The sequence below is a fragment of the Anabaena cylindrica UHCC 0172 genome (assembly GCF_034931625.1).
In the GTDB taxonomy this organism is placed as follows: domain Bacteria; phylum Cyanobacteriota; class Cyanobacteriia; order Cyanobacteriales; family Nostocaceae; genus Anabaena; species Anabaena cylindrica_A.
In genome coordinates this window covers 1-42,343 of sequence record NZ_JAYGGY010000108.1, presented here as the reverse complement: position 1 = coordinate 42,343, position 42,343 = coordinate 1, and the positions used below count along the sequence as shown (strand labels likewise).

Here is a 42,343-nt window from a genome sequence, read left to right as displayed (position 1 = left end):
ACATAATTATTGTATGATAAAAATCACTTCAAAACTCACAAAGTCAACAGCCTAGTCCTAGAGTGTTATTTTGGAGATAGTGTTAGAGTTAAGAATATAATATCCTGGTAAACTAGTATAATTAATTGTATGTATAGTATCAATACTTACTTTGTCTAAATTACCAGGGTAAAATAACTATATGTTAAATAATTTAATCGAATTTTTAGAAGATGTTATAGAAGCAATTAAAGAATTTACTAATACTCTAAGAGATGTTACAAATGATTTCTTGACAACTTTAGTTGAGATACTGGAAGAAATTTCTCAATGGATAAAAGACGCGATTGAAAGTATTATTGAATATTTTAGTCGCCTATTTCCAGCGATAATAAAAATTCTAATTTCTCTTTTTTATTTAAGCCTTTTTTATATTCCCAGTATTATTGGTATAGTTGTATTTTTTGCTTCTGGTAATATTTGGTTACTCATTATGGCTATTGTTTGGGCAATATCTATTACAGCTATTGGTTTAACCTATAGAAGACGTTAAGGTGAATAAAAGTAACGACCACTTTACCATTTGATATAATTGTAAAAATAGACTTAATCCATTAACCAATATCAAATAAATGAATCACCCAAATACCTTTAAAGAAATTGCCTCTCAAGTGCAATTATTCCAGAGTATAGAACAAAAAGAAACGTTTATATTTGTACTCGGTGCTTTAACATCTCGGTTGATTAGCTTACAAAAAGCAGCCGAAATAATGGAAATGGATACAGAAATATTTTTGAAAGTTTTAGAATTAATGGGAATAGATTTTTCATATCTTACCGTTGAAGATATCGCTATAGAAAAAGACTGGTAAGCATGATGAAAATAGTATTTAACTCTTCCCCTTTAATTTTCTTATCTCGATTAATTTTATTACTGTATCTCTATTGTAACTTAATTGGGGGATGAAAAGAGATGATTTTAGTATTGTTGTCACCCTAGTTATCAAGATATTTACGCTGAATTATTCATTTTGTTATTATTGTTAATAATCTCAATTAATCTTAAAAAATCAAATATTTAATCTTGACATCTCTCTAAGGAAGAGAATAAGATGTGTTCAAACAAGAATATAAAAATACCTGCTCAATATCTTGCAGGAAAAAATATGCTGTTTAGTCCAGCTAACTTACCTTATTGGATTTTTCTAATCACGGGAATACTGCTTTTTCTGTTCATGATTTTTCTGGGGGGAGGAGAATCAGAATTAGATGCTGATGCAGATTTAGATCTGGAAACCGAAAGTGATGTGAGCTTTGGAGACTTTCTAGGATGGGCAGGTATTGGCAAAGCTCCATTGTTGTTATTATTGGCAACAGATTTAAGTTTGTGGGGTGTGCTTGGCTGGATGTTAAATGTTTGGCTTGATGGCATTTTACAAAATCAACAAATTCCTTTTATTAGCACAATAATTTTGTTAATTTCCCTAATTATCAGTTTATTTTTAGGAAGATTAATAGCTGAACCAATTAGTAAAATGTTTGCTGAATTTAGCGAAGATGCAAGTAGTGATCGCCTAATTGGGTGTATTGGTAGTGTTTCTTCTGTTTATATTCCTAGCGAAAACCTAGACAAAATTGGCCAGGTAGATGTGCTAGATGCGAAAGGGAATTTTTTGACAGTTAATGCCGTTATTCCAGATTGGGCAACTATTGCACCGCAAAGAGGAGAAAAAGTAATAGTAATTGAACTTAAACAGCAAATTTATCTAGTCATTGCCAAAGAGACTGTAGATGAAGAATGTTGGTTAGATAACTCAAATCGTAAAAATTAACTTTAGTTAAAGGAAAAATATATGCTTTTTTGGTTAACTTTTATCCAGGCTTTACCAACTGTTGATGTACCGGAAATGCCGTCAGTTCAGTTACAATCAAAGCAGCAAAATACAACTTTAATTAATTCTACATTTCCTTTAACAACTCAACCTAGTTTCGCACAAATTAACGGCGGCTTAGTATTTCCTGGTGTCATTGTTACTTTAGTTTTACTGCTGTTATTGAGCTTATTTGCTTATACCAGAGTTTATGTTGTCACACCCAACAACGAAGCCTTTGTGAGAACTGGGGGATTATTTACTAAAAAGAAATCAGTAATTCTCTATGGTGGTTGCATTGTTTTACCAGGGTTTCATCAATTAACAAGAGTACCTTTGCGGGAAATTTCTATTGATGTAGAACGGACTGGAAAAATGGCTGTGCGTACTAAAGACTATCTGAGAGCAGATATCAGAGTTACTTTTTATGTATGTATTAATGCATCCGAAGATGATGTTTTAACAGCGGCTGCGAGACTATCTCAAAATGGTACTAAAATTAATCCTGAAGACATCAAAAATGCTTTAGAAAAAAGAGCAGATGATGCAATTAGAGCCGCAGCTAAAACCAAGGATTTAGCAGAAATTGATTCTGATAAATTGGGGTTTGCTCAGGAAGTTTTGAATTTAGTGGGGACAGATTTGAAAAAGGTCGGATTAACTCTAAATAATATTGCCATTTCAGAAATATTAGAAAGTGTCACTTATGATCCTGATAATTTCTTTGATGCTCAAGGTGTACGGTTGCGGACAGAAATTATTCAACGTTCAGTTCAACAAAAACGGGAAGTTGAGTTATCAGCACAGGTGACAATTGAGCAAAAAGAACTGGATGCTCAAAAAAGATCATTGCAAATTGCCCAAGAACAAGAAAGTGCTAAACTATCTCAAAAGCTGCAAGTAGAAGCACTGAAAGCACAGCGAGAACGGGAAATTCAAGAATCGAAAGATAGAGAAGCTGCAACGGTACAACGTACCAAAATTTTGCAGGCAAAATCAGTTGAAGAGGAAGAAATTCGCAAAAAATTATCCCTACAAGAAAGCCAAATTGAAGCTGATATTACTTTAGAAGAACGGAATAAACAACTCAAAGTAGCACAAGCTTTGCAAAAACAAGAAGCGGAACTAGCAGAGATTATCCGTCAACAAAGTGTAGAATCTGGTAAGTTACAAGCACAGGTGCAGATAGCTGAGTCTGAGAGATTAGCAAGACTAGCTCAAGAAGATGTAGCTATAGCAATTGCTAACAAAAAACGTGAAAGTTTTGTTGCACAAGCAGAACAAGCTCAAGCAGAGGAATCTGTAAAAACCGCCAGTGAAGTCGAAAAAGCTGAACGGACTAAACGCTTGTCTTTGATAGCCGCAGAAAGGGAAGCTCAAGAACGCAGTATTAGCGATCGCAACGTTGTGGAAATTGACGCTTTCCGTCGTCGTCGTCAAGCTGAGATTGCTCAAGAAGCAGCGGAATTGGAAGCGGAAGCAATTCGCACTCTTGCAGATGCTAACCGTGATAAAGCCTTAGCTGAAGCGGAGGGGATTCAAGCCAAAATTGCGGCTGAGAATACCATTAGTAATGCTAACCTGAGCGCCAAAATGCTAACTACTATCTGGCCAGAATTAGCGGATAAACTGCCAGAAATTGTCTCTTCTTTAGCACCACAACCAGGAGTTTTAGGAGATACTCGTATTTACTCATTCCCTGGTGCAAATGGGACTAGCGGTAGTCAAGATATCAACAAGTTGCTACTATCAACGAGTGGATTATCATTGATTAATACCTTGTTAGATGAAGGTAAATTAGGGGACTTAATTGGCCAAGTCAGTCAAATAGTACGTGGTAATAACTCAGCTATCACACCAACCCTCAACCAACAAGATACAGAAATTAATTGATAAATGTAGGAATTTTTAAACAGTAGCCATTTCTTGCACTAGGACGTAAGGTTCAATGATGAGAGCATGAAATCGCTTGCTACGATTGCCATTCCACTCTCCTACTTGATCTACAGAGGGTTTGGCAATCAATTTTTCTTCAATCCATTGTTGCACTGAGGGAATATTATCACCTGCGATCGCAACTCCCACATCTAATAAGTCTAATCCATCCGCTACCACAATCACTGCATCTCTTTGTACGTGGGGAATTAGCCAATCCCATTCTGCTTCATCCAGATTTTGCTGTAAGTTTGCTCTTAAATCCGACATAATTCCCCATTTCGTTGCTGATTAGTTTGATTTTACTATTTTTTGATCAGCTTTCAGGGGAAGCAAGCTACGCGGAGCCTCTCGTTAGAGTGGCATTTTAGTCAGCAAATCATCATCAAACGCCTATAACCATCATCAGTAATTGATTTCAGCTTATTTTATCTTGATAAACACTTTACGACTCCCAGCTAAAATGGGGTTTGCAAGAGTCTGTTACCTTTTTTTACCCTTAGATTTTTTGCCTTTTTCCTGCGGCTCAAATCCTTTTATATTGTTCTTCGGCTTTTGTTTAGAGGATTTGGAGTTTGATAGAGGAATCTGTGCTTCTGGGGAAGAACCCGTGAACAGACTACCTAATTTCTGAAGCAAAGGGTTGTTTGGTTTTTCTGAAAGGATTTTCTGGTTATAAACTTGTTTAAAAGCTTCTACCCCTGCTTGAGTTGTCATATTAAATCCAGCTTGTATCCCATTCATCATAAAGCTTTTTGCCATACCTCCTTTCGCGGGATCAAACATCCAGTCTGTGAACTTACCTTCGATTCCGGTAAGATAGATAGCGATCGCACCTGCATTACGAAAGTTATACTCCCGCTTCAAGAAATTCCAAAAGGCTACCAGTTCTGAAATAGCATCATCTGCTTCCGATCTGGTCATCAGCGTGAGCTTGCGGGGTATGATATGTTCCATAACGACTTGTGCATTTGCCTTAGTCATTTTGGGCAAGGTGAATCCCTCATAGATGTAAGACATTTCGGTGAAAGTGGCAATCCATCCACCGAAGTCTGGGTGATCTGGGACATAAGCTTCTCCTTCTGGAGATTTGGCAAACTGTTCGACTACACCATCTATATAGTTGGATAGCAAGGGTTCAGCTTCGTCATAGTCGAGATTATTAAGTTGATTGATGTCAAATGGCATAGTTTTACTCCTGTAAATTGATTTAACATATACCTAATTTAACAAGAAAGTGTAGAATGCTGATAGTGATGTATCGGGAAATAATTTTTACATAAACATTACCCTATAATTGTATTGAAATGATGATTCCTCTTCGCTTTTTATCCTTGAAAGTATTTTTAACTGAAAATCTCTGAATTAGAATTTCTAGGATTTGATTGTTAGCTGTATATGAGCTTGCATAATTTAGACAGTTAGCAACGAAACATCAGATATACGATATTTATTTTTATCTTGAATGTACATCAGCAGAGATTTAGCAACATATTCTGCTAACTTAACAGGTACAGCATTACCAATCATCTGTTCTAAATCTGTTTTTGAACCGGCAAAAATAAAATCATTAGGGAAGGTTTGAATATAACTTCTTTCACAGGTAGTTAGGGGACGCAAATCTGGTGTTAATTTTGCCACATCTCCAGGATGTTGTTGATAAGTCTTAGGGATTGGCCTATTAACACCTCTAATAGTTGGACTTGGTTCATCAATACTAAAAATAGCCCTTCTCTGATAACTTCGAGGATGACGATAATAATATTCAATTCCTAAACTATTTCCTAAATAATCTCTAATAGTAGTAGGTTTTTCAGATAAATTAGCTTCTAGATAAGTTTTTAAATTATCATCTTTGCCACCAAGTTCTCCTATACAAAAAAATCTTTTCCTCTTCTGTGGTACACCGCATAAACTAGCATTTAATACTTTTTCTGTAATCCCATAACCAGCAGATTTAAGAATTTGCTGAAATTCTTGATATTTATTGGATTTTCTAAACAATTCTACATTTTCTAGGACAAACCATTGACTAGAAACATTAGCGACTATTTCAGCAAATGTAATACTTAAATCTCCTCTACCTAAATCTTCATTACGTTTACCAGCACTAGAAAAATCTTGACATGGTGGACCTCCAATAATTACATCAGGTAAGAAACTTTTAAATATTGAATAATTATTATTTACTTGACTTAAATCATATTCAAAAATTGGATGATGAAAGTTTTGCTTATAAACATTTATGGCAGATTTCCAGTTTTCAAAAGCAGCGACAATTTCAAATCCACTATTCTGAAATCCTAGTGATAAACCACCACAACCAGAAAATAAATCTATAATCTTTAAGGAAGAAGATTTCATTTGTATATTCATTAAATTGCTTTTAATCTATAATCAAAAATTTCTGGATTGTATTATTTTGTTGAAAAATAAAAACTGGGATGCACGCAAGATTAACTACTTAATCACAAACTAAATTCGGCTACATTATCATCTAAATTAGGATCTTTACCTACAACTGTAGGTTGAAAGTTAGCGCCGTGAATCAGTTCAGTAAATTTAATTTCTGGGTTTTGGTAAAGAATATTTAACACACTAATAAAATCTCTGATAATTTCTCCTGGTGTGAGTAAAGCTTCTGCACCTAAGCGAGTGATGATTTCTTGGGTAAATTCTTTTAACTCACGATTTGTTAACTGCTTTTCATATCCAAAATTAAGAGCGTGAATTTCTGTTAAGCGTTGCAGAAGTGTGATAATTTCTGTTTCAATTAAGGGGTTGAGACGAATAACTGGGCCTAAATATTCTTGGACATTAGCCTGGATCACAAATCGACTTTCTTTTGTGCGTCTACGCCAAGCTTGATCTGCAAATAATCCTCGATTTGGGTCTTCTAAAAATTTTGTTGTTCCTCCAATAATAATACCAAGATTTTCAGCTTTACATTGCATGGTATCATTGAACATTGCTAACAGTCTATTATAGTTTTTCTCACGAGTAACTGTAGTCGATATTTGATATAAATTAACGGCTTCATCTACTAAAATGAAAAGTCCTTTATAACCTATTTCTGCTACGAATTTAGCTAATAATTTGATATAGTCAAACCAAGTATCATCATCAATAATCACCCGCACTCCTAAAGCTGCTTTAGCTTCAGTTTTGGTGTTAAATTCTCCCCGTAACCAACGCAAAGAGGCATTTTTTAAGTCTTCGTCATCCAAGCGATAACTACGCCAATAAGCAATAATAACACTACCAAAATCAAAACCATGAACTAAGTCCTCAATATAGTGAACTACTTCCCGAATTTTTGTTTCTACTTGCTCATCAAATCCTTCATCATTGGGACGCATTCCTGTTTCTTTAGCTACTTCTTGTTGGATTTTATTAATCCATCCTTCTAAAATGGAAACCAACGCACCACCATCAGGACGTGTTTTTGTAGCTAAATGACTCATTAATTCTCGATAGGTTGCTAAACCTTCATTGTGACTTCCTGCTAACCTGCGTTCAGAAGATAAATCAGCATCAGCAACTACAAATCCTTGCTCCATAGCGCGGTTACGAATCATTTGCAACATGAAGCTTTTACCAGCACCGTAGTTCCCAATTATAAATCGAAATGCGGCGACACCTTCGGCGATATCATTGAGATTTTGTAATAAGCTATTGAGTTCTTTTTCTCGTCCTACTGCTATATGCTCAATTCCTACTCTGGGGACTACTCCTGCACTTAGAGAATTAATTAGAGCGGTAGATATTTTTTTAGAGATTTTAAGCTTTGTCATGTAATTGATTTTAATGGAAAAAAATTATTTAATTAGGTGATGTTGATTTAGTTATCAAGTGTTCATACATTGCTATGATTTTTTTGACGTTTAACAGATGTTCTTGATAAATTTCGGGAATTTCTTCACCTGTTTCAATAATTAGTTCCCCAAGTGTGTTATTGGCAATTTCATTGATGGAGTCAATTAATAGATTAGGCATTGTGATATGTTCTTCGGCAATTTGTTTAATAATGGCTTTGGGATTATCTTCTTCAACGATGGCTTTTAATACTTGGATTTCATAGGTTGGCAGGTTTTCTAAAAAATTACTCCATTCTGGGGATAAATTTGAAGTTTGTGCTTGAGAGTCTATAGGTGCTAGTAATTCATCAAAAGGAAATAATTCAATCTCATTTTCCTGGATATTTTCAGGTAATTCTTCTTGATTGAGTGTTTCCATGTTTTGGAGTAATTCCCAAACTTGGTTTTGCAACAAGTCGCGCTCATCTTGCAATAATGCAATTTGATTTTGCAATTGATTGATTTCTAGCTGTTGTGCCTGTGTTTGAGTTTGTAAGTCAGTCAGATTGTTTGCTACAATTTTTCTGGTGGTTGTTGTCTCTGTGAGTAAGTTATTTTGCTTGGCTATTTCAATTTCTAATTCTTGAATTCCAGATCGTAGTTCATATAGTTTTTCTTCTAGTTGGGGTTTGAGTCTATTTAGGAGAGTTAAATTACTTTCTATTTCTAATTTTTCGTGGTGAAAGGCTTCAATTTGAGTTTGCAGTTGGGTAATTTCTGAACGTGATACATTACAATTTATTTCTAAACGACGTTTTTCGGCTGTGAGATCAGCGCAGGTATGATTGAGTTCCTCTGTGTTACTTTCTAGATGATGAAGTTCAGTTGTGAGATTACTAATTTCTGATTCTAATTGCTTTTTTTGTCCAGCAAAATTACCTACTTCTCGATGCAGATTATCTCTTTGATTACGGGATTCTGCTATTTGATTTTGTAGATGTTGTGATTCTGTGTAAAGTATGTTACGGTGTTCTTCTATTTGTTTAATTTCTCTAACAATTCGATACTTTAATCCTTCAAGTTCTCTAATGCGTTTATGGAGAGAACTTAAAATTAACATTTCATAATTTCTGCGTCGTTTATCGACAAATAATGCGGCACAATAGGTAGCTAAGACGGTGATTAAGCCTGTCATAAAGGCTTTGTTAAAATCCCAATTAGGGACGAGGCTTAAACCAAAACTGACACTAAAGGCAGAGATTCCTAAAATCAATCGATTACTGATTATAGATGAGTGCATCTTGCTGGGTTTTAGCGTAGTTAAGTTGTCGGAGTTAGTAGTTATTAATGTCATTATTGTTCACGGTTATTTGAATATAAGGCTGTTTTTCTATTAAAAGATTAAAAAGTTATGAGTAAGTTAATTACAGGGTATGATTATTTTCATTAAACAAAGTTAAGTCTGCTTTCAAGAAGTCAATAAATTGTTGTGCTGTTCTGCCAGAACGACCATTATGACGAGTTGCCCATTGTAAGGCTTTGAATTCTAAATCTTCTTGATTAATATTAATGCCAACTTGTTTTGCTAAATGCTGGACGATGTTTAAATATGTTTTTTGATCTGCTGGTTCAAAGGTTAATGTTAGACCAAAGCGATCGCTAAAGGAAAGCTTTTCCTGCATTGTATCCCAAGCATGGACTTCCTCGTGATCCTTGGGAGTTGGTCTATCACTGAAATATTCACGAATGAGGTGACGACGGTTTGAGGTGGCATAAACCACTATATTTTGAGGTCTAGCGGTTAAACTGCCTTCTAAAACTACTTTTAGCGATTTAAAGGCATCATCATCTTCTTCAAAGGAAAGATCATCTACAAAAATAATAAATTTCTGCGGTACTCCCCGTAATTGTTCGACAATTTTTGGTAAATCTTGCAGTTCTGACTTTGCTACTTCTATTAAGCGCAGGTTGTGATGACTATATTCATTTAAAAGAGATTTGACTAAAGAAGACTTGCCGGAACCACGACTACCGTAAAGTAATACGTGCAGTGCGGGTTGTCCTGACAATAAAAATTTTGTATTTTTTAACAAAGTATCTTTTTGCCACTCATAACCTACCAGTGTATTTAGCTGCACAGGGTCAGGATAAGGTATAGCCACAAAATGTCCGTTTTGCCAGCTAAAAGCGCGATATTCTGCAAATAGACCAGTTCCATTTTGCTGATAATAAACTGCTAAATCTTCTACAGCATCAGCCCAAATTTCCAATTTTGGAATAGAGGTGACTAAATCTGTATCAATTTTTACCTTTTTTGGTTCTTGATACCACACCACCGGGGAAACTGGTAAATGAGCGACAACTTGCACCCACTCGCTTAAAATAGCGCTGTTACATTCATGTAAATTTTGTAATATTTGTAAGTCGTGACAAGCTGCTGCGACTAAAGCCGGTGGTAAATCGGTAAAATCTTGCTGTTGAGCTAGTCTGGTAAAAGGATTATCCGCAATCAGAATTTGATTAATTAAATATTCTTCCCAGGTTTGTTGGTTGGCAGCCAGAGCTTGAAAATAATTACCGTAAGCTTGGAGACAGTCGCGCCCGTCGGCATCAGTGTATCTTATAGCTTGTAACAGATCAAGGAATGCGATCGCTACTTCGCCTTTCAAGACAGATTGGTACAGTAAAAGAGACGCAGCTTGGCGTTGAAGGAATTGAACTTGGGTATAGGACGAAGTATTTGGCGTAGACATCGCTTGATTATCTATTAATCAACTGTAATTGTCTGCTGATCAGGAAAGTAAAATCCAAATCTACATAGGTTGTAACAATGAATTTAGGTATAGTTGCCGCTTTTGGTTATGGCGTTTTAGCATTAGTAGGTGGAATCATTGGCTACGTTCAAGTCCAGAGCAAGGTTTCTTTACTAAGTGGTAGTATTAGCGGTTTATTGCTAATTTTGGCTGCTTATTGCCAGCTTCAGGGACAAACCTGGGGCTTAACTTTAGCAGCTTTGGTTACTGGCATTTTAGTATTATTATTTGCCTTCAGATTTGCTAAAACACGTAAATTTATGCCTGCGGGATTGATGATTATTTTTGGTATGCTGGCATTAGCAGTGATGGTGAATCAAATTTTTGGTTCATAATTTGTATGAGTGCTTAAGTAAACATATCCCCCTCCTAGACACCAGTAATTATATTAGTACATTTATATCATAAATCAACCACGTTATTTTTATAACATATCGAGGAGTATGGATAAATAACTTATTGAGTGCAAACAACATCATCTAGCAATTATTGATTCGCTAGTAATTTTTGCTATCAAGAAGCTTTAACCACATAACTCTATATATACTAGAATTATTATTCTCAATAGTGTAAAGATTTTATGGAGTTCTCAGTATACTTTAAAGGAAAAATAAAGCGTGTTTTGCCATTTTGGCAGGTTTTACTAACCTAAATAAGATATCACTAGATAGTAGCAATCGTTATTAATGTTTGCACTCTTGTTGCTATCTACCGAATACTGCTAAGGCTAAATCAACCTTGACCTCAGTAATTATCTCAGCAATTTAAGAAACTAGGAAAATAATACATGATATTATCACTGTCTTCTCAAAATGTTATCCAGTATCTGCAAAATGCAGGTCTGTGTAGCTCAGAAGATGGCATATTATATGAATCTGAGTTACTAGAAAGTGGTAGAAATAATCGGAATTTACTGGTGAGTCTAGCAGATAATTGTAAATTACTGGTTAAACAAGAAAATCGCCAAAATTGTGGTATCAGTCTCCATGATTTTTTTAATGAGTGGCTGTTTCACCAACTACTCCAGCAGTTTCCAGTGCTTGGCAATATTGTGGCAATATCATCATCATTGCTACATTTTGATGAAGATAATTCTATCCTTGTCCGTAGTTACTTAAGTGAATATGTGGAACTGGGTAAATTTTATAAAAACAACAGTATTTTTACTACAGAAATTGCCACCGCCATTGGTAATACATTAGCGAGCTTACACCGTTCCACTTTCCAACGGCGAGAATATCGTGATTTCATGGATACTGCTCCCCAAGGACAGTTTCGCTATAACTTTTATAACCCTGCTCAAGGAATAGGTTCAATTAATCAAGATATTTTTGGCAATATTCCCACAGAGGCACTCAAATTTCATACTCTCTATCAGCATTATGAAAGCTTGGAATCAGCAATTGCTGATTTATCCTATGAATGGAAACCTTGTTGCTTAACTCACAATGATTTACAGTTAAACAATATTTTGGTTCATTCCCGTTGGCAACAACTAGATAATTGCTTAGTAAAATTGATTGATTGGGAAGCTTGTGCTTGGGGAGATCCAGCTTTTGATTTAGGAACTTTATTAGCAAGCTATGTCAATATTTGGCTTTCAAGTTTAGTAGTAGATCCAAGTTTAGAGTTAGAAGAATCTCTAAATTTAGCAATGATCCCACTGGAAGTTATTCAACCTTCAATCTCAGCTTTACTCCGTGCTTATCTCCATGCTTTTTCCATGATTTTGGAGTACCGTCGGGACTTTGTGATCCGCGTTATTCAGTTTACTGGTTTGGCACTAATCCATCAAATTCAAAATATAATTTCGTGCCATAAATACTTTGATAATAGTCACCTTTGTATGCTGGAAGTAGCCAAAAGTCTTTTAACTATGCCTGAGCAAGCTGTGTTAACTATTTTTGGAAGTTCGGAAACAGAGATTCTCCAGTCTGTAAGCGGATTAAACAAAATAGCCAAACCTGAGAAAGAAAAGCAACTACTACGAATTTATTACGAAAAAACTCGCCTACGCGGTTGTTAGTATTTTAGTTAGTATTTTAAATATGGAGGTGCAAATTTATTAATGTTAGATAATTCTACCAATCAAATCTTGAATTCTTTATTTGATATTGCCACCAATATCCAGATTGAGCCAAATTTTTGTATTCAACATCCTAATTATCAACCTTTTGCTCTACCAGCTACAGTAGCAAATAGATTTCAACAAAATTCACAAGATTTACAACATAAATACTTATCTCTACTACTACGCAATTTTCTACATGGTATTTATTATAATGGTTCACTCCAAACTGTTTTAGCAGTAAATAGTGAACATGAGAATTACTCACCACAAAAAACTTTAGATCAAAGTTCCAGTGTAGGAATTGATTGGGACTTTTATGAGCAATTACACAAAAATAATCATGGTCATGGCCATGATGATCCTAATTGGGAAGTTTTGCGACTAGAACCCGATCGCAGTATGGCAGTCACTAAAAATGCTTTAACATTGTATGTTGAGCCAGAATGCTATCTTAAATCTCATAAAAAATCGGTCAAAGCAGGTGAATTAATTTCTATTTGGATGCCTAAAAATCGCTTGCAAAACGGCTGTTATGTGGCAGTTAGTAATCTGGGACAGGAACGTCAGGGTACACCAAAGACTAATGTGGAAGTAGGGCGAATTTATTTTAATTTTACCCCATCGGGTGCGATCGCTCTCATGGATAGTCTCACCCAACAACTAAACACCGCTAATATCCCCTTTAGCTTTGAAGTTCTTTATAATCCATCAGCTTATGGGCGTTATGATGCTGGTATACTTCACTTTGAAAGACAAGATTATCCAGCAATTCATAAAATTCTTCAGGTTGTTTATAAACAGCATCAATCTTACTTTCAGCCAGAAATTCCCTTATTTACCAAGTTTTTAGCCCCAGGTTTGAGTTTAGCAGAGGAACCAAGCCAAAAATTTGCCGCACAGGAAAGCTTTGGCATGAATCGTTGTCAAATCGTTGCTAATGCTTTATTAGAAGCTTGGGACAAGGGTAAAAATGCTATTGAGGAAAGAATGCGGATAATTGATCAACATTTTGCACAACATTTAATTGATGTCCAGCGTCCTTATCTCAATCCCAGTTCTGAAGATATATATATCCCCTTAAATTGCTAGTTAGCATTCAGAGTAAAATGAGTTCATAGAGCAGGTATTTTACCTGCTTTTTGTATTTAATTTAGGAATTTTGACAAGATGATTTTCACATATCAAAGAACTGTCAGATTTCAAGATACTGATGCGGCTGGAGTGGTATATTTTGCTAATACTTTAAGTATCTGTCATGAGGCTTACGAAGAATCTCTAGGAATCTGTGGTATAAATATCAAAACTTTTTTTACTCATCCTTCTGTCGCTTTTCCCATTGTTCATGCAAATGTAGATTTTTTGCGACCAATGTATTGCGGTGATAAGTTAATGATTAGTTTAATACCACAAAAAATAGGTATAGATAAATTTGACATTACCTATGAAATTACGGTAGATGAGGTAATAGTTGCTAAGGCAATTACTAGGCACGTTTGTATTAATGCAAGTAGTAGAATTAAGCAAGAATTACCAAATGAGATGATTTTTTGGTTGGAAACGAACCGCAGAGACGCAGAGGGCGCAGAGAGAAGAAAGTCACGGGAAGAGATAATTTGACCATCTCCTTTTACTTCCTTGGCGCTTGCTGTTTTCTTCGCCTCATGCGCGGATAGGTGGGTGTAAAAAATCTCAGTCAGCGAAAAATGGCTGAAATCTCATCTAGACAAGCTTTTCCAGACTTTTATTCGGTTCACTCATCCGCGCACCTTACACAGCAAGGTTTTCAGCTATTTCCACCCTTGACAGAATTTCTGAAATGGACTAGGATGAGACCATCCGCGCAACCGCACCTTGAAAACTACATATATATAGGTTTTCAGCCTCCCACTGTTGAAATTTCAAATAATCCCTATTAGGGATTGAAACCTTTTTACAAGAACATAATCTTAACCGCTTAATAGATGCCTAGTTGAAATTTCAAATAATCCCTATTAGGGATTGAAACCTGGTGCTGGTGCTACTGCTGCTGCTACTGGTGTTGGGTTGAAATTTCAAATAATCCCTATTAGGGATTGAAACCCTTTTGGAGGTGCGATGGCTTTGGGATTTGTGGTTGAAATTTCAAATAATCCCTATTAGGGATTGAAACGCAAAAAGAAAAACTTATGGCTTCTTTCCTCACTGGTTGAAATTTCAAATAATCCCTATTAGGGATTGAAACATATTAAAAGCGGTCGAAAAATGTTAACCTCTACTGTTGAAATTTCAAATAATCCCTATTAGGGATTGAAACTAGAACTTTAGCAACTTTTATGTAAAATTCAGGTAAGTTGAAATTTCAAATAATCCCTATTAGGGATTGAAACTCCTACTCGGTTCGGTGGTAAGTTCGGTTTAGTTCCTGAAGTTGAAATTTCAAATAATCCCTATTAGGGATTGAAACAGTAATTGCCCTGGATAACCAAGACCCTGGATTAGTTGAAATTTCAAATAATCCCTATTAGGGATTGAAACTTCCAAAAATCGAATAGTTTCTGGAAATTTCGACAATTTGTTGAAATTTCAAATAATCCCTATTAGGGATTGAAACACTACAGACTGAAAATATAGAGGATTGGATCTGGTGTACGTTGAAATTTCAAATAATCCCTATTAGGGATTGAAACCTCAAGACTTAAAAAGTAGTGTAGAGTTTATCGGCGGTTGAAATTTCAAATAATCCCTATTAGGGATTGAAACACTTAAATCTCTCATTCGCAGCGGAAACTATGAAGAGTTGAAATTTCAAATAATCCCTATTAGGGATTGAAACATCTTCATCAGGATTAATAGCAGCGTACCCAGCAATTCGTTGAAATTTCAAATAATCCCTATTAGGGATTGAAACCTCGAAAAACAAGTCGCCTCCGTCAATTACTCTTGTTGAAATTTCAAATAATCCCTATTAGGGATTGAAACCTGAAAAATTCTCAGGAAGCCATCAGGAAAGCTAAGGAGGGTTGAAATTTCAAATAATCCCTATTAGGGATTGAAACAAATTAATTATCTCCTATTTTTTATCATTGCATTGATGAGAGTTGAAATTTCAAATAATCCCTATTAGGGATTGAAACTACTGCTCGTCTCAAGGCGAATTTTATAGAATAACCGCACGTTGAAATTTCAAATAATCCCTATTAGGGATTGAAACCTGAATACCAGCATTGTCAGTCCAAGGGGAAGTAAGAAGTTGAAATTTCAAATAATCCCTATTAGGGATTGAAACCCGCTATTTTTTGCGGGGTTAAGACTGGTGTTAAAAAGTTGAAATTTCAAATAATCCCTATTAGGGATTGAAACTATCCCTATCCCACCGACCGCCACCCAATTTTTCATGCCTCTCAAGTTGAAATTTCAAATAATCCCTATTAGGGATTGAAACTGGGAATAACCAAGTACTATCTCCAGGGGCGTAGGTTGAAATTTCAAATAATCCCTATTAGGGATTGAAACAAGATGAGGAGGAAGATTAGACGATAAAACCAGGTTGAAATTTCAAATAATCCCTATTAGGGATTGAAACAGGTATACCAGGAAATATACCCCAAGGTTTTATTGCCAGGTTGAAATTTCAAATAATCCCTAATAGGGATTGAAACTTAGTCCCTCTTGAATTAAGCTTGGTTTTAATCCAGTGCAGAGTTGAAATTTCAAATAATCCCTATTAGGGATTGAAACAAAATCTAGGCAATTTTAAAATTTGATTCGCTAAAAGTTGAAATTTCAAATAATCCCTATTAGGGATTGAAACAATTGCAAGCATCCATTTCGGCAATAATGGCAGCGTCGTTGAAATTTCAAATAATCCCTATTAGGGATTGAAACGCGATTATTTATGGCGGCGCGTACCCTTGCCGGTTGAAATTTCAAATAATCCCTATTAACTCAAGTTGCTAGTTATCTAGTTGAGAACGGTAATGGGTCATTGGTCATTGGTCATTAGTGAATAATTTTCTGTTTTAATCCTGTAAATCCTTAAATCCTGGATATCCTGATTCAGACATTTTCCCTAACTAGCAACTTACGTTATTAGGGATTAAAACAACACCTAATTACGAATAGGGAAAACTTTAAAAGGTTGAAATTTCAAGCATTTTAGCTTTAAAAGCTATACTACAAACTAGGTAAAGCCAAATTATTATTTGCCAGAAAATCCTCAATAATTTTTTGGAGTTGTTCGCGGTTAATTTTCCCTTGTCTATTTCTGGGTAAGTTGGCGACGGAAATCCAATGTTTAGGAATTTTGAATTTACTAAGTTGATTTTTGAGTTGGGTTTGAATTTCTAAAATAGAAGTATTTGGGTTTTTAGGAATATAAATAGCTGTTAATGCTTGTCCCCAATGTTGATCAGGTATACCAATTATACAAACATCAATAACCAAGTTGGTTTTTCTAATCGCTGATTCAATTTCTGCTGGATAAATGTTTTCGCCACCTGTAATTATTTTATCGCTACTACGTCCGATAATATGTAAATAGCCTTGAGAATCTAAAAAACCAATATCATCTACTGAAAAATTATCTATATTTTTCCAAAGTTGTGGATAGTAACCTAAAGCTAAAGATTTAGCTTGAATATTGATATTTCTTGTTTGATTACAAATTGTTACTTTGGCATGGGGAAGAATTTTTCCACTGTTAATTTTTCCATTTAAAAAATCATCAGGTTTAAGTGTGGCAATTTGAGAAGCTGTTTCTGTCATTCCATAAGTAGGTGCTAACCTAATATTATGAAATCTCGCTTTTTCTAAAAGTTCATCCCATGCTGGCGCACCTCCTAAAAGTACTGTATTAAATTGAGATAGCCACTGGGTTAATTGGGGATTTTGTAGCAAGCGTTGTAACTGAGTTGGAACTAAAGATATAAAAAAATCTGAAGGATTAATATTCGGTATTTGAAAATATTCAACTTTTTTAAATGAGGTAATAACTAATTTACTGCTAGTGGTAAAACTTCTCATAAATTGCATTAATCCACTAACATGATATAGTGGTAATACACAAAAAGAATTAATTGCCTCTAATTGAAAATATTCTGTAAATCCTTGTACAGATGCTGTTAATGTTTCCCAAGTATGAATAGCAAATTTAATCTTTCCTGATGAACCACCAGTAGGAATCATAATAGCATTGGTAATTGGTAATTGGTAATTGGTAATTGGTGGTTGTAAACTAATATTATCCAGCCCCCAAACTATATCTGGTTGTACTAAATCAAAAACTTGTTCCCATTCATTTTTTCCCCAATCAGGATTGCACAGAAAAACTGGACATTTGGCTGCACAAGCGGCGATAAAACTGGCTAAAAATCGCACTGATTCACGTTCAGCTATGATGATTTTAGGTGATGTTTTATTCGTCGATAATTGAGTTAATTCTAAATATAATTCTGTCGCTATCTGCTGGAATTCTTGGCTATGATCACATATTAGCCAATCATGATTTTTGATTTTTTGTAAATAATCTAAAGGTTTTTCCATAGACTTTGAAGCCAGTTTTCTGGTTGTTGTGTAAAAAAGTGGTTGATTCCAAAACCTACTGCGCGATTATTTCTAGATAATTTTGCTGCTAATTGCAGTGCAGCTTGTCTACTAATTTCAGTTTCCAAAACAGATGAAAAAACTAGATCAATTTCATGTTCTTGGCAGAATTTTCTTAACTGTGATGGTGAACCAATTATACCTGGTTTAATCACAAAAATACTTTGCCAACCTTGTTGATAGCAATATTCTAATTGTTGTAAGGTAGCTACAGATTCATCTAAAGCGATTTTGGTAGAATATAAATTGCTTAATTCTAACATTTCTATAAATTGATTTATAGGTAATGGTTGTTCGATAAATTCAATTTTAGTTTGCAGATTTTCGCAAGTTTTTAACCATAATTTAGCTTCTTTATAGCTGAGTCCACCATTAGCATCTAAACGCAATTTAGCTGAATTTGGTAAGTTTTGAATGAGTGAATTAAAAATATTTAATTCTGTAGCTATTTCATCAACACCAATTTTCCATTTAAATGTTGTATATCCCTGTTCCCATAAAATCTGCCATTGTTTTAAAGCGGCTTCTCCTGCTGGTAATAAGCCGCTATAGGTAAGATTTTTGATAGATGTTAATTCATTATTTTTTCCTAAATTTTGTAGTGCTGATTCAAAACCAAATTGACAAGCTGGTAAGTTATTGGGAATAGAAAAAATTAGTTCTTGTGTAATTTCTGTTGGTAGTTGGCTACAAAAATCTAAAGCTTGTTCTATGGTTTCAGAACCAAACCAACTAATGGGAGAAATTTCCCCCCAACTAACTCTACCTTTAACATCAACAAGGCGAAGAATAATGCTTTCACGGATTTCCCAAATTCCATGACTGGTAATTACAGGATGAATAAATTTTTGCTTAAAGGGACGAAAAGAAAATTGATAATTCATTAACCAGTTACAAATCCTATACCTAAAAGCAAGCAACTTAAAAAATGAACTTTAACAGCGATGAATTTACAATTATTTACTTTATCTGGTTGGTTATGATTTTCTAAGACGTGACTACATAATTTGTAGGCGTAGGGTAAACTTAGGAAACTTAGTAATGTCCAAATAGGGAAAATATTCAAGATAACAAACAGCAAAGTAAAGGGATAAATACTAGCAGTGAACCAAACTAATACTTTTGCACCTGTTTCTGTACCTAAGCGCACTATAGGAGATTTCTTGCCGGCGGCTATGTCATCCTTAACTTGGTGAAAGTGTGAGCAAAATAATACTAAGCTGGTGGCAATACCGACAATCGCTGAAGCTGCTAAATTGGTGATAGACCAGGTTTGAGTTTGACTATAGTATGCTGCTGTCATGCCTAATGGTCCGAAGGCGAAAAAGCAGAGAATTTCGCCTAAACCCTGGTATCCTAGACGAAAGGGAGGTCCTTGGTACATATAGCCCAAAGCGCAGCATAGCAGAATGATACCAATTACAGTCGGATCTTGTTGCCAAAGTGCGATCGCAATTATCCCCAGCAAACCAGAACCTAAACACAGATTTCCCAACCAAAACATTAACTGCTTGTTACCAGTCAAATTTACCAGCGAGTGATGTTTATTTTGATCAATCCCTGTTTCCGCATCAAAAACATCATTACTGATATTTTCCCAAGCCAGAATTAAAATCGCCGCAGTCATAAAAACCGCAAATATTACCCCATTAAAAACTTTAGTTTCTGCAAATGCTACCGCTGAACCTACCCATATAGGCATAATAGCAACACTATACATTGGCGGTTTAATCGCCGCCAGCCATAATTTATTTTTAGGGATTGAAATTTGATTTTGAGTCATTAGTCGTAATAAGTTAAATTCCTGAAAATTGACTTATAGCATGGAAGAGAGAACAGCAGTAAAATCAGTTTTGTATTTGCCTTTGTAAATAAATCTTCTACTTCATTTAACGGCTATACGCTGTATAAGTTAGATTTTATAGTTTTGTGAGATATTTAACGCTGGTGAATTCCCAAAAAATGCTACTTTTGTGATCACTGGTTTACTTCGAGGTAATAAAACTTGACTTTAAAATCTTGCAGTCATAAATAGGATAAATTCTGGGAAACCCCAGAAACAACCTAAAATGGCGCTGGTTAATGGTCACTGAATATGCTACCTATAGAAATACGACCATAACTTATTACACTTTAGGAAGATAACTTAAAAAAAATTAACTTACACATCCATGACAATTTCACCATGTCGTAACCGTTTTTTTGTAGATTATAAAGATTTGCATCAATTGCTGTTAGCAGTTCAAGAAAAGTGCTGCGAAAATCATACCCAGCAAATTGTGAGTATTTCTCTGGAAATTGACTTAATTGATCCTTTGGTTTTATTAGATAAATTTGCCCAAGCAAATACATTAAATTTTTATTTTGAAAATAAAAGTAAAGGAGAAGCAATTGCAGCTATTGATTCTATAACCAAATTAAACATTTCCGGTGCAGAAAGATTTAATCAAGCCGAAAATTTTATCAAAAATTGTCGAAAAAATATTATTAGTTTTGGGAATATTCTTCAAGGTTTTGCAGGTTCCCACTTTTTTTGTTCCTTCAGTTTTTTTGATCAGCATAATCAAGCAGATTACCCTTTTCCATCTGCTACTATTTTTCTACCTAGATTACAAGTCGCCGTCAAAAATGGATCTTGTGTTTTAGTAATGAATACTGTAATTAATGCCGATGTCAATATTCAAACAATTTTACAGGAATTAAAAAACAAAATTCAATGTCTTCAATCTTTAAAAAAACCTAATATTGAAATTATTCCAGCTAAATTCATTAAAGAAAATATTATAAATTCAGACAATTTTAAATATTCCGTATTATCAGCTTTAGAAAAAATTAAATCTAATCATTTAATCAAAATTGTTTTAGCAGATGCCTTAGATGTTAAATCATATAATCCTTTCAATTTATTTAAATCTTTAAATAATCTCCGACAGTTACATCCTAATTGTTATGTTTTTTCAACCAGCAATGGCAAAGGACAAAATTTTATTGGTGCGAGTCCAGAACGCTTAATTAGCATTCAAAATCAACAATTAATTACTGATGCTTTAGCCGGTTCTGCACCCAGAGGTAAAACTCCTAGAGAAGATGCAGAAAATGCGAATAGATTAATTAATAGTACCAAAGAAAAACATGAACATAAACTAGTACTCGACTTTATTACTCAACGTTTATCACAACTAGGGCTATTTCCGCAAATTCTCTCCCCACGTCTACGACAATTATCAAATATTCAGCATTTATGGACACCAATTAGTGCTGTAGTTCCTGCTAATGTCCACCCCTTAAAAATTGTCGGACAATTACATCCTACACCAGCAGTAGCAGGTGCATCTAGAGATGTGGCCTGTGCAGAAATTCGCCGTTATGAAAGTTTTGAAAGAGGTTTATATGCGGCACCTTTGGGTTGGGTAGATGGTTCAGGTAATTGTGAGTTTATTGTGGGGATTCGTTCAGCATTAATAGATGGCGATCGCGCTAGACTATATGCAGGTGCTGGTATCGTCGCTGGTTCTGATCCTGATAAAGAATTTGCTGAGGTACAACTTAAGCTGCAAGCATTACTCAAAGCATTAGTTTAAACTACTGCCCGTAAAACAATGTAGAGAGTTTATATATAAAATCTCTACATTTCTAAATTAGACTAACGAATAGTTTCCTCATTAGTCTCTAACCAGCTAATTAAATCAGCCTGAGTAGTAAAATCTAAAAACGCTTCTGCTAAACTTTCTAATTTAGCGGTAGATAGCTGATTAATTCTCTGTTCTATTTCCGGAACAACAACACCAAAACGACGAGATAATAGACGGAGAATTAACACCACCTCTCCTTCTTGTTTTCCTTCCTGCTTTCCCTCCTGCTTTCCAAGTTGGAGTCCTTTTTGAAGTCCTTTTTGGAGAATATCTTGATAAATCACAGATTCTTGCATAATTTCCTCTCGAAATAGTTGTCGAATTACATCTTTTTCAAACCGCAAACCAGCTAGAAGTTGTACACAAGCCGAGATATTAACCTGTTCCTGCCTTTCTTTGATCATATCTAACTGGACTGCAACTTGTTCTAACAAAGTATTAGGTGAGTCGCTTTTTGCCAATGTTGCTAGTGGCAAAAGTCCAGGATTTGCCAACAGTGGTGCAGGATCTTGTTCCCACATACGAATCACTCTATACTTATGTCGGGTTTTGGTGTCTACATATTCTGTAGTAAATACAATTTCGGAATTACTAGGTTGCAGAAAAATAATTACCTGCTCAATTGGACATCAGTATTGGCGTTTCAATCTGGTATAATAATCTAACATCCTAAAGTCTATTGGTGGTTTAGATTTAGGTGAAGTTTGAAATTCAAGATGCAGAATTTCCTGGGAAACTTGCAGGAATGTGACAGAATCAGCACGAATTGGATCGAGACTGAGTTCGGTTTTTAGTACCTCTATATCTGAACTTTCAGATGATAGTAACCATCTAGCAAATTCATGAGGGTACTGTTCGGCTAAATATTTGCAGCTATTGTCGTAAACCAAGGTAAGAAAGATTGGGTGAGAAGTTACAGTGTCATAGGGATTTAGCAGTGCTAAACCCTTACTTATGCAATCAAACGATTAAGGATTTTTGAAAAAATTAATTTTTTAACCGTTTTGATGATGACCATAATTAATGTTATTCCAAATCACGATGAATAAATGATTTAGCAATTGCACCTGTGTAATTATCCACAATATGACCATTACCAGTCATTTTATATTTATAAGTTATCAAACCTTCTAAACCAACTGGGCCGCGAGGTGGCATTTGTTGAGTACTAATTCCCACTTCTGCACCAAAACCATAACGGAAACCATCTGCAAAGCGGGTAGAACAATTATGATAAACTCCCGCTGCATTTACTAAGGCTTGAAATGTTTCTGCTGTTGTTATATCTTCAGTAATAATTGCTTCTGTGTGACGAGAACCATAATTACCAATATGTGATATGGCATCTTCTAAAGAATCGACAATTTTAATTGATAAAATCAAATCGCTGTATTCTGTTTCCCAATCTGTTTCTGTGGCATTACCAATATTCGGTAAAATTGCCAAAGTCCTTTCATCACCTCTTAATTCTACATTTTGTGCTACTAAAGCTTCTGCAACTTGAGGGAGAAATTCTGAAGCAATGCTGCTGTGAACTAGTAAAGTTTCAATGGCATTACAAGCAGCGGGATATTGAGTTTTAGAATCAACAGTAATACTAATTGCTTTATTGATATCTGCCAATTTATCTACATAAAGATGACAAATTCCATCTGCATGACCAAGTACAGGAATGCGGGTATTGTCTTGGACGAATCTAACGAAAGAATTAGAACCTCTGGGAATGATTAAATCTACATATTTATCTAATTTTAAAAGTTCTAATATTTCTTCTCTGGTTGTTAACAATTGTACTGCATCTGGATTAACAGCGGTGTGAGACAAACCTTGTTTAATGGCTTTAACTATTGCGTCACAGGAACGTAAAGCTTCTTTTCCACCTTTGAGAATTACACCGTTACCTGATTTAATTGCTAAAGAGACAATTTGAATTGCGGCTTCGGGACGGGCTTCAAAAATGATTCCTAATACACCCAAAGGACAAGTAATGCGTTTGAGAATTAAGCCAGTGTCGATTTCGCGGTGAATTTGCACCTTACCGACAGGATCATCTAATTTACCAACATCTCGCACACCTGCGATCGCATCCCTTAATTTATGTTCATCCAATTGCAACCGTTTATAAAGGGGTTTGGCGATTCCCTCCGCTACAGCAGCTTGACAATCAGCCACATTAGCTGCCAATATTTCCTCCCTAGCTGATTCTAAAGCCAGAGCGATCGCTTCAATAGCCTGATTTTTGTCCGCAGTCGAAAGAAGTCCCAGCTTACTAGCCGCTTGACGGGTTTGCTGGGCTATCTGAATTAACGAAAAAGTACTCTGCACAGTAGTCATATCAAAAATAAATTCACATCATGATCACAATCTTAATGTTAGTCATTGGTCATTGGTCATTGGTCATTGGTCATTGGTCATTAGTTATTAGTCATTAATTCCTGTAACTCCTAGACTTCTGACTTCTGAACTCCTGAACTTCTGACTTCTGACTTCTGACTTCTGAACTTCTGACTTCTGAACTCCTGAACTCCTGAACTCCTGAACTCCTGAACTTCTGACTCCTGACTCCTGAATTCCTGCCTCCTTTTCTTTAACTTTTGCGACATTAAGATGACGAATACTGGATCTATTGAGTATTCATGGAATAAAATATCACCCTTTTTAACAGGGATATCATAAATGTCATTGCAATCAGGGTTAGATGCCTTTCAACAAGGGCAATATCAAGAAACAATTTATCTCCTAGAGGAATTTTCCCAAAACTCCCTAGAACTCAACTCTCCAGACTATCTAACAGCCCAAATGTGGCTGATGAAAGCTTATCAAAAAACAGATGATATCGAACAAGCGACAATTCTGTGGCAAAAGTTAATCAATAGCGATAACCCACAGGTGCGAGAATGGGCAGAACAAGACCGACCATTTTTTTCCTCAGCCACCCAGTCTAGCTTCCAAAAAGCGGGACGTGCAGCCACCGTGGGAGTGAACTTGGCAATGGGAGGAGTAGGTGGGAGTTTAGCCCTAGCATCTGGTGTCACCATAGCCTTATTATTTGGGATGGTGTTTGCCTTAGGTTTAAGCGTAGTATTAATCGCCACTAGTAGTGATCCTGTAACTGGACTAGCGATCGCAATCGGTATTACTTTAATATTCAATCTAGCAGCCTTTTTCTTCTCACCCTTCCTCATGGACTTAAGCCAAAGTTGGCTTTATAAAACTCGTTGGGTGAACTTAGCAGACATCGAAAACCTCAGTCCCGAAACAGGGAAAATTCTTCGCCAAGTCTGTCAGGAAAAAAATATCACCACCCCCAGACTGGGAATCATCGACGACCAAAACCCCACCGCTTTTACATACGGTTCCTTACCTAACAGCGCCCGGTTAGTCGTCAGCCAAGGACTTTTCACCTACTTAGACGACGACGAAGTTGCTACCGTCTACGCCCACGAACTAGGGCATATAGTCCACTGGGACTTTGCCGTCATGACCGTAGCTTCCACCTTAGTGCAGATTTGCTACCTAGTTTACAGCACAGCCAGAAGATTTACTCGTGGTGGTGGCGACAACAAAATTAAAGATGCTTTAGAAACTGCTGGTTTCGTTGCTTACATCTTTTACGTCATCGGTACTTATCTGCTGTTATATCTTTCTCGTACCAGAGAATATTTTGCAGACCACTTTGCAGCCGAAACCACAGGGAACCCCAACGGACTCTCCCGCGCCCTAGTTAAAATTGCCTATGGCATCGTCGAAGAAGGTTCACGCGCCCAAGAACCCAGCCGTTTAATCGAAGGAACTCGCGCTTTAGGCATTTATGACCACAAAGCCGCAACCACAACTGGTACAGCTTACCGCATCTCCTCCGACCCGCAAAAAATTGGTCGCGTCTTTTTATGGGATATGTTCAACCCTTGGGGTTGGTGGATGGAATTAAACTCAACTCATCCCCTCACAGGTAAACGAGTCCGCGCCCTTAGCACCTATGCCGAACAACTAGGTTTACCAACCGAATTTGACATGGGAAGAGTCATGGGTGAAGGTAAAACCCTGAATAAGAAAAAGCTTTACGGCAACTTCTTCCTAGATATTGTCTTATATGGTGCAGAAGCGATCGGTTTATTCCTTGGCTTATTTATCGGTGTGTTAATGTTGTCAACTTCCAACAACCCTGGCTTATTATTGGGTACGCCATTTATTGGTTTAGGAATCGGCATATTAATCAAAGCCTTTGTCATGTTCCCCGACTACAGCAAAGCTATCCCCACAGATATTCTCACCTTAATGTCAGATCCCTATGCCAGTCCTTTGCGGGGACAACCAGCCAAATTACAAGGGGAATTAATTGGTCGTGGTGACTCTGGTTATAAATTTGGTTCTGACTTGAAACTCCAAGACCCCAGCGGAATGCTTTATTTACATTACGCCTCACGTTTTGGTCCCATTGGTAATTTCTTGTTTGGCATGAAACGAGTACAAACCTTAATTGGTCAACAAGTTGGTACTACTGGTTGGTTCCGTCGGGGCGTTATGCCTTGGATGGATTTAATTCAACTAGAAGGCGAAAATGGCACAATTGTCAACAGTTATCACCGTTTCTGGTCATTTATACTCAGTGGTGGATCAATTATCCTAGGAGTGGTATTGATTGGATTTCTGAACGGCAAATAATTTCAAATAATTTGCTGTCAAAGCATTTCTGATTTATCCAAGCTGTGTTTTTTCTTATTCCCTACGACTACCGTAGGGATTTCTCTTGTTATACTGCAAACGGGTCAAACTTGGACTTATGTCATACTGACCGTAACGTAGTGCAGGGAAGTATCTCGGAGATTCTTCACTTCGTACCCTGCGGGAAGCAAGCTACAGAATGACACTTTTAACCCGTTTTTAGTATAGTTTCATAGATGAAAGAATCTCAAAAGCAGAGTACAAGAGTACAAGGTAAGCTGGAAACATTCAGACAGCCAAAACTGAAACATTAATGCAAGGATTCAGGATACAGAATATTTGATATAGCAGTGAACAGGATACAGAAGAGAAAAATATTCTTCTTTCTCCTGACTCCTGACTCCTGACTCCTGACTCCTGAATTCTTACACATTAATGGTAGCAATTTTCCTGATGTCAGCCGAGTAATGCTGAAACAGCAAATAAAGAACTTCAGAGTTTTTTATGAAAAAAAATACTATTTCTCGGTTCTGTAGTTATACCTTGATTGGCATCATATCTTTCACATCTATTTTGGGTACAACTACATCTGCGTTTCCTCAAGTAGTCAAAGCTTCCCTTATTAAGCCAACTTCTTCAGTAGAGGCTACTCTAATCTGGCCTACTCACGGGATTGTTTCTCAAGGTTTCCGTAAATATCAACATGAAGGAATTGATATTGCTGGAGCAACTGGAACTCCTATTTTCGCTGCTGCATCTGGTACGGTTATTAAAGCTGGTTGGGATGATTGGGGTTTAGGCAATTTTATCGAAATTAAGCATCCTGATCATAGTGTGACAGTATATGGTCATAATCGTCGTTTGTTGGTCAGTAAGGGTCAACAAGTTAATCAAGGCCAAATAATTGCAGAAATGGGATCTACCGGTAATAGTACAGCGCCTCATTTACACTTTGAATTTCATCCAGACAATCGTTTATCAGTTGATCCTCTGCACCTATTACCATCTTCAACTACAGCAAAAATACCATTAAAGAAACCAGTTTCGCCTTCACAACCAATTCTGACACCTGTGAGTAATGATAATAAATGCAGTGGTGTTACAGTTATAGCAGGTGAGACAGAAAAAATTCGTGTTCAAGTTTGTGAAGAAAAGGGTCAATTATTTTACATTGGACAATCAAAGCAAGATGCAAGTAAACCTGTGAAGGTAGTAGCTTGGAATGTTGGCGAAAATAGATATCGAGCAGATAATGGCACTTTTTCGTACTTAGTTAGCCCAGAAAAAGTAGAAGTATGGCGATATGGAAGTCCGATTCGCTCTGATAATTTTAATACTTCAGATCGCGTGGGTAATTGAAGCTACTGTCCAGTTCAGTAAGTTATGATTTCGTGAAAAATACCCTATGTGACAGTTGAAAGGGCGGAATATGCAGCCAAATTTTCTGCTGATTAAAGAGTATAAAATACATCTAGATTTAATGAATCTAGACAAACGCAAATTAAATCTCTGTAATAGCCAACCATTCACATCAAGGAGCAGGGCATCATGGAATATATGGCTTATTCATATATGTATATGGCGAATGAAGAGGAACCTGTAAATATTGAATTGAATATTCCCGAATTTCCAGTTAATTGGCAAAAATTACTGAAATCTTCTGCTTGGTTAACTTTAGCCGGTATAACTGTTTTGCTTGCGGCTGTATCCCAAGTTCAACAAGCTTCAGCAGAATATGCGAGAACTAATGGTAGTTGTTTATATATTCGTAGAGGTGCTAGTTCTGGTAATTCATCTGTAGCTTGTGTACCTAATGGGACAAACATTGGTAATACGGGAAATGTTAGAAATGGTTTTGCTCAAATCACTTCAGGACGCTACCAAGGATATTATGTTTCTGAAAGATGGATTAGTATGAATCGGGGGACATATTCTGATCGTCCTGGTCTTGGTGTTGGTGGTCGTGTTTTGTTAAGACGTGGCTCTAGAGGTGAAGCGGTGAGATCAGTTCAAAGAGCTTTAGGGATAAGAGTAGATGGTATCTATGGACCAAATACTGCTCAACAAGTCCGCAATTTTCAAAGAAGGAATGGTCTACGTGTAGATGGTGTGGTTGGGCCGGCAACTCGCAGCGCATTGGGTATTAGTTAGTAGGGATTGGGGATACCATGTTCGGTTGATTACTTAATCTATTCCCGAATAACCCCTCCCCACAAGTGCGAGGAGGGGTTTTGAGTTTTTATTTTTACCCCAAATAATCTTTCACTATTGCCAAAATGCGTTCTGAAGCATGACCATCACCAAAAGGATTGATTGCGTTAGCCATTGCTGTATAAGCTTCTTGGTTACTGAGTAAGTCAGTAGCAGCAGCAACAATACTCTTTGTTTCGGTTCCCACTAATTTAGCAGTACCTGCGGTAACGGCTTCTGGTCTTTCTGTGGTGTCTCTGAGAACGAGTACAGGTTTACCTAAACTGGGTGCTTCTTCTTGTAAACCACCTGAGTCTGTTAATAATAGGTGCGATCGCACTATTGCCCCTACTAATTCACCATAATCTAAAGGTTCTGTCAAGAATATGCGGGGATGATTACCTAACAGTTGCTGCAATGGTTCTCTAACTGTAGGATTTTTGTGTAAAGGCAATAATAAGGCTGTGTCAGGAAATTGATCTAAAATCTGTAAAAAGCTTTGTGCGATCGCTTGCAGTGGTTCTCCCCAATTCTCCCGGCGATGTACTGTTGCCAGTATAGTCCTATATTTATCCCAATTTAAACCCGGTATATCACAAGCAGGTTTAGTTGCAGCCACATTCAACAACGCATCAATTACCGTATTACCCGTCAGGTGAATTTTCCCCAACACTCCAGAAGCTTGCAAATTTTCCACCGCTAAAGAAGTCGGAGCAAAATGTAATTGCGTGATTTGCGAAATCAACCTTCTATTCGCTTCTTCTGGGTAAGGATTAAATAAATCATCAGTTCTTAATCCCGCTTCCACATGACCTACAGGGATTTTTTGATAAAAAGCTGCCAAAGCTGCCGCAAAAGCTGTTGTCGTGTCACCCTGGACTATAACTAAATCTAGCTTTTGTTCTCTAAATAACGCTTCTAAACCTTGTAAACTTTTACACGTAATATCATTCAGAGATTGTTTAGGCTGCATAATTTCTAAATTATGATCTGCCTTTAAGTTGAACAACTGCATCACCTGTGCAACCATTTCCCTATGCTGTCCAGTCAGAATTACCTGTACTTCCAAATCTGGACAACCTTGGAAAACCTGAATTACTGGTGCTAGTTTAATCGCTTCGGGACGAGTACCTAAAATAATGCCAACTTTTTTAGTCATTAGTCAATAGTTATTAGTTATTAGCTATTAGACAACTGACTGTAACCGTTTAGCAATGGTCAACTTTCTAAAATCTAAAATCTAAAAATAAATTGTTTGACAAACATGAAAAAACCCGGCTTAACCGGGCAGATGCACTGTTTGTCGAGTATAACAATGTTAACTATTTAAGTTCACAAGTTAAAGGACAAGCTGCAAAAACAGTAGTCTGCGCCTTGTCTTCCTCTCCATGCAGCCAACTTAACCATTTGACTTCATTGGGATGAATACCTTTAGCAGTCAGCACACCAGCCATTATCAATACTGCCATAACATTAAACATGATCAAACCACCTGCAACCAGCAAAACTGCACTAACTGGCATTACAGATTGCAACACAATTGATAACAGGCATCCAACTGTAGCCATTACAACAACTAATGGAAAACCCACAACGAGCAAACATACTGCTAATGTGAAAGTCCATATCAAAAAGCTTTTCATCATTAACAAGGAGTAGGTCTTCCTTTGATCAGAGCTTTGAGCCAAAACCATGATTTTTCCTCCCAAAAATTACACAATAAAGTTTAAAGTTTAGCTTCAGTTAATTCCCGCTGCTTGCGAGCTAACTGAATATATCCTAGTGAAATCCAGTATATAGAAACCTGATGGGAAGATGAGCATTTCTTTACTAAAGTTTACAGTTAATCTTTTGTAATTATGAATTGAAAGTCTAATTTACGTTTTAGTGGTCAGACCAGTTCCAGCATCTGCCTTCAGGAATAGACTCTCATGAATACAAGAATAAAATATTGATCCCCAAATCCTGATGACGATCAAGCTTAACATTTCTTATAAAAATTAGGATTGATTCTCATAATTCTCAGACAGGGCTGCAAAAATTATCTGCTGCTGATTTTGTTACTCAATTGGGTGCAAAAAGCTATACCTTGTCCAAATTGGCAAAAGCCTTGATTTATAGATTGGGTTGTGGAACGTGAACGTTCGCGAAGCGTGGCGTAAGCCATAACCCAACAAATGCGTTGGATTGCGCTGTCGTTTAACCCAACCTACAGAAAATGGACAAGGTATTGAAAAGGGCAGAAATTTCTCATATAACGCCGTGAAATATCTGTAATTCGCAATTTGAGTTTTATTAGACACAATGCATTGATCAAGTATTTGCGCGATAGTACTGAAGATTAACTGGTGTAAAACCAGGTTATATTGGTAAAAGAATTTGTATATAACCGATAACGCCTGAAACTAGCAGCAAAAAAACACAGATGAAGGTGGATAGCCTAAAACTTATTGTTGTGCCTAATTTCCTATCATCTGCCTATCTGCCTCAAGTGTTTAAACAGATGTAAGTATTTATTACTTTTGTGGAAATGACTTAATTAACAGATAGAAAATTGAAATTTTTTTGTATAAAACTCGAAAACATTCTCCGCCCCAAAAGCCCCAAAAGATTTATATGATGGAATCCCAATCCCGCAATCAACCACCACCACCACCACCAAATCACGAGCCTACACAAACAATGCAGATGTCAACACAGAGGAAGAGTAATTCCCCTGTTAGTCCACCACCACCACCTGCAACGGCTCAACGTCCACTAGCACCACCATCAATGCCACCTGCTCCACCTGCTACTCCTAAACAGTCTGCGGGATTAAGCTTGACGCAGTTGATTCAGGAAGCTTTTGATCAGGGATTTTCTGACGTTCACGTAGGTGTAGGTGAAATACCCCGTTTCCGTAACAAAGGAGAAATTCAAACAACGAATTATCCAGAAGTTGATAAACCTACTTTTATCAATTGGTTACGGGAGATCATGAGTGATGCAGAAATCCAAAACTTTCAAGACAATCTGGAATTTGACGGTGCAACACAGTACGAATTTGCCAGGGTACGGATTAATATTTTTGACTCTCTGCGAGGATATGCAATGGTGCTGCGGTTAATTCCGCTGAAAATATTATCTATGGATCAGTTGAGATTACCGCCAGTTTTTCGGGATATTTGCCACTATCACAAAGGTTTGATTTTGGTGACTGGGCCTACTGGTTCTGGTAAATCTACGACAATGGCGGCAATGGTTGACTACATCAACAGAGAGATGCCCAAGCACATTATCACCATTGAAGATCCAATTGAATTTGTTCATCAAAGTCGTAAGTCTTTAGTTAAGCAGCGGGAAGTGGGAATGCACACCCGCAAATTTGACAACGCCTTGAAAGCGGCTTTGCGAGAAGATCCAGATTTGATTCTAGTGGGGGAAATGCGGGATAAAGAAACTGTTAATACTGCCTTGAAAGCGGCTCAAACTGGTCACTTGGTAATGGGAACCTTGCACACCAATAGTGCGGTGAAAACCATTGAACGGATTCTCAATTTGTATGCTGGTGAAGAGCAGGATGCAATGCGGGTGGCGGTTTCGGAGTCTTTAGTGGCAATTATTGCTCAAGGTTTGTGCCGCACGACTGATGGCAAGCGGGCTGCTTTCCACGATATTCTGATTAACACTGAGGCTGTAAAAGAGTGGATTAAAGATGCTAAGTATGATGAAATTGGTGAATTGATGAAGCAAGCTAGTTTTGATGGCATGATTACCATGAATCAGGCTTTATTCAATCTCTACCAAGAAGGTCGTATTACTGAAGAAACTGCCATAGAAATGTCACCAACTCCAAATGAAATGATGCAATTCCTCCGAGGACGTGTATAAGGAGTACTGATTGCTGAGTACCGAGTACCGAGTACCGAGTATTGAGTGCTGAGTGCTGAGTATTGAGTGCTGAGTATTGAGTACCGAGTATTGAGTGGTTGGTTCGGGTTTCTGCTAATCACTTATTACTTTCTTGTTCTCATCCTCCCTAGTCCCCAGTTATCAAACACCTGTGACTAAGTTGACTAAAGATAAACTATCTACACCCCAGTTGTTTAAAGGTATTGCACTGTTTACACCTGGGGGAGATTTAATTTATTGTATTGATCCTGGCAAGCAGGGTCGATGGCATTTGCATTTGTGTGCGGCTTTGCAAGAAATTCTTGATTTATCAGAGCCGCCACATTTTTTGGTTCCTTGTTATACAGCAACTATTGATCATTGGTTAAATCCACGCACCCAACAAGTCCAGACTTTTGCGGAAGCGTATCCGGCGGTTATGCGTCATCAATCTGTGCTGAGGGCTATTTTTGGTACGGGGGATATAGTCTGGCAAACAGCCCCTTGGCAGGAAGGATTGTGCGATCGCATGGTGTTAACAACTTATCGCTCTGCATTTCCCCAACTATGGGAAGACCATGACTTGATTGTGCGCCTAGATCGTGCGGATATGGAACCACGATACCAGCAAAATATTTTTAACCCCAAACAGGAAAAACTCAACACTCAAGGCTATGTTTTGCGTTTGTTTGTAGCTGGTCATAGCGTCGCCACAGAACGTAGTTTAGGGAATTTACACCAATTATTAGAGCGATCGCTTGGTTATCCTTACACCCTCAAGGTAATTGATGTTCTCACCCATCCAGAACAAGCAGAAATCGATCAAGTTTCCGCCACTCCTACCCTAGTTAAAGTTTGGCCTCATCCCATTCGGCGCATTGTCGGCGAGTTAGATAATGTCGATAAACTCTTACAAATGTTAGGCGCAAAGGAAATATGAGCATGGTTTGTTTGGATAAATTATTTTTGGGAATTCCCTAACCAACAAAATTTACCGGAATAGCAACACAGGAATATGACTACCTCGCAGTATCTGTGCTGTCGTGCTACCAATAACTAAATGACGAATCCGGCTATGTCCATATGCTCCCATAATTAGTAAATTAATATTTTGGGATTCCACATAGCGGGCTATTTCCTGTTCTGGATTACCTTGGATAAGTTGACAGATGGGGGTAAAACCACCTGCTTTAGCTTGGTGTTCTGCCGTTTTCAAATATGCTTGTGCTGTTTCATCCCCTGGTTTTTTCGCCACAGTCAGCAGATGTAATTCTAACCCTTTAAAAACGGGTGAGGAAATTAAAAACTCTAATGCCTTTTGGCAACTCTTACCACCATCATCAGCTACAAGAATACGGTTAATCGGTTGATAATTCCGTGATGTCACAAAGCTGGGTTTACTACTAGAACGCAATATCCGTTCTACATTTGCACCTAAATGTCCTGAAGCAAACTCGGCATTTTCACCACGTTTACCTAATATCACTACATCAGCTTGTGCCTCAAATTCATGGAAACTATCGACCAAAAAACCAGTATGGTGAGTAAGTTTCACATCGCTGATTCCTTGTTTTGTGAAAAACTGTTCTGCGGCTTGCAGTGTCAGTTGCGCTTTGTGGTGGTTGATTTTAGCTTTTTCGTGTTCTAAATCTACTAACTTGTTGAGAAGTTCACGGGAAGCGTCGATACCTAAAGTGGCACTAAAATCTCCAGTGGAAACAGCTTTTTGAGCGCGAATATCACTGACATAAAGAACTTCAATAGAGGCTTGTAAACGTGGTGCTAACCAAGCAGCATATTGGTAGCTACTTTGAGAGAAGGATGAACCATCTGTGCAGAGAAGAATTCTTTTCATTATTGATGCCCTGTTTGCTAATTTAGTGTCCAGCTAAGTTGTCCAAACCAGTTGATTTGTCGTGAAGAGCTAATTTTTTTAGTAATGTAGCACTGGCTTCATTGAGTCCTAATAGGTCTACTTCTACACCATTGCGACGAAACTTAATCACGACCTTATCAATGGCTGTAACTGCGGCTTGATCCCAAATATGGGCATGAGTTAAATCAATTTTCACTGCATCCAAATCTTCCTGAAAATCAAACGCAGCGATAAATTCTTCTATTGATAAAAAGAATAATGGTCCTGAAACATTATATATGCGGTGATTTTGGTCGGAATTGGGAACTTTGTCAACAAATACGACTTTGGCAATTTTACGGGAAAAGAAGACTGTACTCATCACTATGCCCACAATAACTCCCATTGCCAAGTTGTGGGTCAGTACAGTAACGACAACTGTTGTTACCATCACGGCGGTTTCACTTCTAGGGACTAAATGTAAAGTTTTCAATGAAGTCCAACTAAAAGTACCGATAGAAACCATAATCATCACTGCTACTAGGGAAGCCATAGGAATTTGCTTTACCCAAGTTCCTAATGCCAGAATAAAAAACAGTAAGAAGACACCTGCAACTAAGGTAGAAAGACGGGTACGTCCACCAGATTTGATGTTAATTACTGATTGCCCAATCATGGCACAACCAGCCATTCCTCCAAAGAATCCAGTAATGATATTAGCAATTCCCTGTCCTTGCGCTTCTCTGTTTTTATCACTAGTAGTATCTGTCAGTTCGTCAACTAATGATGCTGTTAATAATGACTCTAGCAAACCCACAATTGATAAAGTGATGGCATAGGGAAAGATAATCTGGAGTGTTTCTAAGTTGAATGGTATTTGGGGAAGTTTGAAAAAGGGTAAAGTTGTGGGTAATTCACCCATATCACCTACAGTTGGGACATCAATTTTACCGATGATAGAAATGGCTGTCAGCACAATAATGGCAACTAAGGGCGAAGGTACGGCTTTGGTAAATCGCGGTAATATGTAAATGATGGCCAGACCACCAGCCAGCATTGGATATACTTGCCAAGGAACGTTGATGAGTTGTGGTAACTGCGCCATGAAGATGAGAATGGCTAGGGCATTGACAAAGCCAGTCATGACTGCACGGGGGACGTATTTGAGCTTATTACCTAATTTCAGTCGGGCAAAAATGATCTGGAAGATGCCCGTTAAAATTGTGGCTGCAAATAGATATTCTAGTCCGTGGTTTTTTACCAAAGTAATCATCAGTAGTGCCATTGCACCTGTAGCGGCTGAGATTAAACCTGGTCTTCCACCAACGAAAGCTGTGACGACAGCGATAATAAATGAGGCATATAGGCCAACTTTTGGATCTACACCTGCGATAATAGAGAATGCGATCGCTTCGGGAATGAGTGCTAAGGCGACTAGAGTTCCTGCTAATATGTCTGTTTTGACATTTGATAACCACTCTCGCTGCAAAACTATTGTATTCAAATCATCCTCCGCTTTGGTTCAATTTAGGAACTAAGAAATTATATAAAAATAAATTTCCTATTCCCGTTTTTTCTTTTGAAATTTTTACAGGCAAACTCAGCTTGATAATAGGTTTAACTCAATAACCATACATGAAAATTATCAATTTATAAAATGAGTTTGATATTATTAAAAATTCAACATAATTTCACATCACAGTCGTTCTCAATATGAAGATTTTCCCCTATGTTGAGATATTCCTAATGCTGACATAGACTCTATTTAAAAATAGCCATAATAACTTAAATTAGCTTATTTTTTTCAGTAGCAGTAGTTAATTTAATTAAGTTAGGCTATACTAAGTGCAGTGTTACTCAACAAATAAATATTTGGTTTGCAAATTTTTTGAACCCGGATTTAACCTAATGTCCTAATGTATTTACCGAAAACCACACCAGAAACTTGAAGCTTTAAATACCATCCTGATTTAATTTATAATAATCATTAGGGTGGATAGTTTCTTTGTGTAGTATTTATCACAAACATCTCTTGCATTAACATCTTACCTGAACTTTACTAATTACCATAGGTATAAAAATATTCAGCTTTAGCTAAACATCAATACCCCAGATAGTAATAACAATACACATTAATCTTCTTATTGGCAAGAAAAATAGGAAATCCGATGCAGAGAAGATAATTTTTCTCACAGATAAACACACTTTCCATTATTGAGCTTTTTCTCATGCTTGATAATAACAACAGTCGTTACTCTTACTACACATATAGCTATGTATTTCACTTGGTTAGACAGCAATAGTTGGTTGATAGAAATTGGCGGAAACCGGATACTACTTGACCCTTGGTTAATTGGTTCTTTAACTTTCAACAATTTGGATTGGTTATTTAAAGGTTATCGACTTCAAGACCGGCCAATACCAGAAAATATAGATTTGATTTTGCTATCTCAGGGTTTGGAAGATCATGCTCATCCACAAACTCTCAAACAGATTGACAAAAATATTCAGGTTGTTGCTTCTCCTAATGCAGCTAAAGTAGTAGAAAAATTGGGTTATACCCAAGTAACCACCCTCAATCATGGTGAAACCTTCGTCCTGAATAATCAATTAGAAATTAAAGCTATTCCTGGTTCTCCTATTGGACCAACTCTGGTGGAAAATGGTTATTTTATTAAAGAGTTAGCGAGTGGTTTATCTCTCTATTATGAACCTCATGGATATCATTCACCTCAACTTCAAGAACTAACACCAATTGATGTAGTTATTACACCAATAATTGATTTAGGATTACCTGTGCTGGGATCAATTATTAAAGGGATGAATAGCGCTTTAGAAGTTGCCAAATGGTTAAAACCTCAAATGATGCTACCGACAGCCGCTGGAGGAGATGTGTTATTTGAGGGATTGTTAGATAAATTTATCCAAACTGAGGGAAGTGTTGCAGAATTTCAGACATTGTTAGAGAAAGAAAATTTAAATACACGAGTAGTCTCACCTAAACCTGGTGAAAAGGTCGTTTTTAACTAATTTGTGCCGATTACCCCTTTGCTATCTACTGATATACTGGCATCAAGGGGTAATTTTCGATATTATATTTACTCAAGCCAGATTTTTGTATAAAATAAATCAAATCAAAGACCGCAGAACTATAATAAATGGATGGATTGGATTACTTTACTGCGATCGCTACAATCTGACTTTCTGCAAAGATTAAAATCTGGTTGTCTACTTCACTGTGAAGCTGAAGGTAAACATAGTGAACTAACTATCATCTCTGGTGAGCGATTAAAAGCATTGCGGGAATTTTGCTGGCTAATGGCGGAAAAATATAAGCGCACTTCCCCAGTTCGTGATGTTTTTATTAATAATCTCAAAGGTAAATTAGGTGAAGAAGTCGTCAAAGAACGTTTAGCTGATTTTATTACTGAAGTTGATTATGAAAAACGCTTTGGTGGTGATGGTAAAAGTGATTTTACTCTCACGACTTATCCCGATATTGGCGTAGAAGTCAAATCTCGTCATGGGAGTATTGATAAAGTTAGATGGACAGTTAGTTATGAAGAAGTTGAGAAAAACACGGTTATTGTTTGTATTTTGATTCAAGAAGAAGTCAATGAAGCTCAATCAGAATATCATCTTTTCTTAGCTGGCTTTCTCCCTACTAAAATGATTAAGTTGAAAACTGGTAAAATCTCTTTTGGGATCAATCAGTTGTTATATGGTGGTGGTTTATTATCTTATTTAGAACAGTCACAAAATTCTACTAATAAATCACCTATTAATCAAACTAGTACATCTAAAAATGAATTAATTAAATCTCATGTTTATTCATATTTAGATAAATATCCAGAACCAAACTCAACTCTTATTTATGAAAAATTAGGTGATGAATATTTCCAAAAAGGTGATTATGCAGCAGCAATTAATAACTACAATCAAGCATTACAACATCAACATCAGGATGCTGCTATTTATTATAAATTAGGTTCAATTTATCATCAATTAGGTGATTATAAAAAAGCAATTATAGATTACACTAAGGCAATTAATATTGATATTAATTATGGTCAAGCTTATAAAAAAAAAGGTTTGGCACATTATCAATTAGGTAATTATCAGACTGCAATTGAAGATTATAATCAAGCAATTAGAATTAATCCTGATGTTGCCGTTAATTACAGAAATCGTGCTGAAGCTCGTTCTCGCATTGGAGATCATCAAGGAGCAATTGAAGATTACAATCAGGCAATTAAAATTAATCCTCATGATGCTATTACTCAAAAAAATAGAGAAATTACTCGTTATCTCCTAGATGATAAACAGAAATTAATCCCAGAAATTAAGATTGCTCCTAATGACGCAGTTGCTTATAAAAACAGGGGTAATAATCGTTTAGAATTTGGAAATTATGAAGGAGCAATTGAAGATTATAATCAGGCAATTAAAATTAATCCTAATTATGCTGATGCCTATTATAATCGAGGTAATGCTCATTCTGATTTAGGAAACTACGAAGCAGCAATAGACGATTTTAGCAAAGTAATTAAAATTAAATCTAATTATACCGATGCTTATTATAATCGGGGTAATGCTCGGTTAATCATAAGAGATAAACAAGGTGCAATTGAGGATTTTCAGAAAGCAGCAGATTTATATTGGCAAGATGGAAAATTAGAAGAACATAAAGAAACGCAAGCTAGAATTTTAGATTTAGAAATAGAAAAATCATTAGATATTTTAAATTTCTAAGAAATAGTAAAATGTATTTTATTTAGTAAAATTGATTTTTTCATATGATTCTCACAACAAAAAATACTAGTGTGTTATCTGCATTATTTTTGCTGGCTGGTAGCAGTATTCATCCTAATTTTGCTCTATCATCTTTAGCAAATCAACCCCAAATGTTAGCACAGCAGCAGATTAACAGCAAAACTTCTCAACCACACCCAGTGTTTAAGTCGATTCTGCCTAAATTAAAGAAACAAAGTCAAATTAACATTTTATTACCTACGTATATTCCTGAATCAGATGAAGAAAATCCTCTTTACGCGATTATCAAAACTGCTACAAAAAATAAATACGAAATTCTACTAGGTTTTACCCCAGATTGTAATGGAGGAACAGCTTGTCGTTTCAGTATTATTACTGGTGAGACTTTAACTCGCAAAACGCCCAAATTGACTGGTAAGACTATATCTTTATCTAAAGGAATGTCGGGCTATTTTGTAGATTTTCAATGTGGTGCTAATTGCTCTGACGCTACTTTAACTTGGCGAAAAAAGGATGTGCAGTATAGGATTGGGTTAAAAGCAGGTAAGCAGGCTGATTTGGTAAAAATGGTAAAGTCAGTAATTGTACAGTAGTTTAAAAGCTAAACTTCATACAAACTATATATAGCAATATAGACAATGAAGTTGTAGTCTAATGTATAAAGTAATGATTTCTAGCTACCAAGTATCAAAGTATTTACAATTTTCAGCTTTATCAGCCGTATTAGCTGCTAATTTAGGAATAACAGCTATAAATGCTCCAGCTTTAGCCATAACTCCAGTTTCATCTGTTGGTAATAGTGTTACCTTTACTTGCAATGACACTGAAGCGACAATCAAAGCTAAAAATGGACCAAAAGTAACGGTTGGTAAAAACACAATCTACATTGGTTATCAGCAAGTATCATCTAATAACAAAGATCCACGCATCATCCGTTTTGATAATGGTGTGAAGAAATGGTGTCGTAGTGACTACGAAACAACTACTGATGATGGTAGTGGCTATGGATTAATTTGGGATGGAGGAAACACTTTGTATGGCGTTTTTTCCTCTACTGGCTCCCAGACAGGCAATGATTTTCGGCGCTTTGCTACTGGCCGTTGGCTATCCAGCTATGGTAGTGGTGGGGCTGCAAAAGTAGCAATTATAGCGCGGATTGACCCTGCAAATGGCAATGTCAATTATGCTACATTTTTATCTGCCAGAAAGACAAGTGATGGGAAAAGTAATACTTTAATTGTTAAGGGACTGTCATTGAATGGCACAAATTTAAATGTTCAGTCAGATTCCTGGTGGAGTCCCCGTCGTTCTAATAAAAGTTCTATGGCTTGTTCTGGTTCATCACCTTTTAAATACACAGCTGTATTCGCTGGAGATTTAAAAACTGTTAGTTTGGCTTCAGCCGTTGGTTGTACTTAATTAGGGTTTGCTGAAAATATTTTGTACTAGGGGAACACCAAAAAATAAATTACTCAGAATTTGTAGGGTGGGTTAAGCACAGCTTAACCCACCATTTTCTTACTAGCTCCATCTCGCGGGCAGGGCTGTTTCATTCGATAAGGTATGTATTTTGTCAATATGATTGGCAATAAATATCAGAGCAAAAGTCATAAATTGGTGACCATTTTGATGCCTAAGATTGAATGCCAAGCTTATTTTTCATCTTCTAGACTCTTGCATTTGCAAGCCTTTTAGGGAATGAAACAGCCCTGATCTCGCGGGTATGAGACCCGTTGTCACAACTGGTATCGCAGGGTTAATAACCGCCTTCTTCTTCGTATTCGGGCTGTCTTTCTTTCACCTTTTTGGGAATATTGACTGGTTTTGGTGCATCTTCCCAAGCATCACCTTCTACATCGTCATAATCGTCGTAATCGTCCGCGTATGCCTTGTTTTGGGGTTGGGGTGCGTATCTTGGTGGTGTTTGATACCTATCTGTACCTGATGCCTCACTCCAGTTATCTTCTTCGTCTTCTTCATATTGAATGGATTCGTAAGAACGCGCTTGCATAACACGACGTTGAGGACGTTCTTCTTCAATATAATCCTCACTCCATTCTTCCTCCCGCGCTATAGGTTCAGGAGTACGAACTTTTGGTCTGGGTGGCTGTAATGGCACTCCGCTAGGTAGTTGATTAGCTGGAGAAACTGTGCGGGGAGCAGAATAACCATATTCTTCTTCTGCGTCCCTTTCCCAAGGTGCTTTACCAATGCCCAGTCGTTCTAGGACACCAACTGTCAACTGGTTAACTCGTTCTTCAGCACCTTCAAAAACAATCAAGCGACTGGGTCCAGTGCTGACTATTTCATCTATAGAGATTTCATAGGTACTTAAAAACTGGTCAGGTATTTGGGGTACTCCCAAGGAAGCGATGACTATGGAGTAAATTTTGCCTGTTTCTCCATTGAATTTAAATCCCCTCACCTTACCCAATACTTCCCCAGTTTCGGTGATGACTTCCCAGTTCATCAAGTTGCTGAGGGCTTCTACTTCAATATCTTCAATCACATCTTCGTTATCAACTAAGATGACATCACCAATTTGGTTGATGCTATTGAGATACATATATCGTGGCAGACCAGAAATAGAGATCAGGCTGTCTCGTAAACCAAGAGCCACAACCTCTCGCTGATCAATATCAACCCAGACTTGACTGATGATGCCTAACCGCTTACCGTTGTCGCGGGTAATCACCTGGGTGTTTAATATGTCGGAACGCCTAATTACTTGTTCAGAGGTCATTCTATACCGAGTCCTGATCTCGAATCCGGTTTATGTATACACTATTTTTAACAGAAACTCAAGCTTTTATATTAACTCAAGTTGTTAATTATCTATTTTAGGCTGATTATGGGTAATTGGTAATGGGTAAAATCTTTATCTTTCCCCTGTTCCCTATTTTCTAACTGGAAGATTGTTGTAACTTCATACCCAAAACTTGAGTGTACGCTCCCCGTGCTTGAGTTACGCCAATTGTGAGTTCGACTGATTTTATCATCGGACGACGCAAACTCACCACAATAAACTGTGTTTGTTGTGTCTGTTGTTTAATCATTCTAGCTAATCGTTCGACGCTTGCCCTATCTAAAAACAGATTTACTTCGTCAAAGGCGTAGAATGGGCTTAGGTGAGGCTTAAGGGGGAAGGGGATGTCGATGTCTTTTTTTGTGGATGCTGATGTTGTGATAGCCCCAGATGCCATTAATCGGGTAAAATTGGATTTTGCTGAATATGCGAATAATTGAGAAAAAATGGGATAAGTAGGTGGGCATAAATATTTATCGTTGAGACAAGGCAGGAGGCAGAAGGCA

At 36.9% G+C, this 42,343-nt stretch carries 34 protein-coding genes, 1 pseudogene and 1 CRISPR repeat array; of the genes and pseudogenes, 18 read left to right on the top strand and 17 right to left on the bottom strand.

The window, feature by feature from the left end; translation table 11 throughout:
• Window positions 1-181 precede the first annotated feature (181 nt).
• From VB713_RS24295 to VB713_RS24280, 4 genes are all read left to right on the top strand, one after another.
• Window positions 182-532, top strand: a complete 351-nt coding sequence (locus tag VB713_RS24295; RefSeq protein ID WP_323314071.1) for a hypothetical protein — start codon at window positions 182-184, stop codon at window positions 530-532.
• A gap of 79 nt (window positions 533-611) precedes the next feature.
• Window positions 612-851 carry a hypothetical protein gene (locus tag VB713_RS24290; protein WP_323314070.1) on the top strand — a complete coding sequence of 80 codons (240 nt, stop codon included), beginning with the start codon at window positions 612-614 and terminating at the stop codon, window positions 849-851.
• Between the two features lie 294 nt (window positions 852-1,145).
• Window positions 1,146-1,811, top strand: a complete 666-nt coding sequence (locus VB713_RS24285; protein WP_323314069.1) for a DUF1449 domain-containing protein — start codon at window positions 1,146-1,148, stop codon at window positions 1,809-1,811.
• A 21-nt stretch (window positions 1,812-1,832) separates the two neighbouring features.
• Window positions 1,833-3,743, top strand: a complete 1,911-nt coding sequence (locus VB713_RS24280) for a flotillin family protein (protein WP_323314068.1) — start codon at window positions 1,833-1,835, stop codon at window positions 3,741-3,743.
• 15 nt (window positions 3,744-3,758) lie between these two features.
• On the opposite strand, the gene VB713_RS24275 is transcribed toward VB713_RS24280, so the two are convergent.
• The 6 genes from VB713_RS24275 to VB713_RS24250 all read right to left on the bottom strand — a co-directional run bounded on the left by VB713_RS24275 (window position 3,759) and on the right by VB713_RS24250 (window position 10,335).
• Window positions 3,759-4,055: a DUF2288 domain-containing protein gene (locus tag VB713_RS24275; protein WP_323314067.1), complete on the bottom strand. Its 297-nt coding sequence runs from the start codon at window positions 4,053-4,055 to the stop codon at window positions 3,759-3,761.
• Window positions 4,056-4,268: 213 nt separating this feature from the next.
• A complete protein-coding gene (locus VB713_RS24270) occupies window positions 4,269-4,973 on the bottom strand; it encodes a hypothetical protein (protein ID WP_323314066.1) in 705 nt (234 codons plus the stop codon).
• Window positions 4,974-5,198: 225 nt separating this feature from the next.
• Window positions 5,199-6,149 carry a DNA cytosine methyltransferase gene (locus VB713_RS24265; RefSeq protein WP_323314065.1) on the bottom strand — a complete coding sequence of 317 codons (951 nt, stop codon included), beginning with the start codon at window positions 6,147-6,149 and terminating at the stop codon, window positions 5,199-5,201.
• Window positions 6,150-6,253: 104 nt separating this feature from the next.
• Window positions 6,254-7,579, bottom strand: a complete 1,326-nt coding sequence (locus VB713_RS24260; protein WP_323314064.1) for an ATP-binding protein — start codon at window positions 7,577-7,579, stop codon at window positions 6,254-6,256.
• Window positions 7,580-7,607: 28 nt separating this feature from the next.
• A complete protein-coding gene (locus VB713_RS24255) occupies window positions 7,608-8,936 on the bottom strand; it encodes a tellurite resistance TerB C-terminal domain-containing protein (protein ID WP_323314063.1) in 1,329 nt (442 codons plus the stop codon).
• A gap of 70 nt (window positions 8,937-9,006) precedes the next feature.
• Window positions 9,007-10,335 carry an ATP-binding protein gene (locus VB713_RS24250; RefSeq protein WP_323314062.1) on the bottom strand — a complete coding sequence of 443 codons (1,329 nt, stop codon included), beginning with the start codon at window positions 10,333-10,335 and terminating at the stop codon, window positions 9,007-9,009.
• 77 nt (window positions 10,336-10,412) lie between these two features.
• Between VB713_RS24250 and VB713_RS24245 the strand changes: the two genes are divergently transcribed.
• The 4 genes from VB713_RS24245 to VB713_RS24230 all read left to right on the top strand — a co-directional run bounded on the left by VB713_RS24245 (window position 10,413) and on the right by VB713_RS24230 (window position 14,083).
• Window positions 10,413-10,730: a TMEM14 family protein gene (locus VB713_RS24245; protein WP_323314061.1), complete on the top strand. Its 318-nt coding sequence runs from the start codon at window positions 10,413-10,415 to the stop codon at window positions 10,728-10,730.
• 452 nt (window positions 10,731-11,182) lie between these two features.
• A complete protein-coding gene (locus VB713_RS24240) occupies window positions 11,183-12,421 on the top strand; it encodes an aminoglycoside phosphotransferase family protein (protein ID WP_323314060.1) in 1,239 nt (412 codons plus the stop codon).
• A gap of 42 nt (window positions 12,422-12,463) precedes the next feature.
• A complete protein-coding gene (locus tag VB713_RS24235; protein WP_323314059.1) occupies window positions 12,464-13,555 on the top strand; it encodes a T3SS effector HopA1 family protein in 1,092 nt (363 codons plus the stop codon).
• Window positions 13,556-13,633: 78 nt separating this feature from the next.
• Window positions 13,634-14,083, top strand: coding sequence for a thioesterase family protein (locus VB713_RS24230; protein WP_323314058.1), 450 nt, complete (start codon window positions 13,634-13,636; stop codon window positions 14,081-14,083).
• Window positions 14,084-14,355: 272 nt separating this feature from the next.
• Window positions 14,356-16,330: a CRISPR direct-repeat array (repeat unit 37 nt; unit sequence GTTGAAATTTCAAATAATCCCTATTAGGGATTGAAAC).
• A gap of 288 nt (window positions 16,331-16,618) precedes the next feature.
• Here the strand turns inward: VB713_RS24230 and VB713_RS24225 are convergent.
• The 3 genes from VB713_RS24225 to menA are packed head-to-tail and all read right to left on the bottom strand — an operon-like array spanning window position 16,619 to window position 19,829.
• Window positions 16,619-17,986, bottom strand: a complete 1,368-nt coding sequence (locus VB713_RS24225) for a 2-succinylbenzoate--CoA ligase (protein ID WP_323314057.1) — start codon at window positions 17,984-17,986, stop codon at window positions 16,619-16,621.
• The gene (locus tag VB713_RS24220) at window positions 17,971-18,930 is read right to left on the bottom strand and encodes an o-succinylbenzoate synthase (protein WP_323314056.1); all 960 of its coding nucleotides are present in this window, start codon (window positions 18,928-18,930) and stop codon (window positions 17,971-17,973) included. The genes VB713_RS24225 and VB713_RS24220 overlap by 16 nt, the downstream gene beginning before the upstream one ends.
• Window positions 18,930-19,829, bottom strand: a complete 900-nt coding sequence (gene menA, locus VB713_RS24215; RefSeq protein WP_323314055.1) for a 2-carboxy-1,4-naphthoquinone phytyltransferase — start codon at window positions 19,827-19,829, stop codon at window positions 18,930-18,932. The genes VB713_RS24220 and menA overlap by 1 nt, the downstream gene beginning before the upstream one ends.
• Before the next feature lie 388 nt (window positions 19,830-20,217).
• On the opposite strand from menA, the gene VB713_RS24210 reads away from it, so the two are divergent.
• On the top strand, window positions 20,218-21,627 hold the full coding sequence (locus VB713_RS24210) for an isochorismate synthase (RefSeq protein WP_323314054.1): 1,410 nt from the start codon (window positions 20,218-20,220) through the stop codon (window positions 21,625-21,627).
• Between the two features lie 62 nt (window positions 21,628-21,689).
• Here VB713_RS24210 and VB713_RS24205 read toward each other — a convergent pair.
• A pseudogene (locus tag VB713_RS24205) lies at window positions 21,690-22,568 on the bottom strand (Rpn family recombination-promoting nuclease/putative transposase).
• Between the two features lie 136 nt (window positions 22,569-22,704).
• Window positions 22,705-24,012 carry a glutamate-5-semialdehyde dehydrogenase gene (locus VB713_RS24200; protein WP_323314053.1) on the bottom strand — a complete coding sequence of 436 codons (1,308 nt, stop codon included), beginning with the start codon at window positions 24,010-24,012 and terminating at the stop codon, window positions 22,705-22,707.
• A 342-nt stretch (window positions 24,013-24,354) separates the two neighbouring features.
• Here VB713_RS24200 and VB713_RS24195 point away from each other — a divergent pair, with 342 nt between their 5' ends.
• The 3 genes from VB713_RS24195 (at window position 24,355) to VB713_RS24185 (ending at window position 28,494) form a co-directional block, all read left to right on the top strand.
• Window positions 24,355-26,343, top strand: coding sequence for a zinc metalloprotease HtpX (locus VB713_RS24195; protein WP_323314052.1), 1,989 nt, complete (start codon window positions 24,355-24,357; stop codon window positions 26,341-26,343).
• Between the two features lie 504 nt (window positions 26,344-26,847).
• Window positions 26,848-27,702 (top strand): M23 family metallopeptidase, encoded by an 855-nt coding sequence (locus VB713_RS24190; RefSeq protein WP_323314051.1) that lies wholly within the window; start codon window positions 26,848-26,850, stop codon window positions 27,700-27,702.
• 219 nt (window positions 27,703-27,921) lie between these two features.
• Window positions 27,922-28,494 (top strand): peptidoglycan-binding domain-containing protein, encoded by a 573-nt coding sequence (locus tag VB713_RS24185; RefSeq protein ID WP_323314050.1) that lies wholly within the window; start codon window positions 27,922-27,924, stop codon window positions 28,492-28,494.
• Between the two features lie 94 nt (window positions 28,495-28,588).
• Here the strand turns inward: VB713_RS24185 and wecB are convergent, their stop codons facing one another.
• Both wecB and VB713_RS24175 read right to left on the bottom strand, forming a co-directional pair.
• The gene (gene wecB / locus VB713_RS24180; RefSeq protein ID WP_323314049.1) at window positions 28,589-29,692 is read right to left on the bottom strand and encodes a non-hydrolyzing UDP-N-acetylglucosamine 2-epimerase; all 1,104 of its coding nucleotides are present in this window, start codon (window positions 29,690-29,692) and stop codon (window positions 28,589-28,591) included.
• A 163-nt stretch (window positions 29,693-29,855) separates the two neighbouring features.
• Window positions 29,856-30,227, bottom strand: a complete 372-nt coding sequence (locus VB713_RS24175; protein WP_323314048.1) for a hypothetical protein — start codon at window positions 30,225-30,227, stop codon at window positions 29,856-29,858.
• Between the two features lie 922 nt (window positions 30,228-31,149).
• On the opposite strand from VB713_RS24175, the gene VB713_RS24170 reads away from it, so the two are divergent.
• Together VB713_RS24170 and VB713_RS24165 are read left to right on the top strand one after the other, a co-directional pair.
• Window positions 31,150-32,403 carry a type IV pilus twitching motility protein PilT gene (locus VB713_RS24170; protein WP_323314047.1) on the top strand — a complete coding sequence of 418 codons (1,254 nt, stop codon included), beginning with the start codon at window positions 31,150-31,152 and terminating at the stop codon, window positions 32,401-32,403.
• A 172-nt stretch (window positions 32,404-32,575) separates the two neighbouring features.
• Entirely contained in the window at window positions 32,576-33,343 is a 768-nt protein-coding gene (locus VB713_RS24165; RefSeq protein WP_323314046.1) for a circadian clock KaiB family protein, read from the top strand.
• 51 nt (window positions 33,344-33,394) lie between these two features.
• Here the strand turns inward: VB713_RS24165 and VB713_RS24160 are convergent, their stop codons facing one another.
• Both VB713_RS24160 and VB713_RS24155 read right to left on the bottom strand, forming a co-directional pair.
• Window positions 33,395-34,258 (bottom strand): universal stress protein, encoded by an 864-nt coding sequence (locus VB713_RS24160; RefSeq protein ID WP_323314045.1) that lies wholly within the window; start codon window positions 34,256-34,258, stop codon window positions 33,395-33,397.
• Window positions 34,259-34,280: 22 nt separating this feature from the next.
• Entirely contained in the window at window positions 34,281-35,762 is a 1,482-nt protein-coding gene (locus tag VB713_RS24155) for a SulP family inorganic anion transporter (protein ID WP_323314044.1), read from the bottom strand.
• Window positions 35,763-36,532: 770 nt separating this feature from the next.
• On the opposite strand from VB713_RS24155, the gene VB713_RS24150 reads away from it, so the two are divergent.
• The 4 genes from VB713_RS24150 to VB713_RS24135 all read left to right on the top strand — a co-directional run bounded on the left by VB713_RS24150 (window position 36,533) and on the right by VB713_RS24135 (window position 40,450).
• Entirely contained in the window at window positions 36,533-37,288 is a 756-nt protein-coding gene (locus VB713_RS24150; protein ID WP_323314043.1) for an MBL fold metallo-hydrolase, read from the top strand.
• Between the two features lie 132 nt (window positions 37,289-37,420).
• Window positions 37,421-39,010 (top strand): tetratricopeptide repeat protein, encoded by a 1,590-nt coding sequence (locus VB713_RS24145; protein ID WP_323314042.1) that lies wholly within the window; start codon window positions 37,421-37,423, stop codon window positions 39,008-39,010.
• A gap of 44 nt (window positions 39,011-39,054) precedes the next feature.
• A complete protein-coding gene (locus tag VB713_RS24140) occupies window positions 39,055-39,624 on the top strand; it encodes a hypothetical protein (RefSeq protein ID WP_323314041.1) in 570 nt (189 codons plus the stop codon).
• Between the two features lie 61 nt (window positions 39,625-39,685).
• Entirely contained in the window at window positions 39,686-40,450 is a 765-nt protein-coding gene (locus tag VB713_RS24135) for a hypothetical protein (protein WP_323314040.1), read from the top strand.
• A gap of 337 nt (window positions 40,451-40,787) precedes the next feature.
• Here VB713_RS24135 and VB713_RS24130 read toward each other — a convergent pair whose 3' ends face one another.
• Together VB713_RS24130 and VB713_RS24125 are read right to left on the bottom strand one after the other, a co-directional pair.
• Window positions 40,788-41,774, bottom strand: a complete 987-nt coding sequence (locus VB713_RS24130; RefSeq protein WP_323314039.1) for a PRC-barrel domain-containing protein — start codon at window positions 41,772-41,774, stop codon at window positions 40,788-40,790.
• Window positions 41,775-41,934: 160 nt separating this feature from the next.
• On the bottom strand, window positions 41,935-42,343 hold a 409-nt coding region (locus VB713_RS24125; protein ID WP_323314038.1), incomplete at its 5' end, for a hypothetical protein.

What these genes read in the sequence shown, in the direction of transcription:
- VB713_RS24295 (WP_323314071.1), top strand. Translation starts at nt 182, where the DNA reads ATGTTAAATAATTTAATCGAATTTTTAGAAGATGTTATAGAAGCAATT.
- VB713_RS24290 (WP_323314070.1), top strand. Translation starts at nt 612, where the DNA reads ATGAATCACCCAAATACCTTTAAAGAAATTGCCTCTCAAGTGCAATTA.
- VB713_RS24285 (WP_323314069.1), top strand. Translation starts at nt 1,146, where the DNA reads ATGCTGTTTAGTCCAGCTAACTTACCTTATTGGATTTTTCTAATCACG.
- VB713_RS24280 (WP_323314068.1), top strand. Translation starts at nt 1,833, where the DNA reads ATGCTTTTTTGGTTAACTTTTATCCAGGCTTTACCAACTGTTGATGTA.
- VB713_RS24275 (WP_323314067.1), bottom strand. Translation starts at nt 4,055, where the DNA reads ATGTCGGATTTAAGAGCAAACTTACAGCAAAATCTGGATGAAGCAGAA.
- VB713_RS24270 (WP_323314066.1), bottom strand. Translation starts at nt 4,973, where the DNA reads ATGCCATTTGACATCAATCAACTTAATAATCTCGACTATGACGAAGCT.
- VB713_RS24265 (WP_323314065.1), bottom strand. Translation starts at nt 6,149, where the DNA reads ATGAAATCTTCTTCCTTAAAGATTATAGATTTATTTTCTGGTTGTGGT.
- VB713_RS24260 (WP_323314064.1), bottom strand. Translation starts at nt 7,579, where the DNA reads ATGACAAAGCTTAAAATCTCTAAAAAAATATCTACCGCTCTAATTAAT.
- VB713_RS24255 (WP_323314063.1), bottom strand. Translation starts at nt 8,936, where the DNA reads ATGACATTAATAACTACTAACTCCGACAACTTAACTACGCTAAAACCC.
- VB713_RS24250 (WP_323314062.1), bottom strand. Translation starts at nt 10,335, where the DNA reads ATGTCTACGCCAAATACTTCGTCCTATACCCAAGTTCAATTCCTTCAA.
- VB713_RS24245 (WP_323314061.1), top strand. Translation starts at nt 10,413, where the DNA reads ATGAATTTAGGTATAGTTGCCGCTTTTGGTTATGGCGTTTTAGCATTA.
- VB713_RS24240 (WP_323314060.1), top strand. Translation starts at nt 11,183, where the DNA reads ATGATATTATCACTGTCTTCTCAAAATGTTATCCAGTATCTGCAAAAT.
- VB713_RS24235 (WP_323314059.1), top strand. Translation starts at nt 12,464, where the DNA reads ATGTTAGATAATTCTACCAATCAAATCTTGAATTCTTTATTTGATATT.
- VB713_RS24230 (WP_323314058.1), top strand. Translation starts at nt 13,634, where the DNA reads ATGATTTTCACATATCAAAGAACTGTCAGATTTCAAGATACTGATGCG.
- VB713_RS24225 (WP_323314057.1), bottom strand. Translation starts at nt 17,986, where the DNA reads ATGGAAAAACCTTTAGATTATTTACAAAAAATCAAAAATCATGATTGG.
- VB713_RS24220 (WP_323314056.1), bottom strand. Translation starts at nt 18,930, where the DNA reads ATGAATTATCAATTTTCTTTTCGTCCCTTTAAGCAAAAATTTATTCAT.
- menA (WP_323314055.1), bottom strand. Translation starts at nt 19,829, where the DNA reads ATGACTCAAAATCAAATTTCAATCCCTAAAAATAAATTATGGCTGGCG.
- VB713_RS24210 (WP_323314054.1), top strand. Translation starts at nt 20,218, where the DNA reads ATGACAATTTCACCATGTCGTAACCGTTTTTTTGTAGATTATAAAGAT.
- VB713_RS24200 (WP_323314053.1), bottom strand. Translation starts at nt 24,012, where the DNA reads ATGACTACTGTGCAGAGTACTTTTTCGTTAATTCAGATAGCCCAGCAA.
- VB713_RS24195 (WP_323314052.1), top strand. Translation starts at nt 24,355, where the DNA reads ATGTCATTGCAATCAGGGTTAGATGCCTTTCAACAAGGGCAATATCAA.
- VB713_RS24190 (WP_323314051.1), top strand. Translation starts at nt 26,848, where the DNA reads ATGAAAAAAAATACTATTTCTCGGTTCTGTAGTTATACCTTGATTGGC.
- VB713_RS24185 (WP_323314050.1), top strand. Translation starts at nt 27,922, where the DNA reads ATGGCGAATGAAGAGGAACCTGTAAATATTGAATTGAATATTCCCGAA.
- wecB (WP_323314049.1), bottom strand. Translation starts at nt 29,692, where the DNA reads ATGACTAAAAAAGTTGGCATTATTTTAGGTACTCGTCCCGAAGCGATT.
- VB713_RS24175 (WP_323314048.1), bottom strand. Translation starts at nt 30,227, where the DNA reads ATGGTTTTGGCTCAAAGCTCTGATCAAAGGAAGACCTACTCCTTGTTA.
- VB713_RS24170 (WP_323314047.1), top strand. Translation starts at nt 31,150, where the DNA reads ATGATGGAATCCCAATCCCGCAATCAACCACCACCACCACCACCAAAT.
- VB713_RS24160 (WP_323314045.1), bottom strand. Translation starts at nt 34,258, where the DNA reads ATGAAAAGAATTCTTCTCTGCACAGATGGTTCATCCTTCTCTCAAAGT.
- VB713_RS24150 (WP_323314043.1), top strand. Translation starts at nt 36,533, where the DNA reads ATGTATTTCACTTGGTTAGACAGCAATAGTTGGTTGATAGAAATTGGC.
- VB713_RS24145 (WP_323314042.1), top strand. Translation starts at nt 37,421, where the DNA reads ATGGATTGGATTACTTTACTGCGATCGCTACAATCTGACTTTCTGCAA.
- VB713_RS24140 (WP_323314041.1), top strand. Translation starts at nt 39,055, where the DNA reads ATGATTCTCACAACAAAAAATACTAGTGTGTTATCTGCATTATTTTTG.
- VB713_RS24135 (WP_323314040.1), top strand. Translation starts at nt 39,686, where the DNA reads ATGTATAAAGTAATGATTTCTAGCTACCAAGTATCAAAGTATTTACAA.
- VB713_RS24130 (WP_323314039.1), bottom strand. Translation starts at nt 41,774, where the DNA reads ATGACCTCTGAACAAGTAATTAGGCGTTCCGACATATTAAACACCCAG.